General features: G+C 72.3%; 50 protein-coding genes and 2 pseudogenes (1 of these 52 cut by a window edge). 28 read left to right on the forward strand and 24 right to left on the reverse strand.

The window, feature by feature from the left end:
- The 4 genes in view from AB0K65_RS05135 to AB0K65_RS05150 are tightly spaced (at most 53 nt apart) and all read left to right on the forward strand, a layout consistent with a single transcriptional unit that may run on beyond the window.
- Positions 1-133 carry the 3' portion of a Flp family type IVb pilin gene (locus AB0K65_RS05135; protein WP_365714524.1) on the forward strand. It extends 50 nt beyond the left edge of the window, so the window shows 133 of its 183 coding nt (coding positions 51-183); its start codon lies off the left edge, out of view; the stop codon is at positions 131-133.
- A 53-nt stretch (positions 134-186) separates the two neighbouring features.
- The gene (locus tag AB0K65_RS05140; RefSeq protein ID WP_365714344.1) at positions 187-786 is read left to right on the forward strand and encodes a pilus assembly protein TadG-related protein; all 600 of its coding nucleotides are present in this window, start codon (positions 187-189) and stop codon (positions 784-786) included.
- A gap of 22 nt (positions 787-808) precedes the next feature.
- Entirely contained in the window at positions 809-1,390 is a 582-nt protein-coding gene (locus AB0K65_RS05145) for a hypothetical protein (protein WP_365714345.1), read from the forward strand.
- A 14-nt stretch (positions 1,391-1,404) separates the two neighbouring features.
- The gene (locus AB0K65_RS05150) at positions 1,405-2,016 is read left to right on the forward strand and encodes an OmpA family protein (RefSeq protein WP_365714346.1); all 612 of its coding nucleotides are present in this window, start codon (positions 1,405-1,407) and stop codon (positions 2,014-2,016) included.
- Positions 2,017-2,019: 3 nt separating this feature from the next.
- Here the strand turns inward: AB0K65_RS05150 and AB0K65_RS05155 are convergent, their stop codons facing one another.
- Complete coding sequence (locus AB0K65_RS05155) at positions 2,020-2,988, reverse strand: hypothetical protein (RefSeq protein WP_365714347.1); 969 nt, start codon at positions 2,986-2,988, stop codon at positions 2,020-2,022.
- Positions 2,989-3,109: 121 nt separating this feature from the next.
- Between AB0K65_RS05155 and AB0K65_RS05160 the strand changes: the two genes are divergently transcribed.
- Complete coding sequence (locus AB0K65_RS05160; protein ID WP_365714348.1) at positions 3,110-3,694, forward strand: hypothetical protein; 585 nt, start codon at positions 3,110-3,112, stop codon at positions 3,692-3,694.
- Positions 3,695-3,822: 128 nt separating this feature from the next.
- Complete coding sequence (locus AB0K65_RS05165; RefSeq protein WP_365714349.1) at positions 3,823-4,947, forward strand: hypothetical protein; 1,125 nt, start codon at positions 3,823-3,825, stop codon at positions 4,945-4,947.
- On the opposite strand, the gene AB0K65_RS05170 is transcribed toward AB0K65_RS05165, so the two are convergent.
- Positions 4,919-5,419, reverse strand: a complete 501-nt coding sequence (locus AB0K65_RS05170) for a DUF192 domain-containing protein (RefSeq protein WP_365714350.1) — start codon at positions 5,417-5,419, stop codon at positions 4,919-4,921. The two genes, AB0K65_RS05165 and AB0K65_RS05170, sit on opposite strands and share 29 nt — an antisense overlap.
- Before the next feature lie 42 nt (positions 5,420-5,461).
- Here AB0K65_RS05170 and AB0K65_RS05175 point away from each other — a divergent pair, with 42 nt between their 5' ends.
- Both AB0K65_RS05175 and AB0K65_RS05180 read left to right on the forward strand, forming a co-directional pair.
- On the forward strand, positions 5,462-6,220 hold the full coding sequence (locus AB0K65_RS05175) for an A24 family peptidase (protein WP_365714351.1): 759 nt from the start codon (positions 5,462-5,464) through the stop codon (positions 6,218-6,220).
- A gap of 25 nt (positions 6,221-6,245) precedes the next feature.
- A complete protein-coding gene (locus tag AB0K65_RS05180) occupies positions 6,246-7,778 on the forward strand; it encodes a DUF2079 domain-containing protein (RefSeq protein WP_365714352.1) in 1,533 nt (510 codons plus the stop codon).
- Between the two features lie 63 nt (positions 7,779-7,841).
- On the opposite strand, the gene AB0K65_RS05185 is transcribed toward AB0K65_RS05180, so the two are convergent.
- Positions 7,842-8,993 (reverse strand): winged helix DNA-binding domain-containing protein, encoded by a 1,152-nt coding sequence (locus AB0K65_RS05185; RefSeq protein WP_365714353.1) that lies wholly within the window; start codon positions 8,991-8,993, stop codon positions 7,842-7,844.
- 78 nt (positions 8,994-9,071) lie between these two features.
- Here AB0K65_RS05185 and AB0K65_RS05190 point away from each other — a divergent pair, with 78 nt between their 5' ends.
- Positions 9,072-9,425 (forward strand): helix-turn-helix domain-containing protein, encoded by a 354-nt coding sequence (locus AB0K65_RS05190; RefSeq protein ID WP_365714354.1) that lies wholly within the window; start codon positions 9,072-9,074, stop codon positions 9,423-9,425.
- A 366-nt stretch (positions 9,426-9,791) separates the two neighbouring features.
- Here AB0K65_RS05190 and mgrA read toward each other — a convergent pair whose 3' ends face one another.
- Positions 9,792-10,829, reverse strand: coding sequence for an L-glyceraldehyde 3-phosphate reductase (gene mgrA / locus AB0K65_RS05195; protein ID WP_365714355.1), 1,038 nt, complete (start codon positions 10,827-10,829; stop codon positions 9,792-9,794).
- Between the two features lie 110 nt (positions 10,830-10,939).
- On the opposite strand from mgrA, the gene AB0K65_RS05200 reads away from it, so the two are divergent.
- From AB0K65_RS05200 to AB0K65_RS05220, 5 genes are all read left to right on the forward strand, one after another.
- Positions 10,940-11,701: an isoprenyl transferase gene (locus tag AB0K65_RS05200; protein WP_365714356.1), complete on the forward strand. Its 762-nt coding sequence runs from the start codon at positions 10,940-10,942 to the stop codon at positions 11,699-11,701.
- 306 nt (positions 11,702-12,007) lie between these two features.
- Positions 12,008-13,330 carry a PhoH family protein gene (locus tag AB0K65_RS05205; RefSeq protein WP_365714357.1) on the forward strand — a complete coding sequence of 441 codons (1,323 nt, stop codon included), beginning with the start codon at positions 12,008-12,010 and terminating at the stop codon, positions 13,328-13,330.
- Between the two features lie 375 nt (positions 13,331-13,705).
- A complete protein-coding gene (locus AB0K65_RS05210; protein ID WP_365714358.1) occupies positions 13,706-14,395 on the forward strand; it encodes a transglycosylase SLT domain-containing protein in 690 nt (229 codons plus the stop codon).
- Positions 14,396-14,530: 135 nt separating this feature from the next.
- Entirely contained in the window at positions 14,531-16,000 is a 1,470-nt protein-coding gene (locus AB0K65_RS05215; protein WP_365714359.1) for an AI-2E family transporter, read from the forward strand.
- Positions 15,997-16,749 (forward strand): hypothetical protein, encoded by a 753-nt coding sequence (locus AB0K65_RS05220; protein WP_365714360.1) that lies wholly within the window; start codon positions 15,997-15,999, stop codon positions 16,747-16,749. The genes AB0K65_RS05215 and AB0K65_RS05220 overlap by 4 nt, the downstream gene beginning before the upstream one ends.
- A gap of 68 nt (positions 16,750-16,817) precedes the next feature.
- Here the strand turns inward: AB0K65_RS05220 and AB0K65_RS05225 are convergent, their stop codons facing one another.
- Positions 16,818-17,351, reverse strand: coding sequence for an alkyl hydroperoxide reductase (locus tag AB0K65_RS05225; RefSeq protein ID WP_365714361.1), 534 nt, complete (start codon positions 17,349-17,351; stop codon positions 16,818-16,820).
- Positions 17,352-17,367: 16 nt separating this feature from the next.
- On the reverse strand, positions 17,368-17,922 hold the full coding sequence (locus AB0K65_RS05230) for a peroxiredoxin (RefSeq protein ID WP_365714362.1): 555 nt from the start codon (positions 17,920-17,922) through the stop codon (positions 17,368-17,370).
- Positions 17,923-18,056: 134 nt separating this feature from the next.
- On the opposite strand from AB0K65_RS05230, the gene AB0K65_RS05235 reads away from it, so the two are divergent.
- A complete protein-coding gene (locus tag AB0K65_RS05235; RefSeq protein WP_365714363.1) occupies positions 18,057-19,019 on the forward strand; it encodes a LysR substrate-binding domain-containing protein in 963 nt (320 codons plus the stop codon).
- An 84-nt stretch (positions 19,020-19,103) separates the two neighbouring features.
- Here the strand turns inward: AB0K65_RS05235 and AB0K65_RS05240 are convergent, their stop codons facing one another.
- Entirely contained in the window at positions 19,104-19,628 is a 525-nt protein-coding gene (locus tag AB0K65_RS05240; protein ID WP_365714364.1) for a PadR family transcriptional regulator, read from the reverse strand.
- Between the two features lie 241 nt (positions 19,629-19,869).
- Here AB0K65_RS05240 and AB0K65_RS05245 point away from each other — a divergent pair, with 241 nt between their 5' ends.
- A complete protein-coding gene (locus tag AB0K65_RS05245; RefSeq protein WP_365714365.1) occupies positions 19,870-22,050 on the forward strand; it encodes a transglycosylase domain-containing protein in 2,181 nt (726 codons plus the stop codon).
- Positions 22,051-22,129: 79 nt separating this feature from the next.
- On the opposite strand, the gene AB0K65_RS05250 is transcribed toward AB0K65_RS05245, so the two are convergent.
- The 3 genes from AB0K65_RS05250 to AB0K65_RS05260 form a co-directional block, all read right to left on the reverse strand.
- Positions 22,130-23,977, reverse strand: coding sequence for a SpoIIE family protein phosphatase (locus AB0K65_RS05250; protein WP_365714366.1), 1,848 nt, complete (start codon positions 23,975-23,977; stop codon positions 22,130-22,132).
- Positions 23,978-24,266: 289 nt separating this feature from the next.
- A complete protein-coding gene (locus AB0K65_RS05255; protein ID WP_365714367.1) occupies positions 24,267-24,932 on the reverse strand; it encodes a DUF402 domain-containing protein in 666 nt (221 codons plus the stop codon).
- A 98-nt stretch (positions 24,933-25,030) separates the two neighbouring features.
- On the reverse strand, positions 25,031-26,467 hold the full coding sequence (locus tag AB0K65_RS05260; RefSeq protein ID WP_365714368.1) for a class II fumarate hydratase: 1,437 nt from the start codon (positions 26,465-26,467) through the stop codon (positions 25,031-25,033).
- A 105-nt stretch (positions 26,468-26,572) separates the two neighbouring features.
- Between AB0K65_RS05260 and AB0K65_RS05265 the strand changes: the two genes are divergently transcribed.
- Positions 26,573-28,105, forward strand: a complete 1,533-nt coding sequence (locus AB0K65_RS05265; protein ID WP_365714369.1) for a ricin-type beta-trefoil lectin domain protein — start codon at positions 26,573-26,575, stop codon at positions 28,103-28,105.
- 101 nt (positions 28,106-28,206) lie between these two features.
- Here the strand turns inward: AB0K65_RS05265 and AB0K65_RS05270 are convergent, their stop codons facing one another.
- The gene (locus tag AB0K65_RS05270; protein WP_365714370.1) at positions 28,207-28,833 is read right to left on the reverse strand and encodes a lipoprotein; all 627 of its coding nucleotides are present in this window, start codon (positions 28,831-28,833) and stop codon (positions 28,207-28,209) included.
- A 24-nt stretch (positions 28,834-28,857) separates the two neighbouring features.
- Positions 28,858-29,121 (reverse strand): winged helix-turn-helix domain-containing protein, encoded by a 264-nt coding sequence (locus AB0K65_RS05275; RefSeq protein WP_365714371.1) that lies wholly within the window; start codon positions 29,119-29,121, stop codon positions 28,858-28,860.
- Between the two features lie 164 nt (positions 29,122-29,285).
- On the opposite strand from AB0K65_RS05275, the gene AB0K65_RS05280 reads away from it, so the two are divergent.
- On the forward strand, positions 29,286-29,630 hold the full coding sequence (locus tag AB0K65_RS05280) for a hypothetical protein (protein WP_365714372.1): 345 nt from the start codon (positions 29,286-29,288) through the stop codon (positions 29,628-29,630).
- A 459-nt stretch (positions 29,631-30,089) separates the two neighbouring features.
- On the opposite strand, the gene AB0K65_RS05285 is transcribed toward AB0K65_RS05280, so the two are convergent.
- Entirely contained in the window at positions 30,090-31,757 is a 1,668-nt protein-coding gene (locus tag AB0K65_RS05285) for a fumarate hydratase (protein WP_365714373.1), read from the reverse strand.
- Between the two features lie 293 nt (positions 31,758-32,050).
- Here AB0K65_RS05285 and AB0K65_RS05290 point away from each other — a divergent pair, with 293 nt between their 5' ends.
- The 4 genes from AB0K65_RS05290 to AB0K65_RS05305 all read left to right on the forward strand — a co-directional run bounded on the left by AB0K65_RS05290 (position 32,051) and on the right by AB0K65_RS05305 (position 36,986).
- Positions 32,051-33,805, forward strand: coding sequence for a hypothetical protein (locus AB0K65_RS05290; RefSeq protein ID WP_365714374.1), 1,755 nt, complete (start codon positions 32,051-32,053; stop codon positions 33,803-33,805).
- Between the two features lie 20 nt (positions 33,806-33,825).
- Positions 33,826-35,487 (forward strand): hypothetical protein, encoded by a 1,662-nt coding sequence (locus AB0K65_RS05295; protein ID WP_365714375.1) that lies wholly within the window; start codon positions 33,826-33,828, stop codon positions 35,485-35,487.
- Positions 35,488-35,660: 173 nt separating this feature from the next.
- On the forward strand, positions 35,661-36,350 hold the full coding sequence (locus AB0K65_RS05300) for a DUF1707 domain-containing protein (RefSeq protein ID WP_365714376.1): 690 nt from the start codon (positions 35,661-35,663) through the stop codon (positions 36,348-36,350).
- A 267-nt stretch (positions 36,351-36,617) separates the two neighbouring features.
- Positions 36,618-36,986 (forward strand): WhiB family transcriptional regulator, encoded by a 369-nt coding sequence (locus AB0K65_RS05305; RefSeq protein WP_365714377.1) that lies wholly within the window; start codon positions 36,618-36,620, stop codon positions 36,984-36,986.
- 89 nt (positions 36,987-37,075) lie between these two features.
- Here the strand turns inward: AB0K65_RS05305 and glpX are convergent, their stop codons facing one another.
- The gene (gene glpX / locus AB0K65_RS05310; protein WP_365714378.1) at positions 37,076-38,107 is read right to left on the reverse strand and encodes a class II fructose-bisphosphatase; all 1,032 of its coding nucleotides are present in this window, start codon (positions 38,105-38,107) and stop codon (positions 37,076-37,078) included.
- Between the two features lie 115 nt (positions 38,108-38,222).
- Between glpX and AB0K65_RS05315 the strand changes: the two genes are divergently transcribed.
- Entirely contained in the window at positions 38,223-38,759 is a 537-nt protein-coding gene (locus AB0K65_RS05315; protein WP_365714379.1) for a DUF4245 domain-containing protein, read from the forward strand.
- Between the two features lie 136 nt (positions 38,760-38,895).
- On the opposite strand, the gene AB0K65_RS05320 is transcribed toward AB0K65_RS05315, so the two are convergent.
- The 4 genes and pseudogenes from AB0K65_RS05320 to AB0K65_RS05335 all read right to left on the reverse strand — a co-directional run bounded on the left by AB0K65_RS05320 (position 38,896) and on the right by AB0K65_RS05335 (position 42,861).
- Positions 38,896-39,486, reverse strand: a complete 591-nt coding sequence (locus AB0K65_RS05320; RefSeq protein WP_365714380.1) for a malonic semialdehyde reductase — start codon at positions 39,484-39,486, stop codon at positions 38,896-38,898.
- A gap of 135 nt (positions 39,487-39,621) precedes the next feature.
- Entirely contained in the window at positions 39,622-39,846 is a 225-nt protein-coding gene (locus AB0K65_RS05325) for an exodeoxyribonuclease VII small subunit (RefSeq protein WP_365714381.1), read from the reverse strand.
- A gap of 241 nt (positions 39,847-40,087) precedes the next feature.
- Positions 40,088-41,290, reverse strand: a pseudogene (gene xseA / locus AB0K65_RS05330) (exodeoxyribonuclease VII large subunit); the annotation flags it as partial.
- 215 nt (positions 41,291-41,505) lie between these two features.
- Positions 41,506-42,861 (reverse strand): APC family permease, encoded by a 1,356-nt coding sequence (locus tag AB0K65_RS05335; RefSeq protein WP_365714382.1) that lies wholly within the window; start codon positions 42,859-42,861, stop codon positions 41,506-41,508.
- 272 nt (positions 42,862-43,133) lie between these two features.
- Between AB0K65_RS05335 and AB0K65_RS05340 the strand changes: the two genes are divergently transcribed.
- Both AB0K65_RS05340 and ppgK read left to right on the forward strand, forming a co-directional pair.
- Positions 43,134-44,138: a 4-hydroxy-3-methylbut-2-enyl diphosphate reductase gene (locus AB0K65_RS05340; protein WP_365714383.1), complete on the forward strand. Its 1,005-nt coding sequence runs from the start codon at positions 43,134-43,136 to the stop codon at positions 44,136-44,138.
- 33 nt (positions 44,139-44,171) lie between these two features.
- Entirely contained in the window at positions 44,172-44,918 is a 747-nt protein-coding gene (gene ppgK, locus AB0K65_RS05345; protein WP_365714384.1) for a polyphosphate--glucose phosphotransferase, read from the forward strand.
- A 127-nt stretch (positions 44,919-45,045) separates the two neighbouring features.
- On the opposite strand, the gene AB0K65_RS05350 is transcribed toward ppgK, so the two are convergent.
- On the reverse strand, positions 45,046-45,459 hold the full coding sequence (locus AB0K65_RS05350; protein WP_365714525.1) for a DUF6542 domain-containing protein: 414 nt from the start codon (positions 45,457-45,459) through the stop codon (positions 45,046-45,048).
- A gap of 395 nt (positions 45,460-45,854) precedes the next feature.
- Between AB0K65_RS05350 and ychF the strand changes: the two genes are divergently transcribed.
- A complete protein-coding gene (gene ychF, locus AB0K65_RS05355) occupies positions 45,855-46,943 on the forward strand; it encodes a redox-regulated ATPase YchF (protein WP_365714385.1) in 1,089 nt (362 codons plus the stop codon).
- 64 nt (positions 46,944-47,007) lie between these two features.
- On the opposite strand, the pseudogene AB0K65_RS05360 reads toward ychF, so the two are convergent.
- Positions 47,008-47,382: pseudogene (locus AB0K65_RS05360) on the reverse strand (Uma2 family endonuclease); the annotation flags it as partial.
- Between the two features lie 365 nt (positions 47,383-47,747).
- Between AB0K65_RS05360 and AB0K65_RS05365 the strand changes: the two are divergent.
- Positions 47,748-49,274, forward strand: coding sequence for an FAD-binding oxidoreductase (locus AB0K65_RS05365; RefSeq protein ID WP_365714386.1), 1,527 nt, complete (start codon positions 47,748-47,750; stop codon positions 49,272-49,274).
- Here the strand turns inward: AB0K65_RS05365 and AB0K65_RS05370 are convergent.
- From AB0K65_RS05370 to AB0K65_RS05385, 4 genes are all read right to left on the reverse strand, one after another.
- A complete protein-coding gene (locus AB0K65_RS05370) occupies positions 49,229-51,229 on the reverse strand; it encodes a BTAD domain-containing putative transcriptional regulator (RefSeq protein WP_365714387.1) in 2,001 nt (666 codons plus the stop codon). The two genes, AB0K65_RS05365 and AB0K65_RS05370, sit on opposite strands and share 46 nt — an antisense overlap.
- A 234-nt stretch (positions 51,230-51,463) precedes the next feature.
- Positions 51,464-52,990, reverse strand: a complete 1,527-nt coding sequence (locus tag AB0K65_RS05375) for an FAD-binding protein (protein WP_365714388.1) — start codon at positions 52,988-52,990, stop codon at positions 51,464-51,466.
- 154 nt (positions 52,991-53,144) lie between these two features.
- Positions 53,145-54,347, reverse strand: a complete 1,203-nt coding sequence (locus AB0K65_RS05380) for an MFS transporter (protein ID WP_365714389.1) — start codon at positions 54,345-54,347, stop codon at positions 53,145-53,147.
- Positions 54,348-54,440: 93 nt separating this feature from the next.
- Complete coding sequence (locus AB0K65_RS05385) at positions 54,441-54,893, reverse strand: carboxymuconolactone decarboxylase family protein (RefSeq protein WP_365714390.1); 453 nt, start codon at positions 54,891-54,893, stop codon at positions 54,441-54,443.
- A 334-nt stretch (positions 54,894-55,227) separates the two neighbouring features.
- Between AB0K65_RS05385 and AB0K65_RS05390 the strand changes: the two genes are divergently transcribed.
- Positions 55,228-56,589 (forward strand): PLP-dependent aminotransferase family protein, encoded by a 1,362-nt coding sequence (locus AB0K65_RS05390; RefSeq protein ID WP_365714526.1) that lies wholly within the window; start codon positions 55,228-55,230, stop codon positions 56,587-56,589.
- The last annotated feature ends 175 nt before the right edge of the window (positions 56,590-56,764 follow it).

The raw sequence follows: 56,764 nt of genomic DNA on the forward strand, positions 1-56,764 counted from the left end.
GGAGTACCTGGGGATCATCGTGGTGGTGGTGGCGATCGTGATCGCGATCACCGGCACGGACATCGGCCAGTCCATCAAGAATGCGATCAGCACCAAGATCGCCAGTCTGACCGGCGGCGGCGGGGGCGAGTGACAGGTCGCCACCAAGGCGACTCTGGGCAGGCCTTCCCCATCTACATCACGGTGGTGGCGGGCCTGCTCTTCCTTGCGTTCGCGTACTTCGCGGTGGGACAGGCGGCTGCGACGCGCAATGGAGCGCAGACCGCAGCAGACGCCGCGGCGTTGGCCGCGGCGCAGGATGCGAGGGATCAGCTACGGGACGGGTGGCTCGCGGTGATCCTGCATCCTGATCAGTGGCATGACTTTGTGGAAGGCAGGCGCTTCGGAACGAACGCGGCTTGTCGGCGCGCCGAGCTTTTCTCGGCCAAGAATGACGCTCGGCTCTCCGGTGAGGGTTGTGTGCGCCTCGATGGCATGCGGGACGGGTTCCGCGTGACCGTCACGACGGTCGGAACCGTCGGGGATTCGGTTATTCCGGGTACCGGGGAGCAACATGCCACGGCTACGGCAACCGCCGTGATCGAGCCCCTCTGTACGTTCGAGGCGCCCGAACCCACCGCCGCACCAACACCCACGCCCCCACCCCCTCCCGGACCGACACATGAACCCGAGCCGAACCCGCCGATACTGGGCCTCTCGTGTAACGAAGTGCCGTGGGAGATCGACCCTGAAGACCCCAAGCTTCCGAGCGTTGCCGATCTTTTCAGTGTTCGACTCGCCGACTGACAAAAAGAAGGAATCTCGTCTCATGAGTGTTCGGTACGCGGCGACGGCCCGCAGAGGGCTGGTCGCGGTCGTCATCGCGACTGGTCTGGTCATCGGTGCTGCCGGCTGCGGCAGCGGTGAAGAGCCTCAGAAGCAGAAGCCGCCAGCCGGCACTCCATCGCCTGATGCAACTGGTGCGAACAAAGGACCTCAGACCGAGGAGCCGAGCAACACATTGGCTGTTCTCAAAGGGCAGGAAGGGCTCGAGCTCACCGTTCAATCGGCAGAACGGGATGGCGGCGGCTTCCTGACCGTCAGTGGAAGATTGGCCAATACATCTGACGCGACACGCATCATCCCCGCCCAACTCGCCGGTAACGAGACGGAGATCGTCAAGCACGGCAGTTCGTTGGGAGGCGCGACCCTTGTGGATCCCGAGGGAAAGAAGCGCTATTACGTCTTGCGTGACACGGACGGTCGACCGCTGACCACCTCAGGGCTTTCGAACCTCGGCCCGGGGCGTTCGACGCAGGTCTTCATGCAGTTTCCCGCCCCGCCCGCCAGTACCACCGAGGTGACGTTCCAACTGCCCACCTTCCGCCCCGGCACCATCAAACTCTCCTGACGGACGCCGCTGCCATGACGAATCCCCGCCGCCTCGCCGCCCCCCTCGCCGCCGCCACCCTTCTGCTGGTCCTTCTCCCCGGCGCCCCCGCCCTCGCCGACGATCCGCCGAACTCGACGTCCAGCGCCTCCCCGCAGCCCCCGATCGACGCGAACTCGCCCGAGCTGATGCTTCCCGACGGGGCCACCCTCGCGCCCGCCAAGGTGCTCGACATCAAGCAGATCGTCGAGGAGGAGGGCGGCGAGCAGCGGCGGGAGGACACCAATGTGGACGTCACCTTCGCGCTGCAGGCGGAGGTGCTCTTCGGCAAGGACAGTGCCAAGCTCAGCAGCGCCGCCAGTGCGCGGATCGCCGCCATCGCCGCCGAGATCAACAAGCAGGACTCCCGCAAGGTCCGCGTCTTCGGGTTCACCGACAACCTCGGTACGTACGAGCACGGGGTGAAGCTCTCCAAGGAGCGGGCGAACGCCGTGCAGCAGGAGCTGGCCAAGAGCCTGGACCCGGGGATGACGTTCGACATCCGCGGATACAGCGAGGACTACCCCATTGCCGACAACAGCACCGAGGAAGGCCGCACCAAGAACCGCCGCGTCGAGATCTCCTTCCCCCGCACGACCGGAGGCTGACGCTCACCCCTCGACCCCGTCGTCCGACGACCGTCTCGCCAGTGCCGACCGGATTCTCGCGATCATGCGTTCCGGGTGGTGGAAGACGTCCAGGGCGGTGAAGCGCAGGATGCGCCGCACCGCCGGGCAGTCGGCCAGGGCGTTGAAGCGGTCGATGTCGCGGGCGTGGGCGTGGCGGGTGCCGTGAAAGGCGTAGCCCTCGATCTCGACGACCAGGCCCGCCTCGCGGAAGAGGAAGTCGGGGCGCAGCGGCCGGCCCGCAGGGGTGTGCAGCAAGGGCTGGGGCTCCGGGTGGAGGTCCGCGTCGTGCATGTGGAGGCGGGCGATCGTCTCGGCGGGGGACCCGGCGGCCGGGGTGGTCAGGGTGACGTGACGACGGGCCCGGGCCGCGCCGGGGAGACCGGCGGTGGGGTGGGCGGAGAAGTGGGCCGCCAGTTCGTGGGCGCGGACCAGCGGTTCGCGGCGGACACCCCGGATCGTCCGCCGGGAGAGCGCCGAGTCCGCCGCCACCACGGCCTCCTCGCGGCTTCCGCGCCGCATGAGGTCCCCGACCGTCCGCACCGGGGCCGTCACCCGCAGCCCCGCCCGGAGGCACACGTCCCGTTCGGTGAGCACGGCCGTGGTGTGCAGGCGCAGACCGGGCCGGCGGGAGGCGCCGGACCCGCTGCCCCGGAGCACGGTGAAGTCCAGCAGGTCTTCCTCGCCTGCCCCCGACTCGACCAGCGTTTCGATGCGGTGCAGCCTCGCCGCCGTCGCGTGACTGCACACCCACCGCGGCCGCAGCAGTTGCACCGCTCTCGCCCGGATCCTCCAGTCCACCTCCTTTCCCGGAACGGCCCACGCGCCCCGACAGATCCGCTGCCATCCCTCGCCGCGCAGCCGCCCCCGCAACCGTCCCCGCGACCAGCCCGCGTCGTACGCCCACCCGGTCAGGAGCACCCCGCCCCGGGCCGCCCGCACCAAGTCCTGCATGCCCCACGCCCCCCTTCCCTTCGGAGCCCTCCGGCTCCTTCCCGACCCAACGATCCCCGGAAGGAGGATTGTTCGCACCCCCTGTGGATAACTCCCCGTCACATGCCCCATCCTGTACGTGATGACGACGACAACCCCGAGCGTGCAACTGGTCAGTGATCTCGTCGCCCGGATCCCCGAGTTCCGTGACGCGTTCGAGTCCCACGTCTTCAGCCAGGGCGTCGTGCTGCCGCACGTGTTCTTCTGGGACGTCGTGCAGGGCACCGTCCAGTCCTACCTCGGGGATGCGTCGGCGGCCCCCGAGCCGCCCTCGATCGGACCTCAGCCCGCCCCCGAGCCGCCCGAGCCGCCCGCGATCGGACCTCAGCCCGCCCCCGAGCCGCCCGCGCCTCCCCTCTCGGGCCCGCCGCCCCTCTCGGGCCCGCCGTCCCTTCGGCTGCCGTCCCCCACACCGCCCGTCCCCGGCCCGCCGTCACCTCGGCTGCCGTCCCCCACACCGCCCGTCCCCGGCCCGTCCGCCCCCTGGCGCCGCACCCTGGACTTCCTGGAGGAGCAGAGCTGTCGCGGTGTCCTCGGGATCGACGAGGTCATCGTCACGTCGTTCCTCAACGACCTGCCGTACCCGCACGAGCCGGGCCACGCCATCGTCCGGGAGCTGGGCCCCGTCATGGCGGCGAGGTTCCGCAGGATACGGCCCGGCGGCTGACACCCCCCGGCACCCCCGGCACCCCCGGCACTCTCCGGCCCCCCGGCACCCCCTGAGACGCACGCGGCGCCGGGGGCAGGCGCGGCCACCGCCCGGGGGCCGGGCGCGGCCCGGACATAATCGACCGCATGTCCCCAGCCCAGCCCACCGCCCCGGGGCGGTCCGTCCGCACGGCCGTCCCGTGGCCCGCCCTCGGCGGCTACGCCGCCACCCGTCTCGTCGGCCTCGCGGTCCTCGCGCTGGCCGCCGCCGTGACCGGCAAGGACGGGCTGCACCGGTTGAGCGGACGCTGGGACTCCGTCTGGTACGTCCGGATCGCCGAGCAGGGGTACGGCCACCAGGTGACGCTCCCGAACGGCAGCGTCCATTCCGACCTGGCCTTCTTCCCGCTCCTCCCCCTGCTCGAACGGTTCCTGTCCGCGGTCCTGCCCGTCGACGCCGCCACCGCGGGACTCCTCGTCTCCTGGACGGCCTCCCTCGCCGCCGCCTGGGGCATCTACGCCGTCGGCACGCACGTCGCCGGCCGGCCCGCCGGGACCGTCCTCGCCGTGCTGTGGGGCGTCTACCCGACCGCCTTCGTCCAGTCGATGGCGTACACGGAGACCCTCTTCACCGCGCTCGCCGCCTGGTCGCTCCACGCCGTCCTGCGCGAGCGCTGGATCCTGGCCGGCGCCCTGTGCGCGCTCGCCGGCCTCACCCGCCCGACGGCCGCCGCGCTCGTCGCCGCCATCGGGATCACGGCCCTCGTCACCGTCGTACGCGACCGCCGCCTGCACGCGCGCGTGGCGGCCGGCGCGCTGCTCGCGCCCCTGGGCTGGCTCGCGTACGTCGTCTACGTCGGCGTACGGGAGGGCAGCGCCACCGCCTACTTCGACGTCCAGGCGGCCTGGGGCAACTCCATCGACGGCGGGGTCGCCCTCGCCCGCTTCATCTGGGGTCTGCCGCCCCTGGCCGCCCTCGGCCTGTCCGCGGCCCTCGGCCTGCTCGCCTGGCTGGTGGCCCTGTGCGTACGGCAGAGGCAGCCGCTGCCCCTGCTCGTGTACACGATCGCCGTCGTCGTCGTCTCCCTCGTCGGAGCGGCGTACTTCGGTTCCCGGCCGCGCCTGATGATGCCGGCGTTCGGCCTGCTGCTCCCGGCGGCGGTGGCGCTGGTACGGCTCCGGGTGCGCCACCGGATCCTCGTCCTGGCCGGCCTCGCGCTCGCCTCGGCCGGCTACGGCGCCTTCACGCTTCTGGGTTCGGGACCGCCGTGACCCGCACGCCCCGGCGCACTCCCCAGGCCGCCATCGCGCCGGCCTCCGCCTCCAGGACGTGCCGGCCGCGCGGCCGGACCATGCCGAGCCGCCCGGGCCTCATCGTCACGACGTCGATGACGCGCAGGGCGCGGTCCAGGTAGGCCACGTCGATGGGGAAGCGCATGCCGAAGGTGTGCACGCTGTTGGTCGGGGTGATGAGGAGCGCCCCCGCGATCCCGTCCCGCCCGAGCAGGCCGCGCCGCCGCGCCCGGTAGGAGGCCGCGATCTCCAGCGGTATCGCCCCGCCCGGCCCCCCGCCCGGACCCCGGTCCGAGCCCGTCGGCTCCTCGCCCGGCCCGCCTCGCGGACCGCTTTCAAGACCCGCGCCCGGACCGCCGCCGAAGTCACCGTCCGGGTCCTTGGCCGAGTCACCGCCCGGCCCCCCGCCCAAGACCCTCAACGTCCCCGTGCCGTCACGCCATTTCCCCATGGGGGAAGACGGTAGCGACACCCCCACCCTAGGGTCGGGACCGTGTTCGCCACCCTGATCGTCGTCGCCGCCCTGTGGGGCGCCGCCACCGGGTCGCTCGTGCCCCGCGCCGCGTACCGCCTGTCGGTCACGCCGGGGGAGAGCCGGCGTGACGGATGCCCGGCCGGGCACACCGTCGCCGGCCCCGCCGGCGGCCGGCTCGGCGCCCCCGGCTGCCGTACGTGCGCGACCGAAGGGCACCCGGCAGCGCCGCGCGTCCCGGCCGGAGCCGCGCCCGCCCTCCTCACCGCCCTCGTCTGCGCCGGCCTCGCCACCGCCACCGGGCCCCGGCCCGAGCTGGGCGTCTGGCTGCTGTACGCACCGCTCGGCGTGCTCCTGGCCGGCGTCGACGTGCGCGTGCACCGGCTGCCCGACAGCCTCACGCTTCCCCTCGCCGTCGGCACGCCGCTGCTCCTGGGCGGCGCCGCCCTCCTCCCGTACGACGCCGGCTCCTGGCCGCACGCCCTTCTCGGCTCGCTCGCCCTGGGCGGCGGCTATCTGGTGCTGTTCCTGATCAACCCCAAAGGCATGGGCTTCGGCGACGTCAAGCTCGCGCTCTCCCTCGGCGCCGTCCTCGGCTGGTACGGCTGGGGCGTCCTCTTCGCCGGCGCCTTCGCGGGTTTCCTCCTCGGGGCGCTGTACGGGTTCGGCCTGATACTCCGCCGGCGCGGCGGCCGCGGGACCGCCATCCCGTTCGGCCCCTTCATGCTCGGCGGCGCGCTGCTCGGACTGCTCCTCGGCGCGCTCTCCGCCACCCCCTGACGATCGCGCCCTAGCATCCCGTCATATGCGGGCATATACCGACAAAAACATTCAGGTGGTCCCGGCGGTCCTCCGGCTGCCCCGGAGGGCGTCCGCCCTCCTCCCCGCGGGAGCGTCCGCCCTCCTCCCCTGGGCGTGGGCCGCGGGCCTCTGCTTCCTCTACGCGACCGTCGCCGTGCGCCGGCACGCCCTCCTGCGGACGACCGGCTACGACCTCGGCATCTTCGAGCAGGCCGTCCGCGCCTACGCCGAACTGCGCGCGCCCGTCGTCCCCCTGCGCGGCGAGGACTTCAACATCCTCGGCGACCACTTCCACCCCCTGCTCGCCGTCCTCGCCCCCCTCTACCGCCTCTGGCCCTCCCCCGTCTGTCTGCTGCTCGCCCAGTCCGCCCTGCTCGCCCTCGCCGTCGTCCCCCTCGCCCGCTGGGCCGTCCGCGCCCTCGGCCGCCGGGCCGCCCACGTCGTCGCCGCCGGCTACGGCCTGAGCTGGGGCATCGCCTCGGCCGCCGCCTTCGACTTCCACGAGGTGGCCCTCGCCGTGCCCCTGCTCGCCTTCAGCCTGGAGGCGCTCGGCCGGCGGCGGTGGGGCGCCGCGGTCGCCTGGGCCGCGCCGCTGCTGCTCATCAAGGAGGACCTGGGCCTCACCCTCGCCGCCGTCGGCGTGTACATCGCGCTCAAAGGGCCCCGGCGGCTCGGCTGCCTCACCGCCGCGGGAGGCCTGCTCGGCTCCCTGATCGAGATCAAGCTCCTGCTGCCCGCGTTCAACCCCGGCGGCGGCTACGCCCACGGCGACAACCTCTCCGACGGCTACGGCTCGCTGCTCTCCACGCTCGCCCACGCCCCGCTCGACGCCCTGCGCCCCGACATCAAGGCGATGACCCTGATCCTGGTCTTCGCCCCGTCCGCGCTGCTCGCCCTGCGCTCGCCGCTCTCGCTGATCGCCGTACCGACCCTCGGCTGGCGGATGGTCTCCGACAACGGCTTCCACTGGGGCACCGCCTTCCACTACAGCGCGATCCTCATGCCGGTCGTGCTCGCCGGCCTGATCGACGCCCTCGCCGCGTGGCGCCGCGACGGCCATCCGGTCGCCGCCCGTCACGTCCGCGCCTCGCTCGCCACCGTGCTCGCCGTGACGGTGGTGATGATCCCGTCCTTCCCTCTGGCCCAGCTCGCCCAGCGGGCCACCTGGCGCACCACCCCGCACATCGAGGCCGCCCGCGAACTCCTCGCGAGGATCCCGGACGGCGCGACCGTCGCCGCCTCCAACAGGCTGGTCCCGCAGCTCACCGCGCGCTGCACGGTCGTCGTCTTCCCGACCTTCCCGGTGGACAGCAAGCTGTACGCGTACGACCGGAAGGACTTCCCCGCCCCCACCACCGAATGGATCCTCCACGACGCCCAGGCGCCGGAGGCGTGGCCCTACAAGGTGGGGCACTGGCCCTATCCGCTCGAACAGCAGGAGGCGGAGCTGGCGGCCGCGCGGGAGAAGTACGGCTACCGGCTCGTGGCCGCGCGGGACGGCCTCACCCTCCTGCGCCGCACCACCACCCCCCGCTGACCGTGCGGGGCCCCGTCCTTCCGCCCCGCGCACGCCCCGCCCGCCGTGGCGCGCCCGGACGCCTCACGCGTGCGGGCCCACCGCCACCGCCCCCACGGTCAGCTCCGCCGTCGCCTCCAGGATCACGGCCACCCGCTCCGCCTCTGCCTCCAGCTCCCGCGTCCGTGCCGCGCCCAGGGGAGCCAAGGGCTCGACCGTGATCGCGATCCGCCGCCCCGACCGCCGCTGGTGCCACACGCCCGCGACCGTGCCGTCGACGAGCAGCACCGGGAAGTTCCCGGCCTGACCTCGCGCGAGCGCCCGTTCCCGGGCGGCGCCGGGGAAGAGCCGTTCGCGCGGCTGCGAGGCGATGGCGAAGGCGTCGAAGTAGGGCAGCAACCGCACGCCCCGCGCCGGTTCGGCGGGGAAATCGGTGTCCCCGGCGACGACCCAGGCCGCCGCCGACTCGAAGACGACCTCCTCGATCCGGCCCTGGCCGGCCAGCGCGGTGAAGAGCGAGGAGGCCCACCCGGACGGAGCCGCCAGCCACTTCGCGAAGTGCTGCGGGGTCGCCGGTCCGTACGCGTACAGGTACCGCTCCACCAGCGTGCCGAGCGCCCGCGTCCCCTCGGCGGGCCGTACCTCCGGACTGGTGTACGTGACGTTGCGCCCCCGGTTCGGCCCGAAGCAGAGGACTCCGCGGTGGGCGGCCGTGTGGGTCGTCTGGCGCCAGCGCGGCCACTTGTCCTGGAAGGCCTCCATCACCCGTTCACCCGCCCAGGGCCCGACACGCGCCACGATCGCGTCCGTCAGCTCGTCCACGGTCAGCTCCGCCCCCGCGAGCGCGTCCCCGATCGCCGCCACGACCCGGTCCGTCTGCTCCGCCGTCATCCGTACGGCCGGGGGCTGCTGCTGGGGCCCGGCCGGGATCGCGGAGAGCGCACCCGTCCACACCGGGAGGTCGGCGGCGGGCAGCAGGTGCACCGTGCCGCGCGGGCCGTACGTCTTGACCAGCGACCGGTCCTCCCACAGCGCGGCACGCACGTCCGCACGGGTGGCGTCCGCCGTGCGCAGTGCCAGGGACAGCTCGGCGGCCGACAGGACCTGGGCGTGCGCCCCGAGCATCGCGGACGCGACGGCCGCCGGCGGGGCGTCCGTGCGCACGTCGAGGAACTGGCGGCGGATCCTGCGGGCGTCGGCCCGGGCCCACGTGACGGGGGAGGAGGTCGCGGTCATGGACCGACGGTAGGGGCGGAATAGGTCACGGGCTGTCCGCCTTGACCCGAACAGTCGTGAGGAAAAGAGGAGTTGGCGATGGCCAAGGGCAAGACGGAGTACGACTGCGGGCTCGACGCGGCCGTGGACGTCGTCGGCGGGAAATGGAAGCCGCTGATCCTGTGGGCGCTGCACGCCCACGGCACGACCCGCTTCGGGGAGCTGCGGCGGCAGGTCTCCGGCGTCAGCGAGAAGGTGCTGATCCAGCAGCTGCGGGAACTGGAGGCGGACGGCATCGTCCACCGCGAGGTCCACCGGGAGGTTCCGCCCCGGGTGGAGTACTCGCTGACGGAGCTGGGCGAGGCGCTCAACACGGCGCTGCTGCCGCTGGGCGAGTGGGGCGACCGCTTCATGGCCGAGATCCTCGCCCGCAAGGCCGAGCAGGCCGCCTGACCGGCGCACTCCACCCCCCTGGTCGCCGCCCCGGCCTGGCCCCTACCCCGCCCGAGCCCGCCCCCGCCCCTCCCGGACGTCAACCCCGCGCCCGGCCCCAGGGGTCCCTCTTGGGAGGTACGGAAACCGCCGCCACGCCGGGGCGTAAACCCGCCAACGCGCCGCACGACCCGTGCCGCGCCTGGGTTGTGTCCGCTCCCGGCCGATCCGTCGGCTCCGGGTGGCACCCACCACGACTTACGAAGGGTTATGGTGGAAACCCCCCCTCGGGCCGGTCCGTAACCCCCCCCCACGGACCGGCCCGTTTTCTGTCTCCGGCTCCGGCCCGCCCGACGGGGCGCCCCGGCCCCGCGCCGGCCGCGGGACTCAGCCCCGCCCGGCCCAGATGTTCGTGCCGGCGGTGTCCACCGCGAACGAGTCGATCTCCTCGAGCTCCTTGGCCGTCAGCGGCGGACCGGACAGCGCGGCCACGTTCTCCTCCAGCTGCCCGACGCTGGACGCGCCGATCAGCGCGGAGGTCATCCGCTCGTCGCGCAGCACCCACGACAGCGCCAGCTGCGCGAGGGTCTGGCCCCGGCGCTCGGCGATGTCCGCGAGACCGCGCAGCCGCCGCAGCACGTCGTCGGAGAGCAGGTTCGGGTCGAGGGACTTGCCCTGCGTGGCCCGCGACCCCTCCGGCACGCCCCGCAGGTACTTGTTCGTGAGCAGCCCCTGGGCCAGCGGCACGAAGGAGATGCAGCCCATGCCGGCCGCCTCCAGCGTGTCGAGGAGGCCGTCCGCCTCGGTCCAGCGGTTGATCATCGAGTACGACGGCTGGTGGATGAGGGCGGGGACGCCCATCTCCTTCAGGATCCCGGCGGCCTCGGCGGTCTGCTCGCTGGTGTACGAGGAGACGCCGACGTACAGCGCCTTGCCCTGGTGGACGGCGGAGGCCAGCGCCCCCATCGTCTCCTCCAGCGGGGTGTGCGGGTCGAAGCGGTGGGAGTAGAAGATGTCGACGTAGTCGAGACCCATGCGCTTCAGGGAGGCGTCGAGCGACGACATCAGGTACTTGCGGGAGCCCCACTCGCCGTACGGGCCGGGGTGCATCAGATATCCGGCCTTCGTCGAGACGATCAGCTCGTCCCGGTAGGCCGCGAAGTCCTGGGCGAAGATCTTCCCGAAGTTCAGCTCGGCCGAGCCGGGCGGCGGGCCGTAGTTGTTCGCCAGGTCGAAATGGGTGACGCCGAGGTCGAAGGCGCGGCGCAGGATCGCCCGCTGCGAGTCGAGCGTGCGGTCGTCGCCGAAGTTGTGCCACAGGCCCAGCGAGACGGCCGGAAGCCTGAGCCCGCTGCGACCCGTGCGGCGGTATTCCATGTGGTCGTAGCGGTCGGCCGAGGCGCGGTACAAGGGGGAGTCAGTCACGTATCTCTGCTTATCACGGACTTGTGACAGTCCCGGGCTGGGTGCCATTGACCCGTGCGCAGTAATGTGGCGGCTTCGGGGGCCGACGCGGCATGGAGGGGTTAAGAACAGTGAACCTGCGCGACCTGGTGTACGGGCTCTACGCACGCCGGGTGGAAGGCCGCCTCGACCACGCCCAGGTGCCCAAGCACATCGGCGTCATCCTCGACGGCAACCGTCGCTGGGCCAAGGCGTCCGGCGGGACTCCCGAGCAGGGGCACAAGGCCGGCGCGGACAAGATCCAGGAGCTGCTCGGCTGGTGCGCCGAGACCGACGTCGAGGTCGTCACGCTCTGGATGCTCTCCACCGACAACCTGAACCGGCCCGAGGAGCAGCTCGTACCGCTGCTCGGCATCATCGAGAACGCGGTGCGCTCCCTCGCCGCCGACGGCCGCTGGCGGGTCCACCACGTCGGCACCCTGGATCTGCTGCCCGCCCGCACCCAGTCCGTACTGAAGGAAGCGGAGCAGTCCACCCACGACAACACGGGGATACTCGTGAACGTGGCCGTGGGCTACGGCGGCCGCCAGGAGATCGCGGACGCGGTCCGCTCCCTGCTCCTCGAACACGCGGAGAAGGGGACGAGCTTCGAGGAGCTCGCCGAGATCGTCGACGTCGAACACATCTCCGAGCACCTGTACACCCGCGGCCAGCCCGACCCCGACCTGGTGATCCGTACCAGCGGTGAGCAGCGCCTGTCCGGTTTCATGCTGTGGCAGAGCGCCCACTCGGAGTACTACTTCTGCGAGGTCCACTGGCCCGCGTTCCGCAAGGTCGACTTCCTGCGGGCGCTGCGCGACTACGCCGCCCGCCACCGGCGTTACGGAACCTGACGCCACCCCCTCACGGAACCCCGCGGGCCCGGCCGAAGAGGTCATCTCGCGTTCATGAACGCGTCGTCATATGCCATGGCATGGCGGCGGCCGTTCGAGGGCATATCCCTTGCAGAGTGAGCGGCACGGAGACCGCCACCCGGGAGGCCCGTTGCACCAGGACGACCGTGCACGACACGTACGGACGAGGCGGAGGGCCGGCGCTCGGCCCGCGTCTCGTGGCCAGAGCCCGGTCCCATCCCGCAGCGACACAGGTTCCGTCGCGCCCCGACCTCATAGGGGTCTTCAAAGGGGGTCTGTCCTTCCGTGGTGACCAGCACTAAGCGCCGCTTGTCCGACAGGCGCACCTATGTTCTCGACACCAGCGTCCTGCTGGCCGACCCCAACGCCGTGTCCCGCTTCGACGAGCACGAGGTCGTGCTCCCGATCGTCGTGGTCACGGAGTTGGAGGCCAAACGGCACCACCCCGAGCTCGGCTACTTCGCCCGGGCGGCCCTGCGCCTCCTGGACGACTTCCGGGTCCGGTACGGACGCCTGGACGCCCCGCTCCCCATCGGGGACCTGGGCGGCACGCTGCGTGTCGAACTCAACCATTCCGACCCCGGCGTGCTTCCGGCCGGCTACCGGCTGGGGGACAACGACACCCGGATCCTCGCGGTCGCGCGCAATCTCCAGGCGGAGGGGTACGACGTCACGGTCGTCTCCAAGGACCTGCCGCTGCGTATCAAGGCGTCCTCGGTCGGCCTCCTCGCGGAGGAGTACCGCGCCGAACTCGCCGTCACGGACTCCGGGTGGACCGGAATGTCCGAGCTGGCCCTCGGGGCCGACCAGGTGGACATCCTCTTCGACCAGGAGACCCTGTACGTCCCGGAGGCCGCCGAGCTTCCGGTGCACACGGGCCTGGTGCTGCAGTCCGAGCGAGGGAAGGCGCTCGGCCGGGTCACGCCGGACGGGAACGTCCGCCTGGTCCGCGGCGAGCGGGAGGTCTTCGGGATCAGGGGCCGCAGCGCAGAGCAGCGGATCGCCCTCGACCTGCTCCTCGACCCGGACGTCGGCATCATCTCCATGGGCGGCCGGGCCGGCACCGGCAAGTCGGCGCTGGCGCTCTGCGCGGGCCTGGAGGCGGTCCTGGAGCGCCGTCAGCACCAGAAGGTGATGGTCTTCCGTCCGCTGTACGCGGTCGGCGGCCAGGAGCTCGGCTATCTGCCCGGCAGCGAGGCCGAGAAGATGAGCCCGTGGGCGCAGGCGGTCTTCGACACCCTCTCGGCGGTGGCGAGCCGGGACGTCATCGAGGAGGTGCTCGGTCGCGGCATGCTGGAGGTCCTGCCGCTCACCCACATCCGGGGCCGTTCCCTGCATGACGCCTTCGTGATCGTCGACGAGGCCCAGTCCCTGGAGCGGAACGTCCTTCTGACCGTTCTGTCCCGGATCGGGTCGAATTCGCGGGTCGTCCTGACCCATGACGTCGCCCAGCGCGACAACCTCCGGGTCGGCCGGTACGACGGAGTCGTCGCCGTGGTCGAGAAGCTGAAGGGCCATCCGCTCTTCGCCCATGTCACGCTCACCCGCTCCGAGCGCTCCCAGATCGCCGCGCTCGTGACCGAAATGCTGGAGGACGGACAGATCTGACCCTTTCGTACCCCCTCGTGGGGGTACGGCAGTTGGCGCCGCCCGGCAAAGCTGAGGAGCTTAGCCGGGCGGCGCCGCGCTGTCCCCCGTATCGGCCAAAACCCCTGGGGCGGAAGAGGTGTGAGCTTTCACACGCAACTCGGAATTGCCTTGCGGCGTCGCCGTCCGGCAGAGTCTTGCTTCCGTCAGGCCCCGCATACGGCACACGTGCACCCTCAGGGGTGTGGCACCACACAACTCAACAACCGTCCGCCGTATGCCGCCCACAGCACCACGGGCCCGTGTCTTCAGTGACCCAGCAGTTCGAAGACCAGCGCCAGGGGCACGATTTCGCCCACGTGGTCACCTGTGTGGGCGATGCTGGAAGGAAACCGTGTGAGCCGGATCTCGGTCCGGGGATTCGCGGTGGCTTCGGCCACTGCGGTCACCACCGTCGGCGCCGTCGTCGGCGTTGCGTCGGGCAGCACCCAGCCCGCGGACGACAACTTCGAGGCCACCGCCGCCGACACCACGCTGCTCGCGGACATTCCCGCGGGCGAGCAGGCCCAGGTACAGGTCTCCTCGCTCTCGGAGCAGGCCGACGCCCAGGCCGCCGCCGCCGACTCGGTCGCGAAGAAGTCCGCGGAGGAAGCGGCCCGTCTCCAGGCCGCCAAGGACGCCGAGGCGAAGAAGAAGGCCGCCGACAAGGCGGAGGAGGAGCGCAAGGAGGCCGAGGAGCGCGCCAACCGTTCCTCGCTGCGCGACGCGACGAGCTTCGCCGCCCAGGGTTCGTACTCCATCTCCGACGTCAAGGCGATGGCCCGCCAGATGATCCCGGGCGACCAGTTCCAGTGCTTCAGCAACATCGTGGACCACGAGTCCGGCTGGAACTACCGCGCGACCAACCCCTCCTCCGGCGCCTACGGCCTCGTCCAGGCCCTCCCCGGTTCGAAGATGTCGTCGGCCGGCGCCGACTGGCAGACCAACCCGGCCACCCAGATCAAGTGGGGCCTGAACTACATGAACGAGCGCTACGACAGCCCCTGCGGCGCGTGGTCGTTCTGGCAGGCCAACCGCTGGTACTAGAACCGGCGTCGCAACCTCGTGGAGCCCCTCACCGTCCTACGGTGAGGGGCTCCGTGCGTGCGGGCGTGTAGGTTCGGGGTTCGTCGGGCTCGCCGGGGGTGAGTGGGGGAGTGAGCGGGGGGAAGAGGGAAGGTCATGTCGAGACTGCCAGGATGGCTGGGCCGGCTGGGCGAGAGCCTGAGCCGCATGGGCGAACGCCTTGACGAACGCCGGGCGCGGGCCGAGGCGGACGACGACGACCTGGGCGACCGCGACCGCGACCCCGAGCGCCCCTACGGCCCCGGTGCGGGCGACGGCGGGGACGCCGGTCCCGAGGCGCCGCCTCCGCCGGGCGACGACGACGCGGCCGGACCGCGGGCCGCCGACGGCGCCGACTCCGGCCGGTGGCCGGGCCGGCGCGCGCCCGCCCCGCCCGCCGTCCCCGCACCGCCTGCCTACGCGCCGGCCGTCGCCGCGCGGCCCGAGCCCGCCGACGCCATCCCGTGGGGCATGCGGGTCGCTGCCGAGGCCGGCTGGCGGCTGCTGGTGCTCGCCGGCACGCTGTGGGTGCTGATGAAGGTGATCAGCTCCGTCCGGCTGGTCGTCCTCGCCTTCGTCGCCGCGCTCCTCATCACCGCCCTGCTCCAGCCCACCGTGGCCCGGCTGCGCAAGGCGGGCCTGCCGCGCGGAGTGGCCACCGCCGTCACCGCCGTCTCCGGATTCGTGGTCATGGGGCTGGTCGGCTGGTTCGTGGTCTGGCAGGTCATGGACAACATCGACAACCTGTCCGACCGGGTCAGGGACGGCATCGAGGAGCTCAAGCGCTGGCTGCTCGACTCCCCCTTCCATGTGACCGAGCAGCAGATCAACGAGATCGCGAAGAACCTCAGCGACACCATCGGCGCCAACACCGAGCAGATCACCACCGCCGGGCTCCAGGGCGTGACCGTGGTCGTCGAGGCGATCACCGGGATACTGCTCGCCATGTTCTCGACCCTCTTCCTCCTCTACGACGGGAAGAAGGTCTGGAACTGGACGCTGAGGCTGCTGCCCGCCCAGGCCCGCCCCGGAGTCGCGGGAGCCGGGCCGCGCGCCTGGCGGACCCTGACCGCCTACGTCCGGGGCACGGTCATCGTCGCCCTGATCGACGCGGTCTTCATCGGCCTCGGGCTGTACTTCCTCGACGTCCCGATGGCGGTGCCGCTCGCCGTCTTCATCTTCCTCTTCGCCTTCATCCCGCTCGTCGGCGCCGTCATCTCCGGAGCTCTCGCGTGCGTCGTCGCCCTCGTCACCAACGGGGTCTTCACCGCCCTGATGGTCCTGGTCGTCGTCCTGGCCGTGCAGCAGATCGAGGGCCACGTCCTGCAGCCCTTCATCCTGGGCCGTGCGGTCCGCGTCCATCCGCTCGGCGTCGTCCTCGCCGTGGCGGCCGGCGGACTGACCGCGGGCATCGGCGGCGCCGTCGTGGCGGTGCCGCTGGTGGCGGTCACCAACACGGCGGTCGGCTACCTCCGCGCGTACAGCACCGAACGAGCCCTGCTCAGCACACCGGAACCGCGCGGCGCGACGGCGTACGCGGTGGCGCCCACGCCGGCGCCGGGCGCGCGCGACCGGGACGAAGCGTGATCTCCGAACCGGAGCTGGTGGGCGGGGCGGCCTTCCCCGCCGGGGACCCCCCGCGCCGCACGCCCGAGGCCGGAGCCACCGTGGGCGGTGTCCCCGCGGGCGGTGCGGCGGCGCTCCGTACGCCGGAACCGGGCGCGCCGGGGACCCGGCGGCGCTGGCCGTGGGCGCTGGGCGGTGCGCTGCTCGCCTCGGCGGTGTGGGCCGGCGGCCTCTACGCGTACGACCGGTCCCAGGAGGACGGGCCCGACCTCGGCGGATACCGGGCGGTCGGGAACCTCTGCGAGAAGGCCGAGCTCAAAGCGCTCTCGGCCGAGCTGGGCAAGAGGTCGGTGGACCCCGCGTCGAACGCCCCTACGGCGCGTCACCCCGCCCTCGACAAGGCGCGGTGCACCGTCATGCTGGGCTCGGCCGACACCGGCTACTCCGTCGACGTCCAGTACGACCTGCACAAGGCGACCGACCCGGGGCCGGAGTTCGAGCCCGGCCTCGGCGACCTCGCGAAGCACGCCGAGGCCGTGGAGGGGCTGGGGGAGCGGGCGTTCGTCCAGAACCAGCCGGAGGAGTTCGCGGGTGCCTGGATCGCCGTCCTCGACGGTCAGGCCGAGCTGAACATCTGGCTCAGCCCGCAGCAGACCTGGGACCTGGAGAAGGACGAGGCGGTCCCGAGCACACCGAAGACCGACCTGTCGGGCGTCGAGGCCCTGCTCGTGCAGGACATGAAGGCGCTGATGGCCGCCCTGAAGGAGTGAGGAGCGGCGACGGCGGAAGGGCCCGGGGTGCGGTGTGCACCCCGGGCCCTTCCTCGCGTCGCGCGGCCTTACTCGGCCAGCACCGCTTCCGCTTCCAGCGTCACGCCGACCGCCTGGATCACCGAGGCGATCTTGACGGCCTCCTGGATCGTCTCGCGGTCGACACCGGCCTTGCGGAGCACCTGCTCGTGCGAGTCGAGGCACTGGCCGCAGCCGTTGATCGCGGAGACGGCCAGCGACCACAGCTCGAAGTCGACCTTCTCCACGCCCGGGTTGCCGATGACGTTCATCCGCAGACCGGCGCGCAGCGTCCCGTACTCGGGGTCCGACAGCAGGTGCCGGGTCCGGTAGAAGACGTTGTTCATCGCCATGATCGCGGCGGCGGACTTGGCGGCCTGGTAGGCCTCGGGCTTGAGGTTGGCCTTGGCCTCCGGCTCCAGCTCGGTCAGCACCTTCGGCGAACGCGAGGCGATCGCGCAGGCCAGGACGGTGCCCCAGAGCTGCTGCTGCGGCAGCTCGCTGTTGCCGATCACCGAACCGAGGTTCAGCTTCAGGTCCTTGGCGAAGTCCGGTATGGCGGACTTGAGTTCGTCGAGAGCCATGTCAGTTCACCCGTCCTTACTCGCCGGAGAGGAGCGCGACCGGGTCCAGGGTGGTCTCGCCCTTGGTCCAGTTGCACGGGCACAGCTCGTCGGTCTGCAGGGCGTCGAGGACCCGCAGGACCTCCTTGGGGTTACGGCCGACGGAGCCGGCGGTCACCATCGTGAACTGGATCTCGTTGTTCTGGTCCACGATGAAGACGGCGCGCTGGGCGAAGCCGTCCTCGCCCTCGACGCCGCAGTCGCGCATCAGCTCGTGCTTGGAGTCGGCGAGCATCGGGAAGGGCAGGTCACGCAGGTCGTCGTGGTCCTTGCGCCAGGCGTGGTGCACGAACTCGGAGTCGCCGGAGACGCCGAGGATCTGCGCGTCGCGGTCGGCGAACTCCTCGTTCAGCTTGCCGAACGCGGCGATCTCGGTGGGGCAGACGAAGGTGAAGTCCTTCGGCCAGAAGAACACCACACGCCACTTGCCCTCGTAGGTCTTGTGGTCGATCTGAGCGAACTCCTTGCCGCTCTCCAGCGACACGCAGGCGGTCAGGTCGTAGGTGGGGAACTGGTCACCGACAGTGAGCACGCGCTCTCCTCGTAGAGGGGGTGGAAGTCCCTTTTGGGGCCTTCCGTGGGGGTTGGACGAGTCACAGCATGGCACGCAGTGCATTGATCAGTGAAATAGCTAGACTGCGGCGTGTTGATTGAAGGTGGTTATCAGTGGGGTTCCCGTACAACCCGTACCGAGGCAAGCAGCCCAGCCTCTCCCAGCTCAGGGCGTTCTCGGCGGTCGCCGAGCATCTGCACTTCCGTGACGCGGCGGCGGCGATCGGGATGAGCCAGCCCGCGCTTTCGGGCGCGGTTTCGGCTCTCGAAGAGGCACTCGGTGTCCAGCTCCTCGAGCGTACGACGCGGAAGGTGCTGCTCTCGCCCGCCGGGGAGCGGCTCGCGGTGCGCGCCAGAGCCGTCCTGGACGCGGTGTCGGAGCTGATGGAGGAGGCGGAGGCGGCCCAGGCGCCGTTCACCGGGGTGCTGCGGCTCGGCGTCATCCCGACCGTCGCGCCGTATCTGCTGCCCACCGTCCTGCGTCTGGTCCACGAGCGCTATCCGGAGCTCGACCTCCAGGTCCACGAGGAGCAGACCTCCTCGCTCCTGGAGGGCCTCGCGGCCGGACGCCTCGACCTGCTGCTGCTCGCGGTGCCGCTCGGGGTGCCCGGGGTGACCGAGCTCCCGCTCTTCGACGAGGACTTCGTGCTCGTCACCCCGCAGGGGCACCCGCTGGCCGGCCGCGACGACATCCCGCGCGAGGCACTGAAGGAGCTCAACCTGCTGCTGCTCGACGAGGGCCACTGCCTGCGCGACCAGGCCCTCGACATCTGCCGGGAGGCCGGCCGCACGGAGGGGGCTCCCGTCACCACCACCGCCGCGGGCCTGTCCACCCTCGTCCAGCTGGTCGCGGGCGGCCTCGGCGTGACCCTGCTCCCGCGCACCGCCGTGAAGGTGGAGACCGCCCGGGACGCCGCCCTGTGCACCGGCCGCTTCACCGACCCGGCGCCGTCGCGGCGGGTCGCCCTCGCCATGCGGACCGGGGCGGCCCGGCATGAGGAGTTCGAGGAGCTGGCGTGCTCGCTGCGGGGCGCGATGAGGCGCCTTCCGGTGCGGGTGCTGGGCGTCGGGACGTGACCCTTCCGGTACGGGTGCCGGGCGCGGCGGGGGTCGGACCGTACGCCTTGTCGAGGCCCCCGGCGCGGAGCAGGGGAGCGGGGGTCATCGGCGGATCTCCTCGGCGAGCCGGTCGAGACGGGCGGCGGTCAGCTCCAGCCAGCGCAGATCGGCTTCGAGGTGGAACAGCGCGTGGTCGCAGATCAGCTGGTCGGCGAGGTCGCCGCCCTTCTTGCGCCGGGTGAGATCGCGCATCAGCCGCAGGTGCTCGGCCCGCTGCGCGTCGAGGAGCCCGGCCGCACCGCGCCCGGTCAGCAGGGCGAGGACGACCTTGGTGTAGAGCGTGGACTGGAGGTACGGCTCCGGATTCTCGGGCTGCGCCAGCCAGCGCTCGACATCGGTGATGCCGGCCTCCGTGATGGCGTACCGCTTCCGCTCCGGGCCCCCGCCGGCCTCGACGCCGTCGACCACGACCAGGCCGTTCCTCAGCAGCCGCGACATGGTCGAGTAGACCTGCCCGTAGTGGAGGGGCCGGTCGTGGCCGAATCTCTCGTCGAAGGCGCGCTTGAGGTCGTAGCCGTGACGCGGACCGGACTCCAGGAGCCCCAGAAGGGTGTGACCGATGGACATGCCGGTCACTGTACCCCCGGTGTATACGCACGGTGTATACCGCCAACAGGGCAGCGTGTGACGGGTATCGCACAACCATCGCCGTCTCTGGCGCGTCGGTTCCCGTGGAGACAGGTGCTGATTCTCACGTCCGGAAAGACCGGATCGATCGCCCTTTGTCTGCATGAGCGGTGTTAGCTTGCTGAGCTGATTCGGCGCGGACGCCGGGACCGGAACGACGACGAGCGGAGCGACGACGCACATGGGCCGAGCGGACAAACGCCAGGGAAAGAGCGGGCGGATACGCCGTCTCTTCACCTGGAGGAAACTCCTGGGCACGTTCCTCGTCGGCTGCCTGCTCGTGCTGGGAGCCTTCTACGCCGTCTATCTGCTGGTCCCGGTGCCCGTCGCCAACGCCCAGGCCACCATGCAGAGCAACGTCTACAAGTACGCCAACGGCAAGGTCCTCGCCCGTACCGGTGAGGTCAACCGGGAGATCGTCGGCCTGGAGAAGATCCCGACGGGCGTCCAGAAGGCCTTCGTCGCCGCGGAGAACAAGACCTTCTACAAGGACCACGGCGTCGACATCAAGGGCACCGCCCGCGCGGCCCTGAACACCGTCACCGGCAAGGCCAAGCAGGGTGGCTCGACCATCACCCAGCAGTACGTCAAGAACTACTACCTGGACCAGGACCAGACGGTCACCCGCAAGCTCAAGGAGATGGTGATCGCCCTCAAGGTCGACCAGCGCACGGAGAAGAGCGAGATCCTCGCCGGCTACATGAACACCAGCTACTACGGACGCGGCGCCTACGGCATCCAGGCCGCCGCCCAGTCGTACTACGGTGTCGACGCCTCCCGGCTGACCGTCGCCCAGGGCGCCTACCTCGCCTCCCTGCTCCAGGCCCCCAACCAGTACGACTGGACCTCCGCCACCCCCACCGGCCGCAAGCTGGTCGAGGAGCGCTGGAACTACACCCTCGACAACATGGTCGAGGAAGGCTGGCTGCCGCAGACCGAACGCGCGGGCCTGAAGTTCCCCGTCCCCCAGAAACCCAAGCCCGCCCCCGGCATGGAGGGCCAGACCGGCTACCTCGTCGAGGCCGCCAACCAGGAGCTGATGCGCCAGGGCATCAGCGAGGGCGACATCAGGGCCGGTGGCTGGACGATCACCCTCAACATCGACGAGAAGAAGCAGAAGTCGCTGGTCAAGGCGGTCGAACGGCAGCTGGAGGACAAGCTCGACCGCAAGGACGACGAGAAGGACGCCACCGTCCAGGCCGGCGCCACCTCGGTCGACCCGAAGACCGGCAGGGTCCTCGCCCTCTACGGCGGCGTCGGCGCCACCGAGCACTGGATGTCCAACGCCACCCGGCGCGACTACCAGCCCGCCTCCACCTTCAAGCCGATCGTGCTCGCCTCCGCCCTGGAGAACGGGGCCGACACCCAGGACGGCCGGAAGATCGGCCTCGGCACCGTCTACGACGGCACCAGCAAGCGGCCCGTCGAGGGCAGCGACGTGCCGTTCAACCCGGAGAACGAGGACGACAGGAGCTACGGCCCCGTCACCGTCCAGAAGGCCACCAACAGCTCGATCAACTCGGTGTACGCCCAGATGATCGTCGACGTCGGCCCCGGCAACGTGAAGAAGACCGCGCTCGACCTCGGCCTGCGCGACAGCCCCGACTTCGTCGAGAGCCCCGCGATGTCGCTCGGCACCATGGGCGCCTCCACCTGGGACATGGCCGCCGCCTACGCGACCCTCGACAACCACGGCGTGAAGGTCACCCCGACCATCGTGAAGTCCGCCGCGCACAAGAACCGCCAGGCCGAGCCGGTCAAGGCGATCGGCGAGCGGGTCCTCAGCCGCGAGGCCGCCGACACCGTCACCAAGGCGATGACCGGCGTCGTCTCCAGCGGCTCCGGCTTCCGCGCCGCCGGCGACTACGCGGCCGCCGGCAAGACCGGTACCTCGGAGAACAACCGCTCCGCCTGGTTCGTCGGCTACACCCCCGAACTGGTCACCGCCGTCGGCCTCTTCGGCGAGGACCCCAAGGGCGGCCAGGTCACCCTGACCGACACGATCAACCCCGGCCGCGCCAACGGCGGCCGCACGCCCGCCCAGATCTGGGGCGCCTACACCACCGGCGCGCTCGGCGGCGGCTCGGACACCCCGTTCGATCTGGAGACCGGCGACTCGGGCGTCCTCGCCCCGGAGCCCACGCCGTCCCGGACGACCGAGTCCCCGACGCCGACGCCGCCGGCCACGCCCGACACCGACACCCCCGACCCGACGCCGCCGCCGACGCCGACCGCGACGACCCCGCCGCAGCCGACCCGGACGACGACGACACCGCCGAAGCCGACGCCGTCGGCCTCGGACGCGACGATCGAGCCCCCGGACGGCGGGGAGGACGCCGAGCGTCCGTTCCAGCTCCCGTGACCGGGTGACGACGTGACGAAGGCCGGGCCCCCGGGGGCCCGGCCTTCGTCATGGACGACAGCCGCCTGCGAAACACGCCCTAGGGGCGCGTGGCCAGTTCGAACCAGACGACCTTGCCGCCCGAGAGCCGCGTCGCCCCCCACCGCCGGGCCAGCCGGTTCACCAGGAACAGCCCCCGGCCGCCCTCGTCGGTGTCCCGCGCCCGCCGCTGGCGGGGCAGCTGCGGAGAGTCGTCGCCGACCTCGCAGCGCAGTACGTCGGTCCGCAGCAGCCGCAGGGTCACCGGCCGCTCCGCGTACCGCACCGCGTTCGTCACGACCTCGCTGATCAGCAGCTCCACCGAGTCCGACAGCTCCTCCAGGTCCCAGCGCGCCAGCGCCCGCCGCGCGAGCCGTCGGGCCCGCCCCGGAGCCGCGTCCTCCGGCTCCAGGAACCAGTACGCCACGTCGCTGGGCGCGATCCCGTCGAAACGGGCCGCGAGCAGCGCGATGTCGTCGTCCCGGTCGCCCGGGCCGAGCATGTCGAGGACGTCGTCGCAGAGCGCCTCCAGCGGAGGCGAGTGGTCGGGCCCGGTCAACTGCGCCGTCGCCGCCAGCCGCTCGCGCAACTGCTCGATCCCGGTCCACACGTCCCGCAGCCGGGACTCGACCAGACCGTCGGTGTACAGCAGCAGCGTCGCGCCCGCCGGGGCGTCCAGCTCGACCGCCTCGAAGTCCACCCCGCCCACGCCGATCGGAGCGCCCGGGGGAACCCGGAGCACCTCCGCTCGGCCGCCGAGGTGGAGCAGTATCGGCGGCGGATGGCCCGCGTTGGCGATCGTGATCCGGTGCGAGACCGGGTCGTACACGGCGTACATGCAGGTCGCCATCCGGTCCTGGCCGAGCCGCTGGGCCTGCTCGTCCAGGTGGTGCAGTACTTCTTGCGGCGGCAGGTCGAGACCCGCCAGGGTCTGCGCGGTCGTGCGCAGCTGCCCCATGATCGCGGCGGAGGTCATGGAGTGCCCCATGACATCGCCCACGACCAGCGCCACCCGGCTGCCGGGCAGCGGGATCGCGTCGTACCAGTCACCGCCCACCCGGGCCGTCTCGGCGGCGGGGAGGTAGCGGGAGGCGAGCTTCACCCCGGTCGGCTGCGGCAGCGAGTCCGGCAGCATGGTGCGCTGGAGCTCGTCCGCGATGTACGCCTCGCGGCCGTAGAGCACGGCCTTGTCGATGCCGAGCGCCGTGTGCGTCGCCAGCTGGGCGGCGACCAGGAGGTCGTTCGGCTCGAAGCCCGGACGCTCGGGGCGGCGCAGGAAGACCGCGGCCCCGATGACCCGGCGCCGGCCGCGCAGGGGCGCGAGGATCGCCCGGTGCCCGCCGGGCACCGGGTGGTCGGAGCCGAGCAGCTCGGGCAGCGCGGCCCGGGCGGCCGCGGAGTCGCCGAAGACCGGCCGGACCCCGCGCAGCACCTCGGCGAGGGCGCCGCCGGAGCGGACCTCGCACAGCTCCGCCGCGGGGGTCGGGTCCGGGTCGGGGACGAGGACCAGCTCCTCGCCCTCCAGGTCCGTTAAGCGCAGCCGGTCGGTGCGGCGCAGCCGCAGCACGAACGGCGCGACCGGCCGCTCGTCGCCCACCGGGAGCGGGTCGCGCAGATAGACCAGGATCACGTCGGAGAAGGTCGGCACGGTGGCCCGGCACAGGCCGAGCACGATCTCGTCCAGGTCTATGCCGCGCGCGATCCGCCGGGTCGCCGCGCCCACGAACCGCAGCCGGTCACCCTCGCGCCGCGAGGCGGCGCCGTCCTGCGCCCCTCCGCCGCCGCCGGGCGCGGGCACCGCGACGGCCGCCGCCGCCGCCGTCGCCGCTTCCTGGCGGGGGCGGGCGCGTTCCTGCGACCGGGCAGCCAGCGGCTGGCGGCCTTCGTGGGAGGTGGGATGCTCCGTCACGCGTGGGATTCCGTCCGTCCGGGCCGGTGGTGCGATGCACTCGCTCTTCTCGCCGATGCCGCGCCGTCACCGGGGATAAACCCCTGGCGGGTACTGGATCCGAAGACCCCGCGAGCAGCGGCCGCGGCAGGGGTCGCGACACCCGGGCGCACGTCCGGCACGGCTCTCCCCCTCCTGGATGACTTACGGTCAGGTCCTGCGCTGTGCTCAGTGGTTGACACGGCGTTCGGTTGATCACGTCTTGCGGAGGACGATCCTACGTTTGCACCCCGGGGGCGCATCAAGGGTCTCACGGTGCGGTGTGCGCCGGGGTGCGATCCCAGTCCGAGGGAAGCTCGGGCACCTGCCAGCGCGGATCCGGACGCCAGTCCTCCCACCCGTCCGAGAACGGCGCGCCCCACGCCCGGATCACGTCGACGGCGGCCCGGCCCGCCTCGCGGACCCGTGCGGCCTGGGCGGCGTCCATCAGACCGGCCCGCTGGGCCTGGGCGAACTCGTCCTCGTCCCGCCACAGCCAGCTGCGGTCCGGATAGACGGAGATGTCGAGGAAGTGGTCCTCGGAGTCGATGCCGCCGGACCAGCGGGTGCGGGGCTCCTCGAGGTTCACGTACCAGCTGCGGAACTGCCAGCCGCGGTCCCAGAACAGCCAGACCGACCACGGGTCGGCGGGTCTGGCCAGCTTCAGCACGCCCGTGCCGAACCAGCGCGAGCGGGTGGTGGTGCGCGGGGCGGTGTAGCGGGTGGCGAGGGGCTCCTCGTGGACGGGGGTCCCGTCGGTGAGCACCGGTTTGACGCACTCCGTGCCGGGCGCCATCCAGACGGCGAGCAGCTCGGAGGTGTCCTGGACGACGGTCACCGGCCGGCAGATGTGCACAGCGCCGGAGCCGTTGCCGCGGTAGCGCCAGAGGATGTGCTCCCCCGGCGCCCAGTGCTGGGGGCCGCCCGATCCTGTCATGCGCAGATCTTAGGGGCGAGCCCCCGGCACCGCTGCGGCACAGGTCACGGATGAGTCAGATACGGCTGGACCGGTTTCAACGGGTCCACTGACACTGCCTAGGGCCGCGTCATGCGCAGGACGTCGAGGGCCTCGTCGAGCTGCTCGACGGTCAGGTCGCCGCGCTCGACGTACCCGCCCGCCAGGACGACCTCGCGGATCGTCCTGCGCTCGGCCAGGGACTTCTTGGCCACCTTGGCCGCCTCCTCGTAGCCGATGTACTTGTTCAACGGCGTGACGACGGACGGCGAGGACTCGGCGTACTCCCTGGCCCGCTCGACGTTGGCGGTGATGCCGTCGACCGTACGGTCCGCCAGCAGCCGGGCGGCGTTGGACAGCAGCCGGACCGACTCCAGGAGGTTCTTCGCGATCACCGGGAGCATCACGTTGAGCTCGAAGTTCCCGGCCGCGCCCGCCACGGCCACCGTGGTGTCGTTTCCGGTCACCTGCGCGGCGACCATCAGAACCGCCTCGGGAATGACCGGATTCACCTTGCCCGGCATGATCGAGGACCCGGGCTGGAGGTCGGGCAGATTGATCTCCGCCAGGCCGGTGCGCGGCCCTGACGCCATCCAGCGCAGATCGTTGGAGATCTTGGTGAGGGAGACGGCGATCGTCCTGAGCTGGCCGGACGTCTCCACCAGGCCGTCCCGGGCGCCCTGCGCCTCGAAGTGGTCGCGGGCCTCGGTGAGGGGGAGGCCGGTGGCTCGGGCGACCTCGGCGATGACCGCGGCCGAGAAGCCGGGTGGCGTGTTGATGCCGGTGCCGACCGCCGTACCGCCGAGGGGCAGTTCGGCGAGCCGCGGCAGGGCGGACTCCAGCCGCTCGATCCCGTACCTGACCTGGGCGGCGTAGCCCCCGAACTCCTGACCGAGGGTCACCGGGGTGGCGTCCATCAGGTGCGTGCGGCCGGACTTCACCACGTTCGCGAATTCGGCCGATTTCCGCTCCAGGGAGGCGGCCAGATGACCGAGGGCCGGGATCAGATCGCGGGTGACGGCGGCGGTCGCGGCGATGTGGATGGAGGACGGGAAGACGTCGTTGGACGACTGGGACGCGTTCACGTGGTCGTTGGGATGGACGGCCCGGCCCTCCGGGAGGCGCTCGCCGGCCAGGGTGGCGAGCACCTCGTTGGTGTTCATGTTGGAGGAGGTGCCCGAGCCGGTCTGGAAGACGTCGACCGGGAAGTGGTCGTCCCACCGCCCCTCGGCCACCTCGGCCGCGGCGTCCTGGACGGCCCGCGCGATGTCCTCGTCGATCACGCCGAGTTCGGCGTTCACCTTGGCGGCGGCCGCCTTGATCCGGGCGAGGGCCTCGATATGGGTGCGTTCGAGGCGCTGCCCGGAGACGGGGAAGTTCTCCACCGCCCGCTGGGTCTGGGCGCGCCACTTGGCGTGGGCGGGGACCCGCACCTCGCCCATGGAGTCGTGCTCGATCCGGAAGCCCGCCCGGGGGTCGTCCCGGACGTCTTCCCGCTTGTCACTCGTGTCACTCATGTTCCCAACCTCCTGCAAAAGTTGAGCAGTTGTCTTGTTCCGCCTATTCCCAACGTGCGTACCGACCAGTAGAAACCGTGGGTAACCCCACCTCCAGGAGGCGCAATGAGGCGCACCAGGCTCAGACTCCGCCGGACGATCGCGGCCGCGGCCGCGGCCGCCGCGGCCTTCGGAACCATGGCAGCCGCGGCACCCGCCGGCGCGGCCGACACGACCGACGGCACCGCCCGCGTCGCATCCGTACCGCTCCCGCCCGAACTGGAGGCCATCCGCGCCGCCGAGGCCACCAGGATCTACGGCGACCCCGCCGAGCGCCCGCTCGCCGACCGCAGGACCGGCCTGATCTCCCTCGGCGACAGCGAGATCTCCGGAGAGGGCGTCGGTACCTACGAACCGCCGACCAACGGCCCCACCAACTGGTGCCACCGCTCGCCCGACGCCGCCATCCACCGCACCGGCATCCCCGCGGACCTCACGTTCAACGCCTCGTGCTCCGGCGCCTACAGCGGCAACATCAGGATCGGCGGCTCGAAGCAGTACGCCGACGAACTCGTCCAGAGCGACAACCTCGCCATCAAGGCCCGCAACACCCGCATCAAGATGGTGCTCCTCGTCGCCGGGGCCAACGACGACCTGCAGTTCGGCCCGGTGATGACGGACTGCGTCACGCGGTACCTGACCCTCCAGGGCCCCTGCGAACCCAAGTACGCCCCCGGCTGGCAGGCCCGCGTCGACGCGCTCGTCCCCAAGGTCGAGCAGACCGTGCGCGACCTCAAGGCAGTGATGCGCGACGCCGGATACGCCGACGGCGACTACAAGCTCGTCGTCATGGGCTACCCCAGCCCCATCGGCCCCGACTTCCGCGACAACCCGAACTTCCCCGGCAAGCTCGCCTGCGGAGGGCTCGGCTACGACTCCGACACCGTCTGGGGCCGCAACACCGCCGTGCCCGCCTTCCAGCGCGGCATGCGCAAGGCCGCCGCGAACACCGGCGCCACCTACCTCGACAACTCCCGGCTCTTCCACGGCCACGAGGTCTGCACGGAGGACCCCTGGGCCCGCGGCCTCTACATCGACCTCTCCAAGCCCGGCACCCCGGACGAGAACTCCGTCCGGCAGTCCTTCCACCCCAACGCCCGCGGCCACGCCGCCTTCGCCTCCTGCCTCACGCAGCTCTACGACGCCGGCCTGCGCGAAGCCGGATGCGCGGACGTGTCCTCGACCGGGAAGGCCACCCTCTTCCCGTACGCCTGGGACGACGCCTACAAGCCGCTGCGGAACGCCGCCACGGGCAACTGCGCCGACGTCGACGCCTCCGCCAGCGCCAACGGCACCGGAGTCCTCGGCTGGGACTGCCACGGGGGGCGCAACCAGGGCTGGTGGTACGACTCCGCCCGCTCCACCTTCCATACGGAACTGACCCAGGACCGCTGCCTGGACGTACCGGGCGCGAAGTACCAGGCGGGCACGGCACTGGTCCTCTGGAACTGCTCGGGCGCGGCGAACCAGCGGTTCGTACGGGACGGGGCCACGATCCGGCCGGCGGCCGCGACGGGGCTGTGCCTGACCCAGTCGGCGGCGAAGGAGCCGCTGCGGCTCCGGAACTGCGACGGCTCGGCGAACCAGCGGTTCGTCTAGGTCGTACGGCCCTCGCGCGGGCGCGTGGCCCGTGGGGCGCGTGGCCCGTGCGCCGAGGCCCCCGTCCGGTGCGGGACGGGGGCCTCGGCGCGAGCGCTCGGTCAGAGGGCCTTGACGCTGGAACGGGCCAGCTCGTACGCGGGGAGCATCTCGCGGTGCTCTTCGGTGTCGAGGCCGCCGAGGTGCACGATGACCGTGCCCTTCGGGGTGGAGACCGCGAAGGCGCTCTCCTCCTTGGACTCCTCCATGATCTCGTTGTAGACGGTGTACGTGACCTCGACGACGGGCAGCGCGCCGGCCTTCGTCTCCTTGTACGCGACCTTGGTGCTGTTCTCCTCGGCCTTCACGAACCCTTCGAGGGCCGTACGGGTCGCAGCGCCGGGGGCGGTCCAGACGCGCATGTAACCGATGTTCCCGGCGGGCTTGGCGTCGATCTCGCAGACCATCGTCGCGGGACCCTGCTTGCCGAGGGCGGCGGCGAGCTCGTCGCCCTCGTCGATCCGGACGGCCTTCGGCTTCCAGTCGGCCGCGAGGCCGAAGGACACGGGCAGAACGCACGCGGTGCCGGGCTCGCCGAGGGACGCGGCGGCCTTGGCCCCCGCGGCGACGGGCGCCTCCTTGACGTCCTGGGTCGGCGCCTTCTCGCTGCCGCACCCGGCGAGTACGCCGACCGCGGCGACGACGGCGAGGGCGGGCGCGAGGGCCCGGGCCCGTATGTGATGTCTCATGGGCGTCAGCCTAATGAGGGTGGGTCAGGCGTCGGGGGAGGGGCTGGTCGTTCCCGCGCGGGGGGTGACATAGGAGCCCTTGCCGGGGACGGTGAAGATCAGGTCGCGTTCGCGGAGTTCCCGCATGGCGCGGCGGGCGGTCATCTGTGCGATGCCGTGTTCCTCGGCCAGGCGAGCGGGCGTCGGAATCATGCGGTCCGGCGCGTACTCCCCGCTGGCGATCTTGGCTGCGATGACGTCGGCTAGCTGCACGTAAAGCGGCCGTCCCGATTCCGGATCAAGGCTCATGGTCCAACGGTAGATAGTCATACAAGTGCACGTTTGGGTGGCTCTAGCTACATCGTGATGCATCACTGTGCATCACGCACTACGGTGGTCGCGACCACGGAAGACCCCGGCGAGGTGGCTAGACCTCCCGGGGCATGGCCACCAACTTTCAAGGAGTTGATGACGTGCGGAACCTTATCGCGCGTGCCCTCGGCGGGGCTTTGATCCCCGTCATGCTCTGGCTGCTGATGCGGACCCTGCCACCCACAGGTCGCCACCGCGAGGCCCCGCCGCGTGCCCGGCACGCCGCCTCGCCGCGTCCGTCGCGCCCGCCCCGCGTCGCCACCCGGCGCTCGCCGTACAGCCGCGAACAGGCCGCGCCTCTCGACGGGGCGCGCTCGCCGCTCGTCCGTCCGTACGTGGCGGCCGCCGCCGGCCGGGCGGCACAGAGGAAGCGGCGGCGGGTGCTGTGGCTGGCGACGGTGGGGCTCGACGTGGACCACCGGAACATCCACGCGGGTGCTCGATGAGCGGGGGTGCGGGCTCCCGCTGCGGAGCGCGGCGGTCGGTGTTCGCCGTGGCGGCCGTGGTGAGGCCGGTGTGTGCCGGATCGGTCTGCGTCCTCGTGGTGGGACACGAAGGGCCGCACCGCGACCGGGCGGGGGACGCGTGGTGGGTGACGCCGGAGATCGCCGATGCGGTGAGCGTGTCCCTGTTCGCGCGTACGTTCATGGGTGAGGGCGAGCCTCCGGAGGAGGCGGCCGAACCGGAGTTCCGCTCGCCGCGCTGTGTGGTCGGCCGCCACGACCGGTGCCGGGATCACGCTCCTCGCGAGAGCGGGGTCCCGGGGGTACGGCACCTGGTGTGCGGGTGCCGGTGCCACGCGGCGCCGTGAGGGGGCCGGGGCGGGCCTGAGGGCTTCCGGCGCGTGGGCCGACCGCCGGAGGCCCCGGGCGACGTTCGCCCGGGGCCCCGACGATCGCCCCGGCTCAGCCCAGTCCCGGCCCCCGCACCGGGATGTGCGTGAACGTCGGCTCCGGCGCCGGGTTCTGGAAGAAGTCGTTGCCCTTGTCGTCCACCACGATGAACGCCGGGAAGTCCTCGACCTCGATCTTCCAGACGGCCTCCATGCCGAGCTCCTCGTACTCGACGACCTCGACCTTTTTGATGCAGTCCTGCGCCAGGCGCGCCGCCGGGCCGCCGATCGAGCCCAGGTAGAAGCCGCCGTGGCTGCCGCAGGCGTCCGTGACCTGCTTGCTCCGGTTGCCCTTCGCCAGCATGACCTTGGAGCCGCCCGCCGCCTGGAACTGCTCGACGTACGAGTCCATGCGGCCGGCCGTCGTCGGGCCGAAGGAGCCGGAGGCGTACCCCTCGGGGGTCTTCGCCGGGCCGGCGTAGTAGACCGGGTGGTCCTTGAGGTACTGCGGCATCTCCTCGCCGGCGTCGAGGCGCTCCTTGATCTTGGCGTGTGCGATGTCGCGCGCCACGACCAGCGGGCCGGTCAGGGAGAGGCGGGTCTTGACGGGGTACTTCGTCAGCTCGGCGAGGATCTCGTCCATCGGCTGGTTCAGGTCGATCCTCACGACGTCACCCTCCGTGGAGAGGTGCTCGTCGGTGGTCTCCGGCAGGAAGCGCGCCGGGTCGGTCTCCAGCTGCTCCAGGAAGACGCCCTCGGCAGTGATCTTCGCGACGGCCTGGCGGTCGGCCGAGCAGGACACGGCGATCGCGACGGGCAGCGAGGCGCCGTGCCGGGGGAGTCGGACGACGCGGACGTCGTGGCAGAAGTACTTGCCGCCGAACTGCGCGCCGATGCCGATCTTCTGGGTCAGCTCGAAGACCTTCTCCTCCAGCTCCTTGTCCCGGAAGCCGTGGCCCAGCTCCGACCCCTCGGCGGGCAGCTCGTCCAGGTAGTGCGCGGAGGCGTACTTCGCGGTCTTCAGGGCGAACTCGGCCGAGGTGCCGCCGACGACGATCGCCAGGTGGTACGGCGGGCAGGCGGCCGTGCCGAGTGAGCGGATCTTCTCCTCCAGGAACTTCATCATGCTCGCCTCGTTGAGCACGGCCTTCGTCTCCTGGTAGAGGAAGGACTTGTTGGCGGAGCCGCCGCCCTTGGCCATGAAGAGGAACTTGTACGCGCCGCCGTCGGTCGCGTACAGCTCGATCTGCGCGGGCAGGTTCGAGCCGGTGTTCTTCTCGTCCCACATGGTCAGCGGGGCCATCTGCGAGTACCGCAGGTTCAGCTTGGTGTACGCGTCGTAGATGCCGCGGGAGAGGGCCTCCTCGTCGCCGCCCCGGGTCAGCACGTTCTGGCCGCGCTTGCCCATGACGATGGCGGTGCCGGTGTCCTGGCACATGGGCAGCACGCCGGCGGCGGCGATGTTGGCGTTCTTGAGCAGGTCGAGCGCGACGAACTTGTCGTTGCTCGACGCCTCCGGGTCGTCGATGATCCGGCGCAGCTGGGCCAGGTGGGCCGGGCGCAGGTAGTGCTGGATGTCGTGGATCGCCTCGGCGGCCAGCCGGCGCAGGGCCTCCGGCTCGACCTTGAGGAACGTACGGCCGTCGGCCTCGACGGTGGAGACACCATCGGCGGTCACCAGGCGGTAGGGCGTGGTGTCCTCTCCCAGGGGGAGCAGATCGGAGTACGCAAACTCTGGCATGACGGCAGCCATTCCTCACTCGGCAGACAGCAGCGCCGCCTCCATTGGCGGCGCGTCCTCCAGCGTAGAGCGCGGCTCGGCGGCGGCGTCTGTGAGGTAAGGCTCAGTTCCGGGCGGGTGATGTCCGTATCGGCCAAGTGACGCCCACGCTGCGTGTCCCTCACCTCGCCTCGGGTGGGGGGTCCAGATTGTGCTCGTACGTGCCTTGTGCACCGGCCGCCTCTTCCGTGCCGCCGGGGAGACCTCGATCGCGTACGGGAGGAAGACCGATGACACCTGGGTGGAGAGGGGCCGTGGCCGTGGCCGCGGCGGCCTTGCTGTGGGGCGGTCTCGCGCCGGGGGTGGTGCCCGACGGTGCTCGGGCGGCACTTGCGGCACCCACGGCCTACGCGGCACCCACGGCCTACGCGGCGCAGGCGCCGCACGTGGCGGGGACGACGCGAGCGGCGGGCCGGTCCGCCGAGCCCGGTACGGCGTTCGCCTGGGGCGACCGGGCCGAGGGCCGGCTCGGCGACGGGGCCGCTTCGGGGGTGCGGACCACGCCGGGCACGGTCTGCGCGGGCGGTTCGTGCGCGGCCGCGCTGGAGGGTGTGGTCGCCGTCGAGGGCGGTTCCGGACACGGCATGGCCCTGCGGAACGACGGCACGGTCTGGACCTGGGGTGCCAACCAGTACGGACAGCTGGGCGACGGCACGACCACGCCACGGACCACGCCCGTCCCGGTCGCCTCCCTCACCGACGTGAACGCCATCGCGGCGGGCGACCACCACAGCCTCGCGCTCCGCCGGGACGGGACCGTCTGGGCGTGGGGCCGCAACCACGCCGGCCAGCTCGGCGACGAGACCGCCACCGACCGGTCCGCCCCCGTGCAGGTGCGGTGCCTCTTCTTCCCCGAAGCGGGGTGCGGCGAGCCCGTCCTGGCCCGGGCGACCGCCATCGCCGCGGGCGCCGCGCACAGCCTCGCCCTCCACGCGGGCGGCGAGGTGAGCGCCTGGGGCGACAACTCCTCGGGGCAGCTGGGCGACGGCACGACCGAGTCCAGCGCCTTCCCGGTCCCCTCGGGCGTCCCCCACCGGATCAAGGCCATCGCCGCGGGCGCGCGCCACAGCGTGGCCGTGCGCCAGGACAACGGCGCGGTCGTCGCCTGGGGATCCAACACCAGCGGGCAGCTGGGCAACGGCACCACCACCGGCAGCACCTGGCCCGGGGCGGTCTGCGCGACCGGCACGAGTGCCGGATGCGCCACCTTCCTCACCGCCGTGACCGGCGTCGAGGCGGGCGGCGCCCACACGCTCGCGGTCCTCGACGGCGGGGTCCGCGCCTGGGGCCAGAACAGCGCGGGACAGCTGGGCGACGGAACGACCACCCAGCGGACCACGCCCGTGCGGGTCTGTGCCACCGGAACGGGCGCCGGATGCACCTCCTTCCTCGGCGGGGTGGCCTCGGTCGCCGCGGGCGGGTCCTTCAGCCTCACCCGGCAGGCCGACGGCACGGCCCGCGCCTGGGGCTCCAACGCCTTCGGCCAGCTCGGCGACGGAACGCAGACGAGCAGGCCGGCCTCGGTCCGGGTGTGCGCCCCCGGCAGGCCCGCGCCGTGCGACCGCCTCCTCGAAGGGGCCGGGACCGTCGCGGCGGGCGCGGACTTCGCCCTGGCGGCCGTCCGCCCGCGCGCCGACGTGCGCGTCGCGATCGGCGCGGACGAACCGGTCGCGAGCGGCGAGGACCTGACGTACACGGTCACGGTCCGCAACGACGGTCCGACCGCGGCGGACGACGTCACCGTCGGCGGCGGCCTGCCGGCCGGGAGCGGATTCGTGAGCGTCACGTCCAGCAGGGGGAGTTGCACGGGCCCGCCGGCCGGCGGCTCCGGCACCGTGACGTGCGCGCTCGGCCGGATCGGCGCCGACGCCCAGGCCACGGTGAGCATCCGGGTCAGGGTCACCGCCGCGACCGGGACCATGATCGCCGGGACGGTGACGGTGAGCGCCGGCACGTCCGATCCCAAGCAGGTCAACAACACCGCGGTCCTCCGGACGCCGGTGAGCTGATGCGTACGAGAGGACGATCCATGGGATGTGCCGTGCGGGGCCGCCGCTCACCGGGACGGGCCGTGGCGCTGGGGCTGACCGTGCTGTTGTGGGCGGGCCTCGCGCCCTCGGCGGCCGTCGCCGGCCGGGCCGCCGAACCGGGCGACGTGGTGGCCTGGGGGTCCAACGACTACGGGCAGCTGGGTGACGGGTCGACCGTCGGCGCGAGCCCCGGACCGGTCGCGGTCTGCGGCGCCGCTCCCTGCCCCAGGGCGCTGGGCCGGGTCGTCGCCGTGGAAGCGGGCTACCTCCACAGCGTGGCCCTCACCTCCGACGGCACGGTCTGGACGTGGGGGAGCAACGAGACCGGGCAGCTGGGCGACGGCACCTACGTCAGCCGCCACGCGCCCGTCCGGGTGGGCTCCCTGACGGGGGTGACCGCGATCTCCGCCGGCCGCCTCCACACCCTCGCGGTCCGCTCCGACGGCACCGTCTGGGCCTGGGGATACAACGGCGAGGGCCAGCTGGGCAACGGCACCACCACCGCAAGCAACGTGCCCGTCCAGGTCTGCGCCCAGAACACCTCGGCGGGGTGCACCAGCTTCCTCACGGGGGTGGCCGACGTCTCGGCGGGCTACGCGCACAGTCTCGCCGTGAGCACCGGCGGAGCGGTCCGCGCCTGGGGCGACAACCGCTACGGCGCGCTCGGCGACGGCACCACCGTCCAGCGGCTCGTCCCCGTCCCCACCCTGCTGACCGGCGGGGTCCGGAGCGTCGCCGCCGGCCTCTTCTTCAGCCTGGGCGCGATGACGGACGGCACCGCGCGTGGCTGGGGGCAGAACTTCCACGGCTATCTCGGCGACGGCACGACCACCGACCGGACCGCGCCCGTGCGGGTCTGCGCGGTCGGGACCTCGGCCGGCTGCACCGCCTTCCTCGGCGGTGTGGCGTCGGTGGCCGCGGGCGAGGACCACGGACTGGCCGTACTGGCCGACGGCGGTGTCCGGGCCTGGGGCCACAACGGCCAGGGGCAGTTGGGCGACGGGACGACGACCGACCGGCACACGCCGGTGCGCGTCTGCGGCACGGGTACGAGCGCCGGATGCACCGTCTTCCTCGGCGGGGCCACCGCCGTCGACGCCGGGTTCCGGTTCGGTGTGACCCGGCATGCCGACGGCACCGTCCGCACCTGGGGAAGCGGCAGGACCACCCCGAACCGTGTCTGCGCGTCCGTGCAGAGTCCGACCTGCGACCGGCTGCTGGAGGGGGTCGGCGCGGTGGCGGCGGGCTTCGCACACAGCCTGGCCGTCGCCCTGCCCCGCGCCGATCTGCGGGTCACGATCACCTCGGACGCGCCCGTGACGAACGGAGAGGACCTGACGTACACGGTCACGGTCCGCAACAACGGGCCGACCGCCGCCGACGACGTGGTGCTCGACGACAGCCTCCCCGGCGAGGGGCGGTTCGTGACCGCCACGCCGAGCAGGGGGACGTGCGCCGTCCTGCCGCCCACCGGGTCATCCGACACCGTGACCTGCGCCTTCGGCCGCATCGGGCGCAACGCCCAGGCGACCGCGACCATCAGGGTCACGGTCAGGGCGACGGCGGGGACCACGATCACCGACACGGCGACGGCCGGGAGCGGCACGCCCGACCCGAACCCGGGTGACAACACCGCGTCACTCCGGACGACGGTGGGCTGAGACCCCGGCACCCCGCCTGGCACCCCGCCCGCCCGCTCCTGCCGGAGCCTCGCGAGGCCCCTCCCGCCGCACCCCGCGACGGGAGGGGCCTTCTCCGTGTTCCGGGCGGCCCCTTCCACACAGCGCGCGCGGTGGGCTAGTCGCGATCTATCGCGTTTCGCTAAGGTGGTGTCGTGGACCTCGACAAGCAGCCCCAGAAGCCGGTCGCCCCCGCCGAGCCCGCCCCGGCGCCCGCCGCCGTCGGCGACTCCCTGAGGGCCTCGGACGCCGACCGGGACCGGATCGCGGACATCCTCCGGGACGCCCTGGCCGAGGGGCGGATCGACGCCGAGGAGCATTCCGAGCGGATCGACGCGGTCTACCGCGCCAAGACCGTGGGCGAGCTGGAGCCCATCGTCCGCGACCTGCCCGCCGGCGCCCGCCCCCGCCCGGAGCCGGCATCGGCGTACGCCTACGGCCCCGACGACACCTCGGGCCCCGCCGACAACCTGGTCGCCGTCTTCTCCAGCACCACCCGCAAGGGCCGCTGGCGCGTGAGCCGCCGGACCAACGCCTTCTCCCTCTTCGGGAACATCGAGATCGACCTGACCGAGGCGCTCTTCGCCCAGCGGCTCACCACCATCAACGCCACCTCCGTCTTCGGCAACGTCGAGGTGCGGGTCCCGGAGAACATCACCCTGCGGGGCAACGGCACCGGAATCTTCGGCAACTTCGAGGTGGTGAACCTGGAGGCCGCCGACCCGCAGGCCCCGGTCGTCGTGATCAACGGCTATTCGGTCTTCGGCAACGTCGAGGCCAAGCCCAAGCGCGGCAAGTGGATCACCGACCTCCAGAACCAGTTGCGCAAGCACCTCGGCCACTGACCCGGGGCCGGGTCGCGGCCCCGCCGGCGCTGAACCGGCGTCGCGTCGGCCACCGACCGGAGAGGCGACGGAGCCGACCGGGTGTCGCGCCGTCCGGTGACCGGTCGCCGCGTCGGCGAGCCCCGCGGACGCCGATCCGGGTGACCGGATTCCGACCCTCGGATTCCGCACTCCGGAACTCCCTGGCACGCGGTGCATAGGCGTACGCACAGCGGGTAAGGCTGCTGCATCGTCTCTCGCTCGCGAAGCCGTCGTCAGGAGTAGACCGTGCTGCATCCGCCGCATCAGCCCCTCCAGGTCGCCGCCGTCCCTTCCCAGGCCGCCCCCGCACGGGAGGACGAGGCAGGCCCCTGGCATTCGGAGGCGGTGTGCCGCCGGGACGAAGCCGGACTGTTCTTCGCCCCCTCCAAGGAGCCGACCGCCGCCCGGCTCTCGCGGGAGGAGGCCGCCAAGCGGGTCTGCGCCCGCTGCCCCGTGATGGTCGAGTGCCGCGAGCACGCGCTGCTCCAGCCGGAGCCGTACGGCGTGTGGGGCGGGCTGACCGCGGCCGAGCGCCGCGTGGTGCTCGCCCGCCGCCGGCGGCGCGAGGTGGAGCTCAGAAACGCCGCGACGGACCGGATCGCCGCCGCGGGCTGACGGCCCCGGCGGCCCGGCCGTACGGGAAGGGGCGCCCCCACCGCACATGGGGGCGCCCCTCTTCGTGTCTCCGTGCCCTGCGTCCGGCGCTACTTCGCGCGGTCGAAGTCGATCTTGCTGTAGGCGCGCAGCTTCGAGAGCCGGTGCGTCGAGTCGATCTGGCGGATCGTGCCCGACTTCGAGCGCATCACGAGAGACGACGTGGTCGCCGTCTCGGAGCGGTAGCGGACCCCCCGCAGCAGCTCGCCGTCGGTGATGCCGGTGGCCACGAAGAACACGTTCTCGCCGCTGACCAGGTCGTTCGTGGACAGCACCCGGTCGAGGTCGTGGCCGGCGTCGATCGCCTTCTGGCGCTCGGCGTCGTCCTTCGGCCACAGCTTGCCCTGGATCACACCGCCCAGGCACTTGATGGCACAGGCCGAGATGATGCCCTCGGGCGTGCCGCCGATGCCGAGCAGCAGGTCGACGCCGGTGCCCTCGCGGACGGCCATGATCGAGCCGGCGACATCGCCGTCGGAGATGAACTTGATCCGGGCGCCGGTCTCGCGGATCTCCTTGACGATCCCCTCGTGGCGGGGACGGTCCAGGATGACGACCGTGACGTCCTCGGGCGCCATGCGCTTGGCCTTGGCGACCCGGCGGATGTTGACCGAGACGGGGGCGTTGATGTCGACGAAGTCGGCGGCCTCGGGGCCGGTGACCAGCTTGTCCATGTAGAAGACCGCGGACGGGTCGAACATGGTGCCGCGGTCGGCGGCGGCCAGGACGGCGATCGCGTTCGGCATGCCCTTGGCGTTGAGCGTGGTGCCGTCGATCGGGTCGACGGCGATGTCCACCTCGGCGCCGGTACCGTCGCCGATGCGCTCCCCGTTGTAGAGCATGGGGGCTTCGTCCTTCTCGCCTTCGCCGATGACGACGACGCCGTTCATCGAGACGGTGGAGACGAGGGTCCGCATGGCGTTGACCGCGGCGCCGTCGGCGCCGATCTTGTCCCCGCGGCCGACCCAGCGGCCGGCGGCCATGGCGGCGGCCTCGGTGACACGTACCAGTTCGAGGGCGAGGTTGCGGTCGGGGGCCTCGGGCGAGACCTCGAGCTCGGACGGCAGATGATGCTCGGTCATCGGAGCGCACCTTTCTGTACGGCGACGGCCGGAATGGAGGGTGCTGCGACTCTATCGGTACGTCGACAAATTGAGCAGAGGGGCCCACGTATGAGCGCGGCATCGTGATGCGACCATGGGGGGCGTGGCAGGTATGCGAGGCAGACAGACGGTCCGCGGGATGATTCAGTCCCTTGCGGTGATCTTGGTGGCCGCGGGCGTGATGTATTACTTCATCCCGCACGACGAGGACGCGAACCCGGTCCAGGTGAAGGACTACCGGGTGGAGCTCCTGACGGCCCAGCGGGCGGCGCCGTATCCGGTGCTGGCGCCCGAGGGTCTCGGTGGCGACTGGAAGGCGACGGTCGTCTCGTACAACCGCGAGCAGGGCGACACGTGGCGGCTGGGCTTCCTCGACCCGGACACGCAGTACGTGGCCCTCTACCAGTCGACGTCGGAGCCGAAGAAGTTCGTCCCGGACGTGACGCAGCGGGCCAAGGACTCCGGGAAGACGCAGACGGTGGCCGGTCAGGTCTGGCAGCGCTGGGAGGGCCCGCACTACGACGCCCTCGTGCGCACGGACGGCGAGGCGACGACCGTGGTGACCGGCACGGCGTCGTTCGAGCGGCTGGCGGAGATGGCCGGCTCGCTGCGGGCGGGCAAGGCGGCTTAGCCGCGGTCCGCCGGTACGGGAAAGGCCCCGGGCGCGATGCGCTGGGGGCCTTTTCACGTCGGATCCGGGCGGTCCGGTTCGGATCCGGGGGTCCGGGTGCGGTCCGTGGGGAGATCCGTGTCCGATTCCGTCGGGGTCAGACGGTGGTGACGACGTCGTCGTAGGCCAGGCGCGGGGAGCGGGGGAACCAGGCGTCCTCGCCCGGCTTGCCGATGTTGACGACCATCAGCGGGGTGTGGTCGTCGTCCAGGAACTCCTTCTGGACGCCGGCGAAGTCGAGGCCGGTCATCGGGCCGGCGGCGAGGCCGGCGGCGCGGACGCCGACGATGAAGTAGGCGGCCTGAAGGGCGGCGTTCAGCAGGGCCGAGTTCTCGCGGACCGGGCGCTCGGCGAAGAACATGTCCTTGGCCTGCGGGAAGTGCGGGAGCAGGGCCGGCAGGTCCTCGTGGAACTCGTTGTCGGCGGACAGGATCGCGACGAGCGGGGCGGCGGCGGTCTTGGGCTGGTTGCCCTCGGCCATGTGCTTGATCAGGCGCTCGCGGGCCTCGGGGGAGCGGACCAGGGTGATGCGCAGCGGGGTCTGGTTGAAGGCGGTCGGGCCGAACTTCACCAGGTCGTAGATCGCCTGGACCTGCTCGTCCGTCACCGGCTCGTCGGTGAACGTGTTGGCGGTGCGGGCCTCGCGGAAGAGGAGGTCCTGGGCGGCGGGGTCAAGAACGAGAGACATCTGCGTACCTTCCGGACAAGCAAGGGGGTCAAGCGATGCCTCGACCGTACGCCGGTGTTTGGTTAATTTTCAACTAAACGAACCGGATAGTGGTCCGGTTCACAGGCGTACGGGGGATTCGTACCCCCTCCGACGTCACCCCTCGTCGTCCGCGGCCTCCGCCGCCAGCGAGGCGTCGAGCCGCGCCCTGGCCCCTTCCAGCCACCGCCGGCAGACCTTCGCCAGCTCCTCGCCACGCTCCCAGAGGGCCAGGGACTCCTCCAGGGTCGTCCCGCCCGCCTCCAGCCGCCGGACGACCTCGATCAGCTCGTCCCGCGCCTGCTCGTACCCGAGCGCTGCCTCTTCCACCGTGCCTGCCATGCGCACCACCCTATGCGTGGGGTCGGACAAGGGATCAGGACCCGTCCGCGTGAGTCTCCTGTGCTCCGCCGGCGGCGAGGGGCTCGCCGGAACGAGGCCCGCCATCGGGGCCCTGCGGCGCGTCGCCGTGGTCCCGCCCTCCGTCGCCGTGGTCCTGTGCCGGGTCGGCGTGGTCCTGTGCCGCGTCGCCGTGGTCCTGTGCCGGGTCGGCGGCCGCGGTTCCGTCGGCGCGCGGTGCGCCGACGCGGCGGACCGCGAAGTCCCCGGCCGCCACCCTGGCCCGCAGCTCCTCGTCCGCCGCGACCTCCTCGGGGCTGCGCACCACCGAGCCGTCCGCCCGCTGGAGCACCGCGTACCCGCGCTCCATCGTCGCGGCCGGCGACAGGGCCCGTACCCGCGCGCGGGTGTGCGACAGCTCGGAGTCGGCCCGGTCGAGGAGGTGCCCGAGGGTCCGCCGGCTGCGCGCGAGGAGGGCGTCCAGCTCGTCCTCGCGAAGCTCCACCATCCGCTGCGGATGCTCCATGACGGGCCGCGTCAGCGCGTGGGCCAGCCCGCGCTCCTCGCGTTCGAGCAGCCCCCGCACCGTCCGCAGCGCCCGGTCCCGCAGCCCCCGCACCCGCTCCAGCTCCTCCCCGACGTCCGGTACGGCCTTCTTGGCCGCGTCCGTCGGCGTGGAGGCCCGCAGGTCGGCGACCAGGTCGAGCAGGGGCGAGTCGGGTTCGTGGCCGATCGCGGAGACCACCGGCGTACGGCAGTCGGCGACCGCCCGGATCAGCCGCTCGTCCGAGAACGGCAGCAGGTCCTCCACGCTGCCGCCGCCCCGGGCCACGATGATCACGTCCACGCCCTCGTGGGCGTCGAGCTCCCTGACGGCCTGGACGACCTGCGGCACGGCCTTCACGCCCTGGACGGCGACGTTGCGCACCTCGAACCGGACGGCGGGCCAGCGCCGCCGGGCGTTCTCCAGGACGTCCCGCTCGGCCGCGGAGGCGCGGCCCGAGACGAGGCCGACGAGCTGGGGGAGGAACGGCAGCGGCTTCTTGCGGTCGAGAGCGAACAGCCCCTCGGCGCCCAGGCTCCGCTTCAGCTGCTCGAGACGGGCCAGCAGCTCCCCGATGCCGACCGGCTTGATCTCCACGGCCCGCAGGGAGAGCTGCCCGCGCGGCGCGTACCACTCGGGCTTGGCGTGCACGACGACGCGCGCGCCCTCGGAGACGATGTCGGCGACGGCGTCGAACACCTGGCGGTAGCAGGTGACGCCGATGGAGATGTCGTGCGACGGGTCCCGCAGGGTCAGGAAGACGACGCCCGCGCCGGGGCGCCGCGACAGCTGCGTGATCTGCCCCTCGACCCACACGGCTCCGAGCCGGTCGATCCAGCCTCCGATGAGCCGGGAGACCTCCCCGACGGGAATCGGCGCTTCGGCGGACGTAGTGAGAGCCATGCGCCGAGACTAGTGGCCCGCTCGGACATCCGAACGGGCCCGGCCCGTCCGTCCCGATCGCCGTGTCGTCCGCCCGGCCTGGGCGTCAGGTGTGTCGCCGTGCCGGTCCCGGGCTCGTCCGTCAGGTCCGCCGTGCCGGTCCCGGGCTCGTCCGTCAGGTCCGCCGTGCCGGTCCCGGCCGGCTCGTCACGTCCGCCGTGCCGGGCCGCGGGCCTTCACGTCCGCCGCGCCGTCCCCTGCACCGCGAGGACCACCAGCCCCACCCCCAGCCACACCACACCCACCAGCTGGGCCGATGTCGCCGCCTCCGCGATGACCGCCACCAGGATCGCCGCGCCCACCACCGGCGCCACCACGTGCTTGAGCACGTGCGGCGGCCCCTCCGCCCGCCGTACCGCGAACCAGCCCACCACGCTCGCGTGCAGCAGCACGAACGCCGTCAGCGCCCCGATGTCGACGACCGACACCAGGTGGTCCAGCCCGTCGTCCCGCCGCGCCGCCCACACCGCCGCCACCATCGTCACGGTCGCGGCGACCAGGAGCGCCACCCGCGGCACCCCCGAGTCCGTGCGCGCGAGCGCCCGCGGCAGCCGCCGGTCGCGGCCCATCGCGAAGAGGAGCCTGCCCCCCGCGGCCTGCCCCGCCAGCGCGGCGAACGCCGCGCCGATCGCCTTGGAGACCGCCACCAGGTCGTGCAGCCAGCCGCCCACGGACGCCTCCACGGCGTCGTAGAAGGCCGATCCCTGCTTCACCGGCTCGGCCGCCAGCTCCGCCGACGACACCGGTTCGAGGAGCGCCACCAGATACGTCTGGGCGATGAACAGCACCCCGGCCAGCGCCAGGCAGAACAGCACCGCCCGCGCGACCTTCGCCGAACCGCCCGTGACCTCCTCGGCGAAGGAGGCGATCGCGTCGAAGCCGAGGTACGACAGCACGGCCACCGACACCGCGCCCAGCACGGCGGCGAGCGAGAACGACACGTCGCCCGTCAGCGGCGACCACCAGTCGCGCCGCGCCCCGTCCCGTATGAGAACGACCGCGGCCGAGACGACGAAGACCAGCAGCACCACGATCTCCATCGCGAGCACCGCGAAGCCGACCCGCGCCGCCGCGCGCACGCCCCACAGGTTGAGCAGGGTCGTGATCACCACCGCGATCCCGGTCCAGACCCACCGGTCGACCTCGGGGACCAGCGCCTCCATGGCGATTCCCGCGAACAGGTAGGCCACGGCGGGGATCAGCAGGTAGTCGAGCATCGCCATCCACCCGGCGACGAAGCCGGGGCCCTCGCCCAGGCCCTTGCGGGCGTAGGTGAACACCGATCCCGCCTGCGGGGCGACCCGCACCATCTGCGCGTAGCTGAACGCGGTGAACGCCATGGCGACCGTCGCGACGAGGTACACCAGCGCCACCGCGCCGTGCGACTTCGCGTCGAGCGTGCCGAAGACACCGACCGGTGCCATGGGCGCGATGAAGAGCAGGCCGTAGACGACGAGGTCGCGGAAGCCGAGGGTCCGCCGCAGGCCGGTGTGCGCCGCGACCGGCGGCTCCTGCTGTGATTCCTGCGCCATGGGGCCAGTCTCGGCCACGGAGTCGATCATCCGCCTGACCGACGCGGCCGAAGGGAACCACGCCCGCCGGCGGGGCGGGCGGGTCAGGGGCGCCCCCCCCGCGAGGCCGAGCCCGCGGCCGTTTCCCCGGTCGGCCCGTGGCCCCCGGTCGGCCCACGTTTCCGCTCGGCCCGCGTTTCCGGTCGGCCCGTGGCCCGCGGCCCGTCCCGCGCTGCGCCCTCCGTCGTCCGTACGAGTGGCTGCGAGCAGGGCCCTCAAGGCGCGGCCTTACGATGGGACGCATGACTGCTACGCCCGCGACCAACCGCCCGAAGCGTGTCCTGCTCGCCGCTCCCCGCGGCTATTGCGCGGGTGTGGACCGTGCCGTGATCGCCGTGGAGAAGGCCCTGGAGCAGTACGGGTCCCCGATCTACGTCCGCCACGAGATCGTCCACAACAAGTACGTCGTCCAGACGCTGGAGCGGAAGGGCGCGATCTTCGTCGACCAGGCCACCGAGGTGCCCCCGGGCAACATTGTCATGTTCTCCGCGCACGGCGTGGCGCCGACCGTCCACGAGGAGGCCCGGCAGGGCCGGCTCGCGACCATCGACGCGACCTGCCCGCTGGTCACGAAGGTGCACAAGGAGGCCGTCCGGTACGCCGAGGCCGACTTCGACATCCTGCTGATCGGCCACGAGGGCCACGAGGAGGTCATCGGCACCTCCGGCGAGGCGCCCGACCACATCCAGCTGGTCGACGGCCCGGAGGACGTGGCCAAGGTGGAGGTGCGCGACCCCTCCAAGGTCGTCTGGCTCTCCCAGACCACGCTCTCGGTCGACGAGACGATGGAGACGGTCGACGCGCTGCAGGACAAGTTCCCGCAGCTGATCTCCCCGCCGTCCAGCGACATCTGCTACGCCACGCAGAACCGGCAGACCGCCATCAAGGAGCTCGCCGGTCAGGCGGAGCTGGTGATCGTGGTCGGCTCGAAGAACTCCTCGAACTCCATCCGCATGGTCGAGGTCGCCAAGCAGGCCGGCGTGCCCGAGGCGTACCTCGTCGACTTCGCCAGCGAGATCGACGAGGCGTGGCTGGAAGGCGTCACGACGGTCGGCCTCTCCTCCGGTGCCTCGGTCCCGGACGTCCTGGTCGAGGAGGTCCTGGTGTGGCTCTCCGAGCGCGGCTACGCCGACGTGGAGATCGTGAAGACCGCCGACGAGTCCCTGACGTTCTCGCTCCCCAAGGAGCTTCGCAACAAGGACCTGCGGGCCGAGGCCGCCGCGCTCCTCGAGGAGTGAACACCGGGGTGTGTTTCCCCTACCGTTGATTCCATGAACGTCTTCGGAGTGGACATCGGCGGCTCGGGCATCAAGGGCGCCCCCGTGGACCTGGAGCGCGGAGCGCTCACGGAACCGCGCCACAAGGTACTCACCCCCCATCCCGCGACGCCGGACGACGTCGCGGGATGTGTCGCGGAGGTCGTGGAGAACTTCGGCTGGTCGGGGCCGGTGGGCGTCACCTTCCCCGGCGTGGTGACCGACTCGACGATCCGCACGGCGGCCAACGTCGACAAGAAGTGGGTCGGCGTCGACGCGGGCAGACTGCTCGGCGAGCGCCTCGGGGGCCTCCCGGTGACGGTCCTCAACGACGCCGACGCGGCGGGGGTCGCCGAGATGACCTTCGGCGCGGGCCGGGGCCGCAAGGGCACCGTGATCCTTCTGACGCTGGGTACGGGCATCGGCTCGGCCCTCTTCGTCGACGGGCGGCTCGTGCCGAACACGGAGCTGGGTCATCTGGAGCTGAAGGGGCACGACGCGGAGAAGCGGGCCTCGACGAAGGCGAAGGAGGACGAGGACCTCACCTGGGAGCACTGGGCGACGCGGCGGGTCCAGAAGTACCTCGCGCACGTGGAGATGCTCTTCTCGCCGGACCTGTTCATCATCGGCGGCGGAGTGAGCCGGAAGGCGGACAAGTTCCTTCCGCTGATCGAGGGGATCAGGGCGGAGATCGTCCCGGCGGGCCTGCAGAACGACGCCGGCATCGTGGGCGCGGCGATGGCGTCGCAGGTCCTCCACTAGGGAGCGACCGGAAGGTATCGCCGTCCGCCCGGAGGGCGCGGGCCGCGGCGTCCGGTGCGCGCGGGGCGTCGCGGCCCGGGCGGGACTTTCCGGACACGGCCTGGCCCGTCGGGCCGCCGCGGGCTTGCTACGGGGCGGGGCGGCGGCCCGGGAGCGGGCGGGCGCCGGCGCGCTGCCGGCGCCCCATGTCCCGTACCTTCCGGACGCTGCTGATCAGTCCGGCGACGAGCGTGCCTCCGTACAGCCAGCCGGCGTGGACGGCGAGGGCGGTGACCACGGCCATCGCCTGGCCGCCGAAGCCACCGGAACCGCCGGCGATAGGCACGACGCCGACGGCGAAGGCGATGGGGACGCTGATGGGGGCCGTCACGAGGTCGGCGGGGCGCACCCAGAGCGCGGTGAGGGCGCTGACCGGCAGGAACAGGATCCCGAAGACGACCGGGGACCCGTCGAAGAGCAGCCGGTCGAGGAGACCGAGCACCAGCATGACGGCGGAGGCGAAGAGCCCGGCGCCGAGGCCGGTCAGCCGGGGATGGGGCAGCCGTCCCTGGGCGGTGGTGGCGGGCGGTACCGGCCTGGTGCGCGCGGGCCCGGCGGCGCGCTCCACCCGGCCTCGGCCGGACGGCCCGGGGCGGGCGGCGACGCGGTAGACGGCGGCGCCCTCGACGAGCGCGCCGGGCGGGGTCAGAGGGGTCTGCGGCCGCCGGCGGCCCTGGGGCTGACTAGTCCTGTGCTGCTCCACTCCACCAACGTAGGTCGGGTAGGGGTCGCGCACCGCCGTGAGACACGCCCTTTGGGTGACCTCTCGGCCGATATCGACCGAGAGTCGACGGGGAACGTCCGTCGTCGGCCGGTTCGCCGCGCCCGTAAACTGGGGGATCGGCCCACTGGCCACACCGCGCCCACACCGCATCCACCGCTAGGGAAGTCGCCACCGTGTCGCTCACGATCGGAATCGTCGGCCTGCCGAATGTCGGCAAGTCGACCCTGTTCAACGCCCTGACCAAGAACGACGTGCTGGCGGCCAACTACCCGTTCGCCACGATCGAGCCCAACGTCGGCGTCGTCGGGGTCCCCGACGCCCGCCTGACGAAGCTGGCCGAGATCTTCAGCTCGCAGCGGGTTCTGCCGGCGACGGTCGACTTCGTCGACATCGCGGGCATCGTCCGGGGCGCGAGCGAGGGCGAGGGCCTCGGCAACAAGTTCCTCGCGAACATCCGCGAGTCGGACGCGATCTGCCAGGTCATCCGCGCCTTCAAGGACGAGAACGTCGTGCACGTCGACGGCAAGGTCTCGCCGAAGGACGACATCGAGACGATCAACACCGAGCTGATCCTGGCCGACCTCCAGACGATCGAGAAGGTCCTGCCGCGCCTGTCGAAGGAGGCGCGCATCAAGAAGGACGTGGCGCCGAAGGTCGCGGCGGTCGAGGCGGCGAAGGAGATCCTGGAGAGGGGCGACACCCTCTTCTCGCAGGGCATCCTCCAGGGCTCGGAGAAGGCCGAGCTCCTCCACGACCTGCACCTGCTGACGACGAAGCCCTTCCTCTACGTCTTCAACGTGGACGAGGAGGAGCTGACCGACGACGCCTTCAAGGACGAGCAGCGCGCGCTGGTCGCCCCGGCCGAGGCGATCTTCCTCAACGCCAAGCTGGAGCAGGACCTGGCGGAGCTCGACGAGGAGGACGCCATGGAGCTCCTCCAGTCCGTCGGCGCCGAGGAGCCGGGCCTGGCGACCCTCGCCCGCGTGGGCTTCGACACCCTGGGCCTCCAGACCTACCTCACGGCCGGCCCGAAGGAATCCCGCGCCTGGACGATCAAGAAGGGCGCCACGGCCCCCGAGGCGGCCGGCGTGATCCACACGGACTTCCAGAAGGGCTTCATCAAGGCCGAGGTGATCTCCTTCGCCGACCTGGTCGAGACGGGCTCGGTCGCGGACGCCCGCGCGGCGGGCAAGGCCCGCATGGAGGGCAAGGAGTACGTGATGCAGGACGGCGACGTCGTGGAGTTCCGCTTCAACGTCTGATCGCGTATCCAGATGCGGCCTGACCTGCGTGGATGCAGGTCAGGCCGTTGTGCTGTCCGCAGCAGTCCGCAGAACTACGGAGCTTGACGGTGCGGTCGCGGTGGGCGGATTCCGGGGAGACGACCTCGATGACGAGCTTGACGTTCTCCGGGGCGTACTAGGTGCGGTCCGGGGCGTAGGGCAGGTCCGTCAGCAAGAGGTCCGGCTCGGGGCGGTTGCGGGCGTCGAGGCGAATCGTCATCTCGCGCTCGACTTCGAAGCCGGTCGGCGCCCGCGTCATGAGCGCGGTGGTCAGGGTGGTGACGAGGCGGCCGTGCCAGGCTCGCTGCGGCGACATCGCGAAGACGAGAGCTCCGTCGATCAGCTCGGTGTGGCGGGGTGCCTCGGGGAGGGGCCCGAGGTCCTCCGCGAACCAGCCTTCCGCGAGCGGCGGGCGCATCCAGGCGGGCAGTCCGGTCCTGGCTTCACGGCTGCGGCCGAGGGTGATCTCCTCCGGCGGGAGACTCTCACGGAGGCCCGCCCTTCGGTCTCCGCAGTCGGCAGTCCGCGCCCCAGCCGACATCCGCGGCCCTTCGCGTGCCCCATCCGACACCGCCCAGCACCCCTCCCCCGAAGTGGCCGAAACACACCTGACGGATTCGCCCCGGTTCGGGGTCGGGCGGCGGGGGTCGTGGGGGCCGCGCGCATAGTCTTCCCCGGCCGGGGGAGGGAGCGCCGACCGGGTGAACCGTCGGGCGGTGGCCGCTGACATGACGCGGGCTGCCGGGTCCCTTCGCCGTCTTCGGCCGATTCCAGGGGGGAACCATGATCCATCGACGTACACTCCTGCGCGCCGGCGCCACGGCCGGCGCGGTCGCCGGCCTCGGGGCCGCCGCCGCGCCGTGGGCCGCGGGGGCCGCCGAGGCCCGGACGCCGTGGGGGAGCCTGCGGGCGCGGCTCGGGGGTGAGCTGGTGCTGCCGGGGGACCCGTCGTACGCGACGGCGAAGCAGTTGCAGATGGCGCGGTACGACTCGGTGCTGCCGAGGGGCATCGCGTACTGCGCGAGCGTCGCCGATGTCACCTCCTGCGTGCGCTTCGCGCAGGACCACGGGCTGGCGACGGCCGTCCGCAGCGGTGGCCACAGTCAGGCCGGCTACTCCACCTCGACCGGGCTGGTCATCGACGTCTCCCGGCTGAACGGCGTGCGGCCCGGCGACGGGACCGTGCGGGTCGGGGCCGGCGGCCAGAGCGTCGACATCATCAACTCCCTCGCCCGGTACGGCATCCAGGTCTCGTCCGGGACGTGCCCGACCGTCGCCGTCGGCGGCTGGCTGCAGGGCGGCGGTTTCGGCCTGACCGCCCGCAAGTTCGGCATGGGGGCCGACCGCCTCGTCTCCGCGCGGGTGGTCCTCGCGAACGGCTCCGCCGTGCGCTGCTCGGCCACCGAGCACCCGGACCTGTACTGGGCGCTGCGCGGCGGCGGGGGCGGCAACTTCGGCGTGGTGACGGAGTACGAGGTGCGGCCGGTCCAGGTGCCGTCGGTCGTCCTCTACAACCTCACCTTCGACGGCGGCCAGGCCGTCGAGGTGGTCAGGGCGTGGCAGGAGTGGATAGCCCAGGGGCCCCGTGAACTGGCGGGCGAGCTGTTCCTGCTGCTGCCTGAGGACTCTCCCGCCGGTACGCCGCCGACCGTGGTCGTCTCCGGCGGCTACCTGGGCTCGCGCGACGCCTGCGACCGCGTCCTCGACCGGCTCGCCGACGGCCTCGGCCTGCGTCCCGCGAGCCGCGAGGTCGACGAACTGCCCTATCAGCAGGCGCTGATGACCGTCTTCGGCTGCGCGGACCGTACCGTGGCCGAGTGCCACCGGGTGGGGTACTCGCCCCACGCCCGGCTGCCCCGGGAGAACTGGGCGACCTACCGCAACACCTTCTTCTCCCGGCCCTGGACGCGCGCGACCGCCGAGGCCGCGGTCTCCGCCCTGGTCTCGGACCCGGCTCCCGGCCAGTTCCGCTTCCTGGGGCTCTTCGCCTACGGAGGCCGGGTCAACGACCCCGCCCCCACCGACACGGCCTTCGTCCACCGGGACTCGCTCTTCGAAGCGGGCTTCCAGGTCGGCCTCGCCGACGCGGAGCCGGCCCCGGAGCAGCGGGACCGCGCCCAGTCCTGGGTGGACACCGGGTACGCGACGCTCGCCGCGGCCTCCGGCGGGCGGTCGTACCAGAACTACATGGACCCCGCACTGACGAACTGGAGGCAGGCGTACTACGGGCAGAACTACCCGCGCCTGCGCACCGTGAAGCGGGCCTACGACCCGTACCGCTTCTTCCGGTTCCCCCAGTCCGTGGACTGACCCGTCCGCAGCGCAACGGTGGGATACGGCGCGCCCGCTCCGCGCGGGGGCAGGGCGCGCCAGCCGCAGCGGACCGGCGTCTGGTGCCGCTCGGCTCCGCCCGTACGGGGAGGCCGGGCGCCCGAGAGGGCCAGGTGGAACAGCGGCGCCACCCGCAGGGCCGGGTTGCCGTACAGCGTGGCCGGGATGAGGAGGTGATGGTCGGCGAGGAGTTCCACCGAGCGCTCGACGAAGGGCAGGGAGCGCTGGAGGCGCAGGGAGAGGTACTCGACCGGCACGTCGGTCCAGTAGGCGCGGCTCAGCTCGGCGAGGACCTCCCGGGCGCCGTGCGGAAGGCGGGCGGCCGCCCGGAGCAGGAAGCGTTCGACGTCCAGGTGCGGGCCGCTGAGTTCCTGGAGCCGGTGCTGCCGGTCGGCAAGCCGGACGGCGAAGTCGGCGAGGCTGCGCCCCTGCCACGGGGCGATGCGGCTGCCGAGGGCGCGCAGGGCGAACGGCAGCCCCTCGCAGTAGGAGGCGAGCCGGGCCAGGGCCGCCGATTCGCCGGGGGTATCGCCCGCGCCCGCGGTCCGGGCGAGGAGCTGGGTCGCCTCGGCCTCGGGCAGTGGTCCGAGGGTGACGGTGGTGACGCTGCCGGGCAGTCCGGTCGTGCGGCAGCGGGAGGTGACCACGACGACGGTGCCGGGGTCCGCGGGGAGCAGCGGCAGCACCTGGCTGGTGCCGGCCGCGTCGTCGAGCAGCAGCAGGAGGCGGCGGCCGACGGCCCAGCCGCGGAACGCCCGGGCCAGGTCCTCGGTACGGTCGGGCAGGGTGCGCCGGTCGTGTCCGACGGCGGCGAGCAGCCCCTTGAGGGCTTCGGCGGGCGCCTGCGGTGTGCCGTCCTCCTGGTGGAGGGTGGCGTGCAGCTGTCCGTCGGGGAAGCGCTCGCGCAGCCGGTGCGCGACCTGGAGCGCGGTCTCGGTCTTGCCGATCCCGGGCGCTCCGGTGACGGTGACGATCCGGGGGCCCGAGGCGGATCCGGGGCCGGTCACGGCGCGTTCGATGGCGGCCAGTTCGTGGTGCCGCCCGACGAAGCCGTCGACGGCGGCGGGCAGCAGGAAGGGGGCGCCGGCGGCGGGGGCGGGGCCTTCGGGGTGGGGCCCGGAGGGCTGGGGGTGGTAGGGCTGGGGCCGGTAGGGCTGGGGCGTCCGCTCGTCCGCGCCGTCGAGCACCTCGCGCTGGAGTTCGCGCAGACGGCCGGAGGGTTCGAGTCCCAGTTGTTCGGACATGGCGCCGCGGAGCTTCGCGTACGCGGAGAGTGCCTCGCCGCGCTGGCCGCAGCGCTGGGCGGCCGTCATGAACTGGGCGCAGAACTCCTCGTGCAGCGGGTGGAGGTAGGTCAGCTCCCTGATCTCCTCCAGGATGGCCTGATGCCGGCCCCGGGCGAGGTCCGCGCTGATGCGCTGTTCCAGGGCGCGGAGCCGGAGGTCCTCGAGGCGGGCGGCCTGCGCGGCGAGGACGGGGCCGGTCTCGATGCCCTCCAGGGCGGAGCCGCGCCACAGTTCGAGGCCGCGGCGCAGGGCGGAGGCGCCCTCGCGGGACTCGCCGCGGCCGAGGGCCTTCTGGCCCTCGCGCAGGCGTCCCTGGAAGTCCGAGATGTCGAGCTGGCCGTCCCGCAGGGGGAGCCGGTACCCGTACGGGTGGGTCTCCAGTAACTCCTGTCCCCGCTCGGGCCCCCCGTCGTCGTGCGGGTCGCCGAGCGCCTTGCGCAGTTGGTAGACGTAGGTCTGGACGGTCTTGCGGGCCCGCTTCGGCGGGCTCTCGCCCCACAGCTCGTCGATCAGCAACTCCATGGGGACGACGCGGTCCGCGTGGGTCAGCAGGACGGCGAGGACCCTGCGGGCCATCGGCGCGCTGGGTGTTCTCAGCTCCCCCTTCACTCGTATCTCCATCGGTCCCAGCAGGGCAAAGTGCAGCATCACAACGTCCTCACCGGTCTAAGACTGCGGTCGCGCGACGTCCCTTCGCCGGGCGGGCGGGGGCGACGCCGGTCGCCCCGCGCCCTGGCAGGCACGTTTCTGCCCCACTCCGTGCCCTTCCGGCTGACCGTCGCGCACGGTCACGTTCCGTACGAACACCGCCGTACGAATCTGTCATGATGGCGAAATGTCGCCCATGGTGGCGGCCCCGGAGAGGGGCGGCGCCGATGAGGGTCAGTGCTCGCCGCGGATCGACAGGTGGTGGCGGAAGACTCCGCGCGGGTCCCAGGTCGCCTTGACCGCGCGCAGGCGGTCGGCGTTCTGCCCGTAGAACAGCTCCTCCCAGCCCGCCTCCGAGGTGTTCCACTCGGGATCGGCCAGGTCGGCGTCGGGGAAGTTGACGTAGCAGCCGGCGTGCTCGTCGCCCGGGACCGGGACGCCGCCGGTCTTGGCGTGCAGGTCCCGGTAGAGGCGGCGCATCCAGTCGACGGCGGCCTCGTCGCGCTCCGGGTCCTGCCAGGTGTTCATGAAGAACGCCTGGAGCACGGAGTCGCGCTGGACCGAGGCCGTGACGTCGCCCGCGACCGCGTTGATCCGGCCACCGTAGGACTGCAGGGCGATCAGGCTGCTGTCGTGCGGCGGGTTCTCGGCGTCGAGGTGGTCGAAGAGCGTGTCGACCTGCTCGTCGGTCCACCGGCGGCGCAGGAAGGACGACTTCACCTTCTGGCGCCCGACCTCGGCGTCCTGGGCCGCGGCGAGGGCCTTCTTGGCGTCGAGCCAGGGCAGCACCTCGGTGGGCAGGACGACCGGGAAGTCGCCGAGGCCGCGGATGATGTCGGCGGTGTGCGCGGCCAGCAGCCGGTCGGCGTCGGGGCGGGTGGCGTCCACGTGCGCGAAGGCCACGGCGCCCAGGGGGGCGTCACCGCCGGGACCGGGCCGCCCGTTCAGGATCAGACCGCCGAAGAGGGAGGTGTACGGGGAGTCCGGCCCGCTGTTCTCCTCGTGCCAGCGGCCGAAGTTGCCGACGAGGGTGCGCAGCGCGGCCCGGTCCAGCGCCTCGCGGGGGAAGAGGACGGTGCCGGTCAGCACGGAGTCCCAGGGGCGGGGCAGCGCGTCGCCCGGCTCGCCGCCGCGGGCGGCCGGCGAGCGGAACCAGTAGCGCGTGACGATGCCGAAGTTGCCGCCGCCACCACCGGTGTGGGCCCACCACAGGTCGTGGTGCGGGTCCTCGGGGTCGCGGCTGGCGACCACCGCGCGGGCTTCGCCGGAGGCGTCGACCACGACGACCTCCACGGCCAGCAGGTGGTCGGCCGCGAGGCCGTGGGCGCGGCTCAGCGAACCGAAGCCGCCGCCGGCGACATGGCCGCCGACGCCGACGGTCGCGCTGTCGCCCGCCGGGAGCGCCACGCCCCAGTTCTCGTACAGGTGGCGGTAGAGGTCGGCGATCCGGACGCCGGGCTCGACGGCGAACGCCCCGCGCTCGGTGTCGTAGGACACCCCGCGCATCTCGCCCAGGTCGACGACCACCTGGACGGAGGGGTCGCCGGCCACGTTCTCGTACCCGTGACCGCCGCTGCGGACGGCGATGCGGTGGCCGTCGCGGACGGCCTGGCGCACCACGCGGACGACCTCGTCGGTGGAGGTGACGACGTGGAAGGTGTCGGGCCGCGCGGTGAAGCGCTTGTTCAGTCCCCTCCGGGACAGCGCCTCGTAGGCGTCGTCGCCCGGGCGTACGGCGGAGGAGGAGAAGGTCTCTGTCATGACGGTCCTTGCGTCGCGGGGTCGGGGAGCGTGCGGACCGGAGGTCCGTGACGCCCATGAGGAACAGGGGGAGGGAAGCCGGCTCCCCGTGCGCGGGGGATGAGGAGCACGGGGAGCCGGCCGTTCGCCGGGGCCGGGCGGGCGGCCCCTGGTCTCACTCGGCGACGGTCGCCTGGCGCCGGGAGCCGCCCACGACGAAGAGCGTGAGGACGGCGAGCGCGGCACCGATCCACAGCACGCTGGTGGTGGAGATGCCGTCGACGGCGAGGCCTCCGAAGAGCGCGCCGAGCGCGATCGAGAGGTTGAAGGTGGAGACGTACAGCGAGGAGGCGGCCTCGGTGGCGTCCGGGGCGGCGTCCAGGATCCAGGTCTGGAAGGTGACCGGCACCGCGCCGTACCCCAGGCCCCACAGGACCAGGATCGCGCCGGCCGTGAGGACGGTGGTGTCCGCGAGGGCCAGGACGGCCATGGCCACGGTCAGGACCACGGAGATCCCCATGACGGTCTGGCGCAGCCGCTTGGCGATGAGCGCTCCGGCGATGAAGTTGCCGCAGATGCCGGCGATGCCGAAGGTCAGCAGCAGGACGCCGACCATGTTGTCGTCGATGCCGTCGTCCTGGAGGATCGGCCGGACGAAGGTGTAGGCCAGGAAGTGGCCCGTGATGACGAGGAACGTCATGGCGATGCCGATCCGGACGCCCGCGTTGCCCTTGAACACCTTGGGCAGGTCGGCGAAGGTGATGGTCCGCTCGGCCGGGACCTTCGGCATCAGGATCACCATGGCGGCCAGCGAGACCAGGCCGAGGATGCCGACGACCGCGAAGGCGGTCCGCCAGCTGCTGAGGTCGCCGATGAACGTACCGGTCGGCACGCCGAGGACGGAGGCGGTCTCGACACCGCCGAAGATGACGGCCGTCGCGCGGGGGACGTGCTTCTCGGGCACCAGCCGCAGGGCGATGCCGCCGGCGATCGACCAGAAGCCGCCGACGCTGATGCCGACGAGGAACCGGGCGACGAGGACGACGGCGAAGGTGTCCGCGAACGCGGAGGCGAGGTTGGCCGCGCCGACCAGTCCGATCAGGACGGCGAGGACGAGACGGCGGTCGACGCGGCCGGTGGCCACGGTGACCAGGGGCGCCGAGATGGCGGCGACGATGCCGGGGACGGTCACCATCAGGCCCGCGGTGCCTTCCGACACGTCGAGGGCCGTACCGACGGGGGTGAGCAGGCCCACGGGGAGCAGCTCGGAGGTCATCAGGGAGAAGATGCCCAGGGTCACGGCGAGGACGGCGAGCCAGCCCTTCACGGGCGAGCGGTCCCCGCGGGTGGCGGGCGCTGGGGTGTCGACGGAGGTCACGGCTGCAACAGCCCTTCATGAGGATGGTGGTCCACGGCGTGCCGGGGGCGGGAGCCGCGGGGTCGGCCCCCGCCCCCGGAGGGAACGGCTCTCTTACTCGGTGCCGGGGGTCTTGCGCGTGGCGACGTTCATGCGGTTCCACGCGTTGACCGTGAAGATCAGCGCGATCAGCTGGGCGAGCTCCTTCTCGCCGAAGTGCTTCGCGGCCTCGTCCCAGACCGAGTCCGGCACGCCCTCGGGGAGACGGGTGACGGACTCGGTCAGGGCGAGTGCGGCCCGCTCCTGCTCGGTGAACAGGCTCGACTCCTCCCACGCGGAGAGCTGGTAGATCCGCTCCTCGGTCTCCCCCGCCTTACGGGCGTCGGAGGTGTGGTAGTCGATGCAGTACGCACAGCGGTTGACCTGGGAGGCGCGGATCTGCACCAGCTCCAGGAGGACGGGGTCGATGCCGTCGCGGGCGGCGGCGTCCAGGGCGAGGACGGCCTTGAAGACCTTGGGGGCGACGGCGGAGAAGTTCATGCGCTCAGGCACCTGAAAAGTTGTCATGCCATGAATCTAGGAGCGGAAACGGCCCAAGGTATGGTGCATTCTCATGGAAGACTCGTGGGTCAATTCCTCGGAGCCGGACACCACGGGCCCGACGGCGGACGTCACCGAACCGACCGAGGGCCTCACCGGCAGTGCGGCGGGCGTCACCGCCAGTGCGGCGGAAGCGACGGACGGTGCGACAGGGCCCGCCGGCACGGGCGGCCCCACCGAGACGGACGGCCCTGCCGACACGGCGGCTGACGTCGGTGACACGGCCGGGGGCACGGGGCCGCCCCCCGGGGCCGATCTCCATCTGGAGCTCACCGGTGAGGGGAGTCTGCGCACCCAGCTCATGCACGCGCTGCGCGAGGCCGTACGCTCCGGCAGGCTCCTCCCGGGGACCCGGCTGCCGCCCTACCGCAGCCTCGCCGTCGACCTCGGGATCGCCCGCAACACCGTGGCCGACGCCTACGCCGAGCTGGTCGAGGAGGGCTGGCTCTCCGCCCGGCAGGGCTCCGGCACCCGGGTGGCGCGACGGGCCGTCCCCTCCGAGCCGAAACTCGCCCGCCGCCCGCAACGCCCCACCCGTCGGCGGACCGTGCACGACCTGCTGCCCAGTTCTCCCGACGCGGCCGCCTTCCCGCGTGCCGCCTGGCTCACGTCCACCCGGCGGGCCGTCGCCGCGGCCCCGAACAGCGCCTTCGGCGTCGGCGACCCGCGCGGCCGGCCCGAGCTGCGCGAGGCGCTCGCGGAGTACCTGGCGCGGGCGCGCGGGGTGCGCACCGAGCCCGACCGGATCGTCATCTGCGCCGGCTTCGCGCACGGGCTGCGGCTCGTCGGCTCCCTGCGCGAGGGCCGGGTCGGCGTGGAGTCCTACGGCCTCGACTTCCACCGGGACGTCCTCGACGAGCCGGAGCCGCGCACGGTCCCGCTGACCGTCGACTCGCACGGGGCCCGGATCGAGGAGCTGCCCGGGACCGGGGCGCGGACGGTGCTGCTCACGCCTGCCCACCAGTTCCCCACCGGCGGGCCGCTGCATCCCGAGCGGCGTGCGGCGGTCGTCGACTGGGCGCGCGCGTCCGGCGGCCTGATCGTGGAGGACGACTACGACGGCGAGTTCCGCTACGACCGGCAGCCGGTGGGCGCGGTGCAGGGCCTCGACCCCGACCGGGTGGTCTACCTCGGTTCGGCGAGCAAGAGCCTGTCGCCGGCGCTGCGGCTCGGGTGGATGGTGCTGCCGGGCTGGATGGTCGACGACGTGCTGGCCGCGAAGGGCTCCCGCGAGATGTGGTCGGGGGTCGTCGACCAGCTGACGCTCGCCGACTTCATCGCCTGCGGGGCGTACGACCGGCACCTGCGGCGGATGCGGCAGAGCTACCGGCGCCGGCGCGACCTGCTGGCGAGCACCCTCGCCGAACGCGCGCCGCACATCCGGGTGAGCGGTATCGCGGCCGGCCTGCACGCGGTGCTCGAACTGCCCGAGAACACCGAGGAGGAGGCGATGCGGGCGGCCAAACGGCAGGGGCTCGCGCTCGACGGGCTGCGTGCCTACCGCCATCCCGACAGCACGATGCCGCCGCGCGACGGCCTGGTCATCGGGTACGGAACGCCGCCGGACCACGCCTTCGCCGCCGCCCTGGACGCGCTGTGCCTCGCCCTTCCGGACTCCGTGCAGGAGGACCGCCCGGGGCCCCCGCCGGTGCGCGGGAGGTGACCCCCGCGGGGGGCGGGATGCCCGCAGGGTGCCTACGGCAGCCGTGGGTAAGGCGGCAGTCGGCACCACCGCGGTCGGGGTGCCGGTGGTCGGCACGCCCCCAGGGCCCGTTCTCCACCGGTCCGTCCGCCGTCGGTCCGTCCGCCGTCGGTCCGTTCGTCTTCGGTCCGTTCGC

The organism is Streptomyces sp. NPDC053755 (assembly GCF_040677675.1).
Lineage (GTDB): Bacteria > Actinomycetota > Actinomycetes > Streptomycetales > Streptomycetaceae > Streptomyces.

What these genes read in the sequence shown, in the direction of transcription:
- AB0K65_RS05385 (WP_365714390.1), bottom strand. Translation starts at nt 54,893, where the DNA reads ATGACAACTTTTCAGGTGCCTGAGCGCATGAACTTCTCCGCCGTCGCC.
- AB0K65_RS05295 (WP_365714375.1), top strand. Translation starts at nt 33,826, where the DNA reads ATGGGATGTGCCGTGCGGGGCCGCCGCTCACCGGGACGGGCCGTGGCG.
- AB0K65_RS05375 (WP_365714388.1), bottom strand. Translation starts at nt 52,990, where the DNA reads ATGACAGAGACCTTCTCCTCCTCCGCCGTACGCCCGGGCGACGACGCC.
- AB0K65_RS05185 (WP_365714353.1), bottom strand. Translation starts at nt 8,993, where the DNA reads ATGACCGCGACCTCCTCCCCCGTCACGTGGGCCCGGGCCGACGCCCGC.
- AB0K65_RS05155 (WP_365714347.1), bottom strand. Translation starts at nt 2,988, where the DNA reads ATGCAGGACTTGGTGCGGGCGGCCCGGGGCGGGGTGCTCCTGACCGGG.
- AB0K65_RS05320 (WP_365714380.1), bottom strand. Translation starts at nt 39,486, where the DNA reads ATGTCTCTCGTTCTTGACCCCGCCGCCCAGGACCTCCTCTTCCGCGAG.
- AB0K65_RS05390 (WP_365714526.1), top strand. Translation starts at nt 55,228, where the DNA reads ATGCACGCGCTGCGCGAGGCCGTACGCTCCGGCAGGCTCCTCCCGGGG.
- AB0K65_RS05170 (WP_365714350.1), bottom strand. Translation starts at nt 5,419, where the DNA reads ATGGGGAAATGGCGTGACGGCACGGGGACGTTGAGGGTCTTGGGCGGG.
- AB0K65_RS05255 (WP_365714367.1), bottom strand. Translation starts at nt 24,932, where the DNA reads ATGACAGGATCGGGCGGCCCCCAGCACTGGGCGCCGGGGGAGCACATC.
- AB0K65_RS05340 (WP_365714383.1), top strand. Translation starts at nt 43,134, where the DNA reads ATGGGACGCATGACTGCTACGCCCGCGACCAACCGCCCGAAGCGTGTC.
- AB0K65_RS05225 (WP_365714361.1), bottom strand. Translation starts at nt 17,351, where the DNA reads ATGGCTCTCGACGAACTCAAGTCCGCCATACCGGACTTCGCCAAGGAC.
- AB0K65_RS05275 (WP_365714371.1), bottom strand. Translation starts at nt 29,121, where the DNA reads ATGAGCCTTGATCCGGAATCGGGACGGCCGCTTTACGTGCAGCTAGCC.
- AB0K65_RS05270 (WP_365714370.1), bottom strand. Translation starts at nt 28,833, where the DNA reads ATGAGACATCACATACGGGCCCGGGCCCTCGCGCCCGCCCTCGCCGTC.
- AB0K65_RS05165 (WP_365714349.1), top strand. Translation starts at nt 3,823, where the DNA reads ATGTCCCCAGCCCAGCCCACCGCCCCGGGGCGGTCCGTCCGCACGGCC.
- AB0K65_RS05160 (WP_365714348.1), top strand. Translation starts at nt 3,110, where the DNA reads ATGACGACGACAACCCCGAGCGTGCAACTGGTCAGTGATCTCGTCGCC.
- AB0K65_RS05265 (WP_365714369.1), top strand. Translation starts at nt 26,573, where the DNA reads ATGAGGCGCACCAGGCTCAGACTCCGCCGGACGATCGCGGCCGCGGCC.
- AB0K65_RS05215 (WP_365714359.1), top strand. Translation starts at nt 14,531, where the DNA reads ATGTCGAGACTGCCAGGATGGCTGGGCCGGCTGGGCGAGAGCCTGAGC.
- AB0K65_RS05315 (WP_365714379.1), top strand. Translation starts at nt 38,223, where the DNA reads ATGGGGGGCGTGGCAGGTATGCGAGGCAGACAGACGGTCCGCGGGATG.
- AB0K65_RS05285 (WP_365714373.1), bottom strand. Translation starts at nt 31,757, where the DNA reads ATGCCAGAGTTTGCGTACTCCGATCTGCTCCCCCTGGGAGAGGACACC.
- AB0K65_RS05325 (WP_365714381.1), bottom strand. Translation starts at nt 39,846, where the DNA reads ATGGCAGGCACGGTGGAAGAGGCAGCGCTCGGGTACGAGCAGGCGCGG.
- AB0K65_RS05150 (WP_365714346.1), top strand. Translation starts at nt 1,405, where the DNA reads ATGACGAATCCCCGCCGCCTCGCCGCCCCCCTCGCCGCCGCCACCCTT.
- AB0K65_RS05370 (WP_365714387.1), bottom strand. Translation starts at nt 51,229, where the DNA reads ATGCTGCACTTTGCCCTGCTGGGACCGATGGAGATACGAGTGAAGGGG.
- glpX (WP_365714378.1), bottom strand. Translation starts at nt 38,107, where the DNA reads ATGACCGAGCATCATCTGCCGTCCGAGCTCGAGGTCTCGCCCGAGGCC.
- AB0K65_RS05240 (WP_365714364.1), bottom strand. Translation starts at nt 19,628, where the DNA reads ATGTCCATCGGTCACACCCTTCTGGGGCTCCTGGAGTCCGGTCCGCGT.
- AB0K65_RS05335 (WP_365714382.1), bottom strand. Translation starts at nt 42,861, where the DNA reads ATGGCGCAGGAATCACAGCAGGAGCCGCCGGTCGCGGCGCACACCGGC.
- AB0K65_RS05145 (WP_365714345.1), top strand. Translation starts at nt 809, where the DNA reads ATGAGTGTTCGGTACGCGGCGACGGCCCGCAGAGGGCTGGTCGCGGTC.
- AB0K65_RS05260 (WP_365714368.1), bottom strand. Translation starts at nt 26,467, where the DNA reads ATGAGTGACACGAGTGACAAGCGGGAAGACGTCCGGGACGACCCCCGG.
- ppgK (WP_365714384.1), top strand. Translation starts at nt 44,172, where the DNA reads ATGAACGTCTTCGGAGTGGACATCGGCGGCTCGGGCATCAAGGGCGCC.
- AB0K65_RS05245 (WP_365714365.1), top strand. Translation starts at nt 19,870, where the DNA reads ATGGGCCGAGCGGACAAACGCCAGGGAAAGAGCGGGCGGATACGCCGT.
- AB0K65_RS05180 (WP_365714352.1), top strand. Translation starts at nt 6,246, where the DNA reads ATGCGGGCATATACCGACAAAAACATTCAGGTGGTCCCGGCGGTCCTC.
- AB0K65_RS05365 (WP_365714386.1), top strand. Translation starts at nt 47,748, where the DNA reads ATGATCCATCGACGTACACTCCTGCGCGCCGGCGCCACGGCCGGCGCG.
- AB0K65_RS05190 (WP_365714354.1), top strand. Translation starts at nt 9,072, where the DNA reads ATGGCCAAGGGCAAGACGGAGTACGACTGCGGGCTCGACGCGGCCGTG.